This window comes from Thermus caliditerrae (assembly GCF_021462525.1).
In the GTDB taxonomy this organism is placed as follows: Bacteria; Deinococcota; Deinococci; order Deinococcales; family Thermaceae; genus Thermus; species Thermus caliditerrae.
Map to the genome: position 1 here is coordinate 1 of NZ_JAKEDT010000014.1, position 53935 is coordinate 53935.

Consider the following 53935-nt stretch of genomic DNA (forward strand, 5'->3'; position numbering starts at 1 on the left):
CCTGGAGCTTTTGGAGCGCCTGGGGGCCGAGGGGTTGGCGGGGAAGGTGGTGGTAGGGGATGCGGGCAAAGGGGGGGAGTACCTCCTGGTCCTGAAGGGGAACCAGGGGGAGTTGCTGGGGTGGGTGCGGGAGGTGTTTGTGGGGATGGCGGAGAGGGCTTTGCCTGGGGAGACCCGGGCGGTGTGGGAGCGGGAGGGGGACGGGGAGGTGCGGCGGTACGAGGTGTGGGCCTCACCGGTGCTGCCCCCGGAGGTGGCGGCCTTTCCCGGGGCCAGGCAGGCGGTGCGGCTGGTGCGGGAGGTGGTGGTGAAGGGGACGGGGGAGGTGTGGCGGACGGAGGGGTACGCCCTGACCAGCCTGGGGCCGAATGAGGCGGATGCCGGGGTGCTGGGGAGGCTTTGGGTGGGGCGGTGGGGTGTGGAGAACGGGTCTTTCTGGGTGCGGGACGTGCTCCTGCGGGAGGATGCTTCTCAGGTGCGGGGGCGAGGGGGTGAGGTGCTGGCGGTGTTGCGGGCGCATTTGGTGTCGTGGCTGAACCGCAAGGGGATACGCCGGAAGAAGGCAGCCCTGGAGGCGTTCTCCTTCAACCCCATGGCCGCCCTGCGGTTCCTGGGGCTCTATGCAGTATAGCGGTCAAGTCTGTACCGCTCCAGGGCGGCTTGCCTGGGTCTTCTCCGGGTGCTAAAATCCCAAAGGCGTGGGCGCCCGTAGCTCAGCAGGATAGAGCGGGGGCTTCCTAAGCCCTAGGTCGGGGGTTCGAATCCCTCCGGGCGCACCAAGGCCAAAAGCGCTTTCCCCCCTCCTTTGCGGAGGGGGGAAGCCTTTTGAAGCCTCAGGAGCGCACCGGCCGCCTGCCGCGGGCGGGGGCTTCGGGCAGGGCCTCCACCCGCTTGGCCCGCTCCAGCTTCACCCCCTGCACCTCGGCTAGGCGGGGCAGGTCCTGGGGGCGGAGGTCCACGTAAAGGGCCTCCTCCCCCTGGGCGATCTTGCCCACCTCGAGGCCCCTCTCCTTCAGCAAGGCCACCAGCCGAGGCAGGGTGAGCCTGGGCCCCGTGGCCTTGAAGGTGAGCCAGCCCTCCTCCCCGGTGAGGAGGCTCTTCTCCTTGGGGGCTCCGCCCAGGAGGAGGGCCATGAGGGCGGCCACCACCTCCACCCTCCCCTCGGCGAAGAGCTTCCCGGCGAAGTCCAGGTAGAGCTTGTAGTCCCTCTCCGGCACCCGGGCCAGCCGGGCCAGGAGGTGGTGCCACTTGGCCTCCAGGACCTCTTCCGGCGTAGGGGGGTTCACCCGCCGGAAGGTGCGGCCCACCGCCCGCTCCAGCTCGGAAAGCTCCCTTCGCTCCCGGGGCCCGTAGAGGATGACCACCTCACCCCCCCTTCCCGCGCGGCCCGTGCGCCCGGAGCGGTGCTGGTAGGTTTCCGGCTTGTCGGGAAGGCGGTGGTGCACCACCAGGTCCACCTCGGGGATGTCCAGACCGCGGGCGGCCACGTCCGTGGCCACCAAGACCCGCACCTCCCCTTCCCGGAAAGCCCGCATGACCCGCTCCCGGTCCGTCTGGGAAAGGTCCCCGTGGATGGCCCGAGCCGGGTGGCCCAGGCGCAGGAGGCCCGTGGCCACCTCCTCGGTTTCCGCCTTGGTGCGGGTGAAAACGATGGCCCGCTTGGGGGCCTTCACGAAAAGGAGGTCGGAGAGAAGGGCCAGCCGGTCCCCAGGAGCGGGCACCGCCTCCTCCTGGTAGGTGACCCCCTCCTCCCGCACCACGTTGATGACCACGGGGGAGCGCATGTAGCGCTCGGCGAGCCTCCTGGCCCAGGAAGGCAGGGTGGCGGAGAAGAGGAGGGTCTGGCGTTCAGGGGGGGTGGCGGAGAGGAGGGCTTCCACCTCCTCCTCAAACCCCATGGAAAGCATCTCATCCGCCTCGTCCAAGACGGCGATCTTCACCTGGGAAAGCCGCAGGACCCCCTGCTTCAGGTAGTCCAGGGCCCGGCCCGGGGTGGCCACCACCACGTCCGCCCCCCGGAGGAGGTCCTCCTTCTGCTTGCCGTAGCCGGTACCCCCGTACACGGTGACCACCTTTAGGTGGGGGGCCACCGCCTGCAGCTCCCCGGAGACCTGGAGGGCCAGCTCCCGGGTGGGGGTGAGGACCAGAGCCCTGGGGGCACGACCCCGCTCGGAGGAGGCCTCGAGGCCCTGCGCGATGGGCAGGGCAAAGGCCAGGGTCTTGCCGGTGCCCGTGCGGGCCTGGCCGATGAGGTCCTTGCCCTCCAGGGCCAGGGGCAAGGCCGCCGCCTGGATGGGGGTGGGGGCGGTGATGCCCCGACGCAACAGGGCTTCCTTGATCTCGTCCTTCAGGGGAAAGTCTTTGAACTCCATTCTCTCTCGCTTCCCGGGCTCCACCCGCGCCCGAAAAGGAGGGGTAAAGCCCGTAAACTTTTTAATCTTAGTGAACTAGAGCACGAATGTCAAGGGGATGGCCTCCACCTCCTGGCCCTCCTGCACGTTCTGGTCGGGAGGGATCACCACCAGGGCGTTGCCCTGGGCCATGGAGCGCAAAACCCCGCTGCTTTGGTTTCCGGTGGTGCGCACCACCAGTTCCCCCTCGAAGGACAGCACCCCCCGGCGGAAGACCTTCTTGCCCGGCGCCCCGCGGAAGGGGGTGAGGGCCCTGGCCTTGAGGGTGCGGTAGGGGGGCTCGGTGCGCTGGAGAAGCCGGAAAAGAAAGGGCCTCCCGTAGAGGAAAAAGGTCACCATGCTGGAAACCGGGTTCCCCGGCAGGCCCAAAACGGGTAGCTCCCCCAGACGGGCGAGGAGGAGAGGCCCCCCGGGCTGCTGCTTCACCTTCCAGAAGAGGACCTCTCCCCTCTCCTCCAGCACCTTCCGCACCACGTCGTACTCCCCCATGGACACGCCCCCGGAGGTGAGGAGGAGGTCCAGCCGTCCCGCCCCCTCGAGGCGGGCAAGCACCTTTTGGGGCTCGTCCTCCACCTTGCCCAGGAGGACAGGCTCCCCCCCGGCCTCCCACACCAGGCCCAGGAGGCTGTAGGCGTTGGAGTTGTAGACCCCCCCATAGGGCAGGGGTTCCCCCGGCTCCACCACCTCGTCCCCGGTGGTGAGGATGCCCACCCGGGGGCGGCGGAAGACCTTCACCTGGGGGTGGCCCATGGCCGCGGCCAGGCCCAGCCTGCCGGGGCTGAGGAGGTCCCCCCGCTTCAAGTACACCTCGCCCCGCCTCAGGTCGTCCCCCTTGGGCCTTATGTCCTTGGGGCTGGCGGGGGCGAAGAGAAGGACCTCGCCCCCTTCCCGCCGCGTGTCCTCCACCCGGATCACCGCATCCGCCCCTTCGGGAACAGGGGCCCCGGTATAGACCGCCACCGCCTCCTTCGGCCCTACCCGGCCCCCGAAGGGCTTTCCCGCGGGGGATTCGCCAATCACCTTAAGGCGCACCGGGCTTTCTCGGGAAGCCCCCAGGGTGTCCTCTGCGCGGCAGGCGTAGCCGTCAATGGCGGTGTCGTCCTGGTCGGGGTGGTCCACCAAGGCGGCGAGGTCTTCCGCCAGCACCCGTCCCCAAGCCTCTTTCAGGGGGAGCACCTCCACGCCGGGCTCCCCCCTGGCCTCGGCCAGGACCAGCTCCAGGGCTTCTTCCACCGTGAGGCTCGTGCGCATGAGCCCAGTCTAGGCCAAGGGAAGGCGCCTCAGGAAGAGCCCTCCCCCTCCCCGTAGGCCGCCCGCAGGCGGCCAAAGGCCCAGGGCCAGAGGGCGATGCCCAGGGCGTAGAGGGTAAGGGTGGCGGCAAAGAGGTAGTGGAAGGCGGCCAGGCCCAAGGCCTCCTGGGCCACCCCGGAAAGGGCGCTTCCCAGGGCGAAGAGGAGGCTCCAGATCCCCGATTCCACCAGGAAGAAGCCGGGCCGCTCCCCATCCTCCAGGTAGTCCATGACCAAGGCGGCGTAGACCGGCCCGGCGGCGTTCATGAGGGCCCCCCGCACCAGGAGGGCCAGGGTGACCACGGGAAGCCAAGGAGCCCAGGCCAACAGGGCCAGGAAGGGCAAGGAGAGGGCCTGCACCAGGACGATGGCCCCGAGCTTCCCCACCCGCCGCACCAAAAGGGGCTGGAGGAGCATGGCCAGCCCTGTGGCCAAGGAGGAGAGGGCAAAGACGAACCCCGTGGCCCCATAGGTGAGGCCAAACTTCTCCTTCAGGAAGAGGTTCAAGAAGGGGATGACAAGCCCCGCCCCAAGGCCGATGACCACTTGGGGCAGGAGGAGCCTAAGCCACACCCCGAAGCGGCCCCGAAACCGGGGCGCCTGCCCTTCCCCCTCAGGCAGGCCCAAAACCAGGGGAACCGCCAGGAGGAAAAAGGGAAGGGCGAAGAGGAGCACCCACCGGGCCCCCACCCACTCGGAAAGCAAGCCCGCCAAGAGGGTGGAAAAGAAGCCGCTGGCCGTGGTGAGGGCCGCCTGCAGGCTGAAAAGCGCCACCCGCCTCTCCGCAGGCACCAGCCGGGCCATGAGGGGGGCCGCTGCCCCCTGCAGGAGGGCGCCCGCCAGGCCGTAGCCCGCCAGGGAGGGGAAGACCAAGAGGCCAAGGCCTAGGAGAAGGCCGCTTCCCACCGCCAACAGGAAGGCCAGGTGGAGGCTTCTCAGGTAGCCCAGCCTAGGGATGAGGTAGGCCAGGGGCAGGGCGAAGACCACCCCGGTGAAAAGGAGAAGGGCCTGGGCCAGGCCGATGGCCTGGCGGCCAAAGCCCAGGGCCTCGAGGTGGAAGTTCAGGAAGAAGTAGACCAGGTTTCCTCCGAAAGACCAGAGGAAGCTGGCCAGGACCAGGCGGTAAGCGGGGGAGGCAAGGAGTCTTGTCATGGGCAATCCTTTCCAAGTAACTATACGCACGCAAAAGGTTGCCCCATCGGCCAAAGCCAAAGCGGCTTGCTCATGGCCTCTTTGGGGCCCCCCCCCCGGGGGGGCGCNGGGCAAGGAGAGAAGCCCACGCCGTGCGCACCTACCTTGCGGCATAGCCCCTAGCGGGACGCCTAACCCTCCCTGCGGCCCGGGCAGTGGGGGGCCAAAGGGCAAGCGGGGCACCGGGGCTTCCTGGCGGTGCAGACGTACCGCCCGTGGAGGACCAGGGCATGGTGGGCGAAGACCCAGTCCTCCTTGGGGAAAAGGCGCTCTAGATCAGCCCCGATCTTCTCCGGGCTCTTGGCCTCGGAGAGGCAAAGCCTTTGGGCCAGGCGGGCCACGTGGGTGTCCACGGCAATGCCCGGTACCCCGAAGGCCGCCCCCAGCACCACGGTGGCCGTCTTCCAACCCACCCCAGGAAGGGCCATGAGGGCCCGCTTGTCCATAGGCACCTTCCCCCCGTGGGCCTCCACCAGCCTCCGGGCCAGGGCCACCAGGTTCCTGGCCTTGGTCCGGTAGAGCCCGATGCGCATGATGTAAGGCTCCACCTCCTCAGGACGGGCCTCCGCCAAGGCCTTGGCGTCGGGGAAGCGGGCGAAGAGGGCGGGGGTGGCCTCGTTCACGCTCTTGTCCGTGGCCTGGGCGGAGAGGACCGTGGCCACCAGGAGCTGGAAGGGGCTATTGTGCTTGAGCTCCGTTTTGGCCCCTGGATACGCCGCCTTTAGGGCCTCTAGGATGGCCAAAGCCCGCCGTTTCTTTGCCTTTTGCCCTTCCTTAGGGCAACCCACGCCCTCCAATCTACACCGAATCCCCAGGCAGCCCAAGGAGCAGGGGGTTCAGTAGGCCTTGGCGAAGACCACCCGCTTGCCGTAGGCGGAAGGCCGGCCGCAGCGCACGCAAAGGCCCTCCTCCGGCTCGGCCTCGAAGGGCACGCAGCGGGTGGTGGCGGTGGTCTCTTCCTGGATGGCCTTTTCGCAGGCCTTGTCCCCGCAGTGGAAGGCCAGGGCAAACCCTTCCTGCACCGCCTCCTTGAACTCCCCGTAGGTGTCCACCTTGCGGGTGTGGGCCTTTTGGAAATCCAGGGCCCTTTGGTAGAGGCCCTGGTGGAAGACTTCCAGCTTCTCCGGCAGGAGGGTGGGAAGAACCTCCAGGGAGAGGCGTTCTTTGCCCCCCAGGCGGCTAGCCAGCACGGCCTCGCCCGCCTCGAGGTCCTTGGGGCCGAGCTCAATGCGGAAGGGTACCCCCTTGAGCTCCCACTCGTGGAACTTGTAGCCCGGGGTGTACTGGTCCCGGTCATCCAGGTGGACGCGGAGGCCCGCCTGGAGAAGGCGCTTCTTGAGGTCAAAGGCCGCCTCCAAAACCCGCTCCCGGCTTTCCTCCCGGTAGATCGGCACCACCACCACCTGGATGGGGGCCAGGCGCGGGGGGAGGATGAGGCCCCCATCGTCCCCATGGGTCATGATGATGGCCCCGATGAAGCGCCAGGAGAGGCCCCAGCTGGTGGTGTGCACGTACTTCACCTGTAGGTCCTTGTCCTGGAACTTGATGTCAAAGGCCCGGGCGAAGTTCTCCCCCAGGTAGTGGCTGGTGCCCGACTGGAGGGCCTTGCCGTCTCGCATCATGGCCTCGATGGTGGTGGTGTAGACCGCCCCGGCGAACTTCTCCTTCTCGGTCTTGAGGCCCTCGATGACGGGAAGGGCGGCGTACTCCCGGGCCAGCCTGGCGTAGATACCCAGCATCCTCCGCACCTCCTCCTCCGCCTCCTCCCGGGTGGCGTGGGCGGTGTGCCCCTCCTGCCAGAGGAACTCGCTGGTGCGGAGGAAAGGCCTTGTGCGCATCTCCCAGCGCACCACGTTCCCCCACTGGTTGAGGAGCTGGGGCAGGTCGCGGTAGCTCTTGATCCACCGGGACCACATGTAGCCGATCACCGTCTCCGAGGTGGGGCGCACCGCCAAGGGCTCCTCCAGCTCCTCCCCCCCGGCGTGGGTGACCACGGCCAGCTCCGGGGAGAAGCCCTCCACGTGCTCGGCCTCCCTCTTCAGAAAGCTCATGGGGATGAAGAGGGGGAAGTAGGCGTTTTGGTGGCCCGTTTCCTTGAACATGCGGTCCAAAAGCCCCTGGATGTTCTCCCAGAGGGCATAGCCGTAGGGGCGCACCACGATGGTGCCCCGGACCGGTCCGTAGTCGGCGAGCTCGGCTCGCTGGATCACCTCGAGGTACCACTCGCTGAAGTCCTGGCTTTGCGGCGTTAGGCCCTTCTCCTTCGCCATACCCGCCCATCATACTTGCAGGAAGGGCCCTTAAGGGTAAAATCGGGGTGCATCACAGGAGGTGGTTATGCGGAAGGTTGGGTATATCGTGTTGGCCGCGCTGGCCCTGGGCCTTTTCGCCTGCAACCAGCAGGCTCCGGGTGGGGCCAGCCTCTCGGTGCAAAGCGCTCCGGAGAAGGGCCGCTACTTGGTGGTCTTCAAGTCCGAAACCCTCCCCTCTAACGCCCAGGCCTTGGTCCAAGGCGCCGGGGCCCGGGTGCTCAAGACCCTGGAGCCCATCGGTGCCCTCACGGTGGTGGCGGACCGGGCCGCTGTAAGCCGCCTGGCCCGGAACCCCCAGGTGCTGGCGGTGGGCCCCGAACAGTACTACTCCCTGCCCAAGACGGAGCGCATCCTCTATCAGGAGGAAACCTATGGCGCGCCCTCGGCAGCCGACAACCTCTACAAGTACCAGTGGGACATCCGGCGGATCGGCGCCCCGAAGGCTTGGGAGAGGGTGCCCCTCGAGGTCCAGGCCCGGGCCACGGTGGCGGTGCTGGACACCGGGGTCATGGACAACCACCCCGACCTGGTAGGCCAGATCGTGGACTTCCAGGCCACCAACTACTGCTACGAAACCGCGGGCCCCAACAACACCCCCAGCTACCCCAAGTACAGCCTCTGGATCGACTTTGACCACTTTGACCCCAACAACCTCTGCACCCCCGCACCTTACGTCACCTACGAGGCCCACGGTACCCACGTCTCCGGCACCGTGGCCGCCCGCTTCGGGGGCGGCCGGGTGGTGGGGGTGGCCCCCGGGGTCCGGATCGCCGCCTACAAGGTGTTTGACCGGATCCACTTCACCGAGGGCGGGGAGGAATACGACGACGTGGGCGCCTTCGACGGCCCTATCTTTGAGGCCATCCTGGACGCCGCCAAGAAGGGCTACCAGGTCATCAACATGAGCCTGGGAGGCACCCTGGACACCCGCAACCGGGAGGACGTGGCCGCCATGGTGGCCTGGGACCGGGTGATGAAGTACGCCAACCGCATGGGCACCCTGATCGTGGCCTCGGCGGGGAACAGCGCCCAGAACGCCAATGGCTACATCGTCCACATCCCCTCCGACCTGCCCACGGTGGTTTCCGTTTCCGCCACCGGCACCGCCACGCCCCTTTGGCAGTACCCCTACCCCACCGACGAAACCTTGAATGCCGTGCCGGGACAGGACGTCCTAGCCTTCTACTCCAATTACGGGGCCGCCGTGGACCTTTCCGCCCCCGGAGGCGACTGTGGCCTGGACGAAAGCGGCCAGAGCTGGTGCGCCAAGCCCGCCAGCCAGCGGCCTGCGGGGTGGCGCTACCACCTGATCCTCTCCACCATCATCGTCAGCGAAACCACCCCTGCCTACGCCTGGTACGCGGGCACCTCCATGGCCAGCCCCCACGTGGCCGCGGTGGCTGCCCTGGTGCGGGCCCTCCACCCCGAATGGGGCCCTGGCGAGGTGCGGGCCCACCTGAAGGCCACCGCCGAGCCCATCGGTAGCCGGCAGCTCTTCGGCCACGGCCTGGTGAACGCAGACCGAGCAACTCGGTAGTCGCTAAAGCCCCCTGGCCCCCGGGCAAGCCGAGGGCCTTTTCCCCATAAAATGGCGGCATGGACCTCTTCGCCGTGTTCAAGGAGCTTCAGCAAAAAAGCGACACCAAGATCCTCCTGGTGGTCCTGGATGGGGTGGGGGGGCTTCCCCTGGAACCCGGGGGGCCCACGGAGCTGGAGGCCGCCAGAACCCCGAACCTAGACCGGTTGGCGGGGGAAAGCGCCCTGGGCCTCCTCACCCCCGTCTACCCCGGCCTCACCCCCGGAAGCGGCCCCGGCCACCTGGCCCTCTTCGGCTACGATCCCTTCCGCTACGTGGTGGGCCGGGGGGCGCTAAGCGCCCTGGGCCTGGGGGTGGACTTCCGGGAAGGGGATGTGGCCCTAAGGGGGAACTTCGCCACCTTGAGCCCGGAAGGCCTGGTCCTAGACCGCCGGGCGGGCCGCCCGAGCACGGAGGAAAACGCCCGGGTGGTGGCGAGGCTAAGGGAGGCCATCCCCCGCATTGAGGACGTGGAGGTCCACTTCCACACCGAAAGCGAGCACCGCTTCCTGGTGGTCCTCCGGGGGGAGGGGCTTGGGGACGGGGTAACGGACACCGACCCCCAGAAGACGGGGCTTCCTCCCCTAAAGGCCCAGGCCCTGGACGCGGCCTCCGCCAAGACCGCCCGGGTGGTGAACCGGCTCTCGGAGCGCGTCCGCGAGGTACTGCAAGGCGAGCCCAAGCTGAACGGGGCCCTCTTCCGCGGGGCCTCCCGCAAGCCCGCCTTCCCCAAGGTGGAGGAGGTCTTTGGGCTAAAGGCGGCGGCCATCGCCAGCTACCCCATGTACAAGGGCCTGGCCAGCCTGGTGGGCATGGAGGTGCTTCCCGTGGAAGGGGAAGGGGACGCCCACGAGGGGAAGCTGAAGGCCTTACAGGAAAACTGGGAACGCTACGACTTCTTCTACGTCCACTTCAAGAAGACCGACGCCAAGGGGGAGGACGGGGACTTCTGGGGCAAGGTGAAGGAGATCGAGCGCTTTGACGCTCTTCTTCCGGAAATCCTTGCCCTAAAGCCGGACGTTCTGGCCCTCACCGGGGACCACTCCACCCCCGCCCTCCTAAGGGCCCATTCCTGGCACCCCGTGCCCCTCCTCCTCAAGGCCCCCTACCTGCGGAAGGACGGGGCGTTGCGCTTCACGGAGGGGGAGGCGGCCAAGGGAAGCCTCGGGCACCTAAGGGGGGTGGAGCTCATGCCCCTCCTCCTGGCCCATGCGGGGAGGCTCCTCAAGTACGGAGCCTAAAATGGGGCTATGCTCCGGTACCGCATCCGGGTGGAGGAGTTCCTGGCCCTCGCGGAACGGGCCCCGGAGGGGGTGCGTCTGGAACTCCTGGACGGGGAGGTTTACGAAATGGCCCCCATCGGCAGCGGCCACGCCAGCCTGGTCACCTACCTGAGCAAAACCCTGGAAAAGCTCTACGGGGACCGGGCCATCGTCTCGGTGCAGAACCCCATCCTCCTCAACCCCTACTCGGTTCCCCAGCCGGACATCGCCCTCCTAAAGCCCCGCGAGGACTTCTACGTCCAGTCCTTTCCCGAGCCAAAGGACATCCTCCTGGTGGTAGAGGTGGCGTATACCACCAAGGACGCGGACGAAAGGAAGTTGGCCCTTTACGCCCAAGCGGGCATCCCGGAAAGCTGGCTGGTGGACGGGGAAACCGGCCTACTGGAAGTCTACCGGGAGCCCCGGGGAGGCCTTTACCGTCTAAAGCGCCTGGTGGAGCCAGGAGAGGAGGTGGCACCCGAGGGCCTAGGGGCCCCCTCCCTTGTCTGGCGCCCCCCCAGGCCCTAGAGGTACCCCGCCCGCTTGAGCTCCTCCGCCACCGCCTCGAGGACCCGCTCGTAGGCCCGGTCCAGGTCAACGTTCTTTAAGGTGGCCCCGGCGGCAGGCACATGCCCCCCTCCCCCCAGCTTCACGGCAATGTTCTGGGCGGAAACCCCACCCCGGGAGCGGATGGACACCTTCACCCCTTCCTCCCGCTTGCGCAAGAAGGCCGAGACCACGCTCCCCTCCACGTAGCGGATGAGGCCCACGAAGTCGTCGGAGTCCTCCTCCTCCCGCTTAGCATCCTCGGGAAGGTGGGCGGTGACGAGAAGCCCCCCAAAGTGGAAGGCCACGGTGGAAAGCACCTGGCCCATGAGGCGGAAGTAGGAAGGGGGGCGGAATTGCAGGCGGTCCGTGAGCTCGGCCAGCTTCACCCCGTAGCCCACCAGCTCCGCCGCCACCCGCAGAACCTCGGGGGTGGTGTTGGCGAAGCGGAAGTTGCCGGTGTCGGTGAGGATGCCGGTCAGGACAGGGGTGGCAATCTCCGCCGTCCATTCCACCCCTAGAAGGTCGATGAGATCCTTCACCATCTGGGCGGTGGCCGCCTTGGAGGGGTCCACCACGGCGATGTGGCCGAAGCGGGGGTTGGTGCCGTGGTGGTCGATGTTGATGACGAACCCCTCCACCGGCACCCCCACCACCCGGGAAGCCTCGGCGCTGTCCAAGGCCACCAGGGTGGCCCCCACGGGGAGCTTTTCCACGGGGTCCGAGTACTCTTCCTCCTTGGGCAAAAAGCGCAGGAAGCGGGGGGGCTCGGCCACCCAGCGGGCGTCCTTGCCCAGGGCCTTCAGGGCCCGGTAGAGGCCCAAGGAGCTACCGATGGCATCCCCATCGGGGTCCACGTGGGTGGCGATGTAGATGGGACCCTCCACCGCCTTCAAGACCTCGGCCACCAGGCGCATCTTTTCCCAGTACTTGGGTTCGGGAGCGTTCCCGTCCATAGGCCCCAACCTATCACGCAAAGGGGTTTCTCACCTCGAGGCCTCCATAGGCCCCAGGGTGGAAGCCCTCGCTCCACACCACCCGGGCCTTCAGGGCCCGGGCGCTTTGCAGGATGAGGGCATCCCAGAAGGAGATTCGGTGGCGCTCTGCCAGGTGAGTGGCCTTAAGGATATCCCCTAGGGTGGGCTCATACACCCAGGCCTTACCGAGGTCGGTCAAGACCTGGCGGGCCACCTCCGGGGACAGGGGGGTTGGAAGCTTCCGGGTGGTGACCACGTAGAACTCCTGAAGCACCTGAAGGGATAACGCCAAGCGCCTTTCCCCCATAAGGCGCTCTAAGAGCGCCACGGCTCGGTCCCGTTTGGCCGGGGAGGAGCGGTCGTAAGCGTAGACCAAAACGTTGGTATCCACAAACTCAGGGGGCTCTATCATGCACCTCCTCCCGGGAGGGCAAGGGCATGCCCCCGGTATCCAGGATCCCCTGACGCATCCAGGAGAGTTGCCGACCAAAGGCTTCTTCTAGACCCTCCTCCCGCTCCACCTCCCTCTCCAAAAGCTCCGCTACCCAGGCGTTTAGGCTCAAGCCCCGCTTGAGGGCCAGAGCCCGGGCCCGGCGCACCAGCTCGGGGGAAAGCCTCAGAGTCAGATTCCGACTCATGCCCTCAACTTAGCACATCATTGCGTGCAAGGCCCGGCTATAAGTTCCACCCCCCCGCCACCTCGAGGACCTGCCCCGTCACGTAAGGCTCCCGCACGAAGAAGAGCACCGCCCGGGCGATCTCCTCCAGGAGGGCCAGCCGGGCCATGGGGATCTCGTGAAGGGGCTTGGACACGGAGTTTTCCGCCACCCCCGGGGCCACCACGTTGGCGGTGATCCCCGCTCCGGCAAAGCGTTTGGCGATGGCCTTGGTGTAGAGGACCACCCCGGTCTTGGCGATGGCGTAGGGGGTGATGTGGGGCCGGGCCAGGAGGTTTCCCGCCCCGGCGTAGCCCAGGTTCACGATGCGGCCAAAGCCCTGGGCCACCATGAGGGGCAGGACCTTCTGGGTAAGGAGGAAGGTGCTGGTCAGGTTGGAGTCCAAAATCCAGCGCCACTCCTCCAGGGAAACCTCCTCGATGGGCTTGTAGAGGTAGTCCCCCACGTTGTTCACCAGAACGCCGATCCCCCCCAGGTGGTAGCGCACCTCCTCCACCAGAGCCGCCACCTCCGCCTCCTCCGTGAGGTCGGCACGCACCTTGATGGCCTTTACCCCAAGGGCTTCCGCCTCCTGGCGCGTGGCCTCCGCCAGCCCTTCCGAGGTGCGGTAGTGCACCGCCACCGCGTAGCCCTCCTTGGCCATGGCCAGGAGAATGGCCCGGCCGATGCCCTTGGCGCTCCCCGTGACCAGGGCGGTTCTCATACCTCCTCCAAGTACCGCTCCAAAAGCTTGCGGGTGAAGGTGTTTAGGGGGAAGGAAAGCCCCTCCTCCGCCTTTACCCAGGCCCACTCCAGGATCTCTTCGTTGGGGCGCACCACGCCCTCGGCTTCGGCGAAGTAGTTGAGGAGGAGCATGTGGGTGGGCTTGTGGAACTCCTGGCTGAAGATAGCTTCCTGCACCAGGGCGAAGCGCACCCGGGAAAGCCTGAGGCCCACCTCCTCCCAGAACTCCCGCCTCAGGGCCTCCTCCAGGCCCTCCCCCCACTCCACCTTTCCCCCAGGCACCCCCCAAAGCCCCCGCCACTTGGCCGTGCGCACCAGGAGCACCCGGCCAGCCTGCTCCACCAGGGCCCCTACCGTGGGGATGGGATAGCGCGGAGGACCCTCCATACGTACCAAAGCCCAAGATACAGGCCCTGGAGAAGGACGAAGGTGAGGTAGGCCCCAGGCTGGTGGAAAACCAAAAACACCCCCAGGAAGAAGAGCTGGGTGGTGAGGCCCAGGTTCACCACCCCGGCCACGGCAGCCTCGTCCCAGAAGCGCTGGGGGTCTAGGCGGAAGCGGGCCTGGAGGTAGCGCTCCCAGGCGGTGATCCCCCGGTCCTGGGGCAGGAAGAGGAGGCGGTAAATCCCCCGCAGGAGGCGGAGAAGAGGCCCATCGGGGTCGCGCCGCTCCGCCCCAAGGGGAAACCCCCGGACCTCCTTATAAAGCCTTTCCAGGTTGAAGTCATAGGACTGGACCAGGGTGAAGACCAAGAAGGCCAAAAGGGCCAAGCCCCAGGCCCCGGTGCGCGCCCCCAGCGCCAGGAAAAGGGCCAGGTTGCCCAGAAGGTCCAGCTCCGTGTCCAGGTAGCGCCCAAGCTCCGTGACCTCCCCCCGCAGGCGGGCCAGCTGGCCATCGGCGTTGTCCAAAACGGTCTTGAGCTGGAGGAGGAGGACCGCCGGGAGGTCCCGGCCTAGGACCAGAAGCCAAGCGGCCAGGAGGACAAGGCCGGTGTGAAAGAGGACCAGGTGGTGGGGGCGGATGGGGGTGCGGAAGAGGAGGAGGACCACCAGGTAGGCCAAGGGGCGGTAGAGGAGGACATTTAAGAACTCCTGAACGGGCCTCTTCTTGGCTCCCGGCACCATGGTCAGTCCTGGATGTGGGAGAGCACCCGGGCCACCACCGCCTCGAGGCCCATCTCGCTGGTGTCGATGACCAAAGCATCGGGGGCCGGGGCGCTTTGACCCCGGTCCAGCTCATCCCTTAGGAGGAGGTCCCGTAGCACCTCTTCGTAGTCCTGGGGCCGCTCCTTGGCCCGCCTCCTGGCCCGCACCTCGGGACGGGCAGTGAGGTAGAACTTGTGGGGCGCTTCCGGGAAGACTGCCGTCCCCATGTCCCGCCCCTCGGCCACGAAAGGAGGGGGCACCTCCTTAAGGCGGGCGTTCACCCAGGCCCGCACCCCTGGGTGGCGGGCCACCTGGGAGACCACGCGGTCCACCTCGGGAGTATGGAGGAAGGGGGTAAGGTCTTCCCCATCCGCCAGCACCCGGTTACCCTCCCTTTCCGGCAGGAGGCGCACACGAAAGCCTTCCAGAAGGGCGAGAAGCCCCGCCTCGTCCCCCGGGTCCACCCCCGCCCTGAGGGCCAAAAAGGCCGCCGCCCGGTAGAGGAGGCCGCTGCTGAGGTAGGGCACCCCCAGGGCCTTGGCCACCCTTTGGGCCACGGAGCTCTTCCCCGAGGCCGAGGGCCCGTCGATGGTCACGATCCCGCGCATAGCCGCTGGAGGTCCCCAAAAAAGCCGGGGTAGGAGATCTCCGCCCACCCTGGCTCCCAGACCCTGACCCCCACGGGCAGGCCCGCCACGGCAAAGGCCATGGCGATGCGGTGGTCGTGGAAGGGCTCCACCTCCCCTCTTTGCACCCCGCCCCCCTGGATGCGGAGCCAGTCGGGCCCCTCCTCCACCGCCACCCCCAGGGCCCTCAGGTTGTGGGCGATGGCCCTCACCCGGTCCGACTCCTTCACCCGCAGCTCGGAAAGGTTCGGTATGTGGGTTTCCCCTTCCGCCCAGGCGGCGGCGGCGGCCAGGGCGGGTACCTCGTCCACCATGAGGGGGATGAGGCCGGGGTCCACGGAAACTCCCTTCAGTGGGCTATACCGAGCCCGTATCCAGCCCACGGGCTCCCCCGCCTCCCCTTCCAAAACCCGCCACTCCAGGTCGGCCCCCATCTCCTGGAGCACCTTGAGAAGGCCGGTACGGGTGGGGTTCAGGCCCACCCCCTCCACCACCACCTCGGAGCCCGGGGTGACCAGGGCCGCCACCAGGAAAAAGGCCGCCGAGGAGAAGTCCCCGGGCACGGTGAGGTCCCTGGCAGGGAAGGGCTCGGCCCTACGGGTGCGGATGCGCGGGCCCTCGGCTTCCAAGGGAAGCCCGAAGTGACGGAAAAGCCTTTCCGTGTGGTCCCGGGTGGGCACAGGCTCCACCACCTCCGTGACGCCCTCGGCAAAAAGTCCGGCCAGGAGAAGGGCGCTTTTCACCTGGGCGCTGGGCACGGGAAGGGTGTAGGAAATCCCGTTTAGGGCCCTTCCCCGCACCGCCAGGGGGGCCTTTTTACCCCCTTCCCTTCCCTCTATGGAGGCCCCCATGGCCCGGAGGGGCTCGGCCACCCGGCCCATGGGCCGGCGGCGCAAGGAGGCGTCCCCGGTGAGCACGGCGAAAAGCCCCTCCTGCCCCGCCAGGATGCCCAAGAAGAGGCGCATGAGGGTGCCGGCATTGCCGCAGTCCAGAACGTCTTCCGGCTCCTTAAGGCTTAGGCCCCGCCCTCGCACCCGGAAGTGGGGGCCTTCCTCCGCGATCTCCGCCCCCAAGGCCTGAAGGGCGCGGGCGGTGGAGAGGGTGTCCCCGGCCTTCAAGGGGTAGAAAAGCCTCCCTTCCCCCTCGCTCAGGGCCAGGAGCATGAGGCCCCGGTGGGTCACGGACTTGTCCCCCGGCACCCGCAAGGCACCCCGCAGGGGGCCACAGGGGGCCAGGTCCAAAAAGGCGCGGTCCATGCCCCCTAGTCTCCTTGGCCCTGGGGGCTTCGGTCAAGGGCGGCTGGGGATTACAATGGACCCAAACCATGGCCCTGGCGTGGCAAAGCCCGGTCTACCTGGAAAGGAGGCGGCTTTTGGACCTTCTGCCCGAGGGGCCGGGCTTCGCCATCCACCTCGAGGCCCCCGCGGGCTTCGGCAAGAGCGTCCTGGCAGGGCAGCTGGCCGCCAGGCTCCCCTTGCGCACCCTTTGGGCCAGCGCCCTCCTGGGGGAGCCCAAGGCCCTCCTGGCCCGCTCCTTAGGCCTTCCCGAGGAAGTGCCCTGGGGGGCGGTGGTGGCGGCCTTGCAGGAGGTGCCCAGCCTGGTGGTCCTCGAGGACCTCAGCGGGCAGGAGGACCTTTCTCCCCTCCTGCGCACCCTCCCCTGCCTCCTGGTCCTGGCCAGCCGCAAACCCCTCCCCTACCCCGAGCTCCCCAAGCTCCTGGCGGAAGGGCGGCTGGTGCACCTGGGAGCGCAGGACCTGGCCTTCACCCCGGAGGAGGCCCAGACCCTCTTCGCGGGCCGGGAAGGGTGGGAGGAGGCCCACCGGGCCACGGGGGGCTGGCCCTTGCCCCTTTTCCTCTCGGCCCTCACCGGGGAGCCCCCAAAGCCCCAGGCCCTCCTCCAGGGCCTCAGGGAGAGCCTATCGCCGGAAGAGCTGCAAGAAGGCCTCCTCCTGGCCGCCCTGCCCTACCTGCCCCCAGCGCACGCCACCCCGGCCACGGAAAGCCTTTTCCAAAGGGGCCTCCTCCGCCGCCTCCCCCAGGGCTTCCGCCTGCACGACCTCCTGCGGGAAATGGCCCGGAAAAACCTCCTCCCCGAGGTGCAGGAGGCGGTGCGCCGGGCGGAGGGAAGGCTGCCTCCGGAGGTTCTGGCGGAGGCCTTCTATGAGGCCGAGCTCCACCGGGAGCTTCTGGAGCTCATGGAGCGGCCCATCCAGATAGACCTTCCTGCGGAACGGCTCCTCCGCTTCGCCGACCTCCTCAGGCAAGGAGGCCCCCGGGCCCATCTGCGCCTGGGAGAGGCCCTTCTCCAGTGCGGTAAGAAGGAGGGCTTCCCCCTTCTGGAGCCCTTGGCGGAGGCGGAAGACCCGAGGGTGGCCCTCACCGCCTGCGGCCACCTGGCCTACTACCTGGCGGAGCCCATGCTGGGCCAGAACCTCCCCCGGGCCTGGGCCTACCTGGAGCGGGGCCTGGGGCTCCTGGAGCGGGTGCCCGAAGAGCTCGCGGGCCGCTTCCTGAACGACGCCGCCCGGGTGCCCTACGAGGAGGGAAGGCCCGAGGAAGCCCTGGCCCTCCTGGAGGAGGCCCTGCGGCGCCTTCCCCCAAGTAGCCCCTTCCGCCCCAGCCCCCTCCTCAACCTGGCCCTCCTGGAGTTCGAGCTGAAAGGATCCCTTCTGAAGCGCATCGCGGCCCTGGAGGAAACCTTAGGCTCCCTGAGGGTCTCCCGCCCCTTTGTACTCCCCGGCCACCTGCGGGACCTGGGCCGGTTCTACCTCCTTTTGGGGGAACGGGAGAAGGCCCGGGACTACCTGAAGCGGGCGGCGGAGGAGCCCGGAAGCCCCCTGGCGAGCCTCGAGGCCCGGATGCTCCTCGCCCACCTGGAGGGGGATGCCGAAGCCCTCCGCCGCCTGGTGGCCCAGGCGGAGCTCTGGGAAAACCGCTACCTGGCGGACGAGGGCCGGGCCCTCCTGGCGGAGCTCACGGGGGACGAAGGCCTCCTTGGAGGCCTTTCCGGCTTCTTCCCCAGCCTGGCCCGGGCGCGGTTGCGCCAGGACCCTTCCCTCCTCCCCCCCTATCCGGAAGAGCGCCTGGAGCGGCTTTACTGGCAGGCCGCCCGCTACCGCCTCCTGCGGGAGGGGGGGGACCTGGAAGCCCTGATCTCCCTGACCGATGCCAGGGAAAGGGTCCTCCCCGGTCTCCTGCCCCTAGGCCTCCTCCCCCGGAACCGGCCGGAGCTGGCCCGGGCCTACCCCTTAGGGGAGGTGCTGCGAAGCGGCTGGAAAGAGGCCATCGCCCTCCGCCTCGAGGAAATCCCCCCCTTGAGGGTGATGGTCCTGGGCACCTTCCAGGTGCACACCCCCCTGGGGCCTGCAGAACTCCGGGGCAAGGCCAGGGAGGTCTTCGCCCTCCTCCTCCTGGGCCTGCCCCGGGAAGAGGTGGCCTTCGCCCTTTGGCCGGACATGCCTGAGGCGGCGGCCCTCAACAACCTCTACGTCTGGCTGGCCCGCCTGCGGAAGCTCCTGGAGCCCTGGGGGGTGGCCACCTACCTGGGGGAGGAGGGCCTAAAGAGGGTGGAGGCCGACCTCTTCGCCTTGGAGGAGGCCCTGCAACGGGAGGACGCAGAGAGGGCCCTGGCCCTTTACCGCGAGCCCCTCTTCTCCGGCCTGGACCACCCCCATCTGGACCGCAAGCGGGAGGAGGTCTTCCACCGGGTGCGGGCCCTTTTCCTGAAAAGGCGGGAACCCCGCCTCCTGGAACGCCTCTTGGAGCTGGACCCCCTGGACGAGGAGGCCCTCTTGTCCTTGGTGGAGCGCTGCCTGGAGCAAGGGCAAAGGGCCCGGGCGGAAAGGCTCCTGGAGGCCTACCGAAAGCGGCTTAAGGAGGAGCTGGGGGAAAGGGCTTCCCCCCAGGTGCAAGCCCTCCTCAGGCGCCTCCGGGGCTAGCCCCCAAAAGGAGCCCCTCTCCTTCCAGCTGGACCTCCTCCCCCGGCTCCAGGAGGAAGGTGGCAGGAGGAAGAAGGGCCTCCCCCGAAAGCCAGGCCTCCCCCTCCAGGAGGGTGAGGAGGAGGGCAAGGGGGGGCTTTAGCCGTAGCCGCCCCCGGAGGGGGAAGCGGTACAGCTGAAAGTAAGGGGTCTGGAGAAGGCGCTCCCCCCCCGCCACGGGCTCGGGGGCGAAGGCGGGCAGGGGGGTAGGCTCCAGGAGGGCCACCTCGAGGGCCTTCTCCAGGTGGAGCTCCCGGGGACGGCCGTAGTCGTAAAGCCGGTAGGTCAGGTCCGAGGGGGTCTGTACCTCGTAGACCCGCGTCCCCGGGCCCAGGGCGTGCACTACCCCCGCGGGGAGGTAGATCACCTGGCCCGGGGCCACCCGCACCCGGTGGAGCACCGCGTCCAGGGTACCCGCCTCAGCCCGTCGCCGCACCTCCTCCTGGCTCACCCGCCGGGCAAAGCCGTAGACGATCTCCCCCGGGGCAAGGACGTACCAGGCCTCGTACTTCCCGGGCTTTCCCTCCACCCTTTGGGCGTAGGCGTGGGGAGGGTGGACCTGCACGGAAAGCCAATCCGCCGGGTCCAAAAGCTTCACCAGAAGGGGCGCTTCCGCAAGCCACACCTCCCCCACCCCGGGGCCGAACCCCAGGGCGCTACCCCCCCAGACCCTTTCCACCGGCTTGGGGTTCAGGCGCCGCATGGGGGTTAGCATAAGGGGTATGCGCGACCTGGACCGCGAGGAAACCTACCTGGCCGACCGGCGGGGCCTGGCCCTAGAGCTTCGCGATCTGGTGGGCTCGGGGCCCGTGCCTAAGGAGGCCTACCCCGGCCCCCACGCCGCCTTGGGCTATGGGGAGGGCCACTTCGCCGCCCGGCTGTCCGGCCTTCCCGACTGGACGGAGGAGGGAACCCTGTTCGTGCTGGAGGGAGGGTACGACCTGGGAGAGGCCGCTGCCCTTTCCCTTCTGGCGGAAACGGAGCGGGTGCAGGTGGTCAAGGTGGGCCTCCGCCCCGGGGTTGAGGTCTACCTGTCCCCTAGCCCCCTGAACCCTTACCGCTACCTGCGCTTCCTCCTTCTGGCCACGGGACAGGAGGAAGCCCTCTCAGAGGTGGATAGGGCTTTGCTGGAGGAACGAAAACGCCTCACCCCGGAAATCCCCCTCGAGGAGAACCCCGCCAAGTTCCTGGCCTACACCCTGGTGGAGCGGATCCCCCTCCTCTACGCTCCCTTTTACCGTCCCTTGGAGGAAGCGGCGCAAAGCCTTTTCGCCCGCATCGGGAAAAGCCTGGCCCTCACCCCACCCCATAGCGCCCTGGAGTTTTTCCTCACGGGCCTCGAGGCCCGCCACGAGCAGGGAGACCCCCTGGCCGCCGTCCTCCTAGGGGAGGGGGAGGCGGTGAGGCTCGCCAAGGAAATCCTGGAAACCCGGGTGGACGCGGTGGCCGAGGTGCCCCCCCCGGAAGGCAGCCGCCTCGCCCAGGCGGTGGCCCTCTGGTACCGCCTGGCCTGGACCGCCTACTACCTGGCCCTCCTCTACGGGGTGGACCCCTCCGACCCCGAGGTGCTGGAGCGCCTGCGGGAGGCCACCTGATGCCACCCCACCCGGACTCCGTCAGGGTGGGGGCCCCGGTGAAACCCCCCCACCCCAGGCCGCGCAGGAGTGGGCGCCCTCCAAATACCGGGCTTGCCCTGCTTCCTCTCCTTGCGGCGGAGCGCACCGAACCTTAGGGGAGATCAGGCCCGTGGAAACACCCCCCTTTCCCAAACCGGAAAGCCTGGAAGCGGCCCTTGCCCTGCAGAGGGTCCTGGCCCAGCGGGTGGTCCTTGAGGGAAGCCTGGAGGGGGTGAGGCTCCTTGCCGCCTTGGACGCCTCCCATAAAAAGGGAAAGCCCCTGGTGGCGGTGGCGGTGCTCTACCACCTGGAGCGAGGCCCCCTCTTCGTGGGCCGGGGGAAGGTGCCGGAAGAGGAGCTCTTCCCCTACATCCCGGGCCTCCTCTCCTTCCGCGAGGCCCCCGCCTACCTGGAGGCCCTGAGGCACCTCCCTGAAGCCCCGGAGGCCCTCCTGGTGGACGGGCAGGGCATCGCCCACCCCCGGGGCCTGGGCATCGCCAGCCACCTGGGGGTGCACCTGGACCTGCCCAGCGTGGGGGTGGCGAAGAGCCTCCTCTTTGGCCGCCCGGAAGCCCCCCTCCCCCAGGAGGCGGGAAGCGCCGTAAGGCTCCTCTCCCCCCAAGGCCAGCCCTTGGGGTACGCCTACCGGAGCCGCACCGGGGTCAGGCCCCTCTTCGTCTCCCCAGGCCACCGCGTAGGCCTGGAAGAAGTCCTGGCCTTCGTGCGGCGCCTTCCCACCCGCTTCCGCCTCCCTGAGCCCCTGCGCCTGGCCCACCTCGAGGCGGGCCGAGCCTTGCGGGAAGCCGACCCGTAGACTATTCCCCGTGGAAGCCCACCAGCCCAACCCCGTCTACCAGGCCGCCTGGCACCTGGCCCGCTTCCTCCTCCACACCCTCTTCGGCTACCGCCTGGAAGGGGCGGAAAACGTTCCCCAAGAAGGCCCGGTCATCCTGGCGGCCAACCATCTTTCCATCCTGGACCCCATCGCCGTCGGGGCCGGGGTGCGGCGGCCCGTGAGCTTCCTGACCCGGGCCGACGTCTTCCGCCTGCCCCTCCTCTCCTGGCTCCTGCCCCGGCTTTACGCCATCCCCGTGGAGCGGGGCCAAAGCGATCTCTCGGCCATCAAAAGCGCCATCCGCGCCCTGGAGCGGGGCATGGCCTTCGGCATCTTCCCCGAAGGCACCCGCAGCCGCACGGGCAGGCTCCAGCCCTTCAAAACCGGGGTGGCGGCCATTGCCCTGCGCACGGGAAGCCCCGTGGTGCCCGTGGCGGTGGTGGGCACGGACGAGGCCTGGCCCGTGGGGCACAAGCTCTTCCGCCTTCGCCGTCCCATCCGGGTCATCTACGGCAAGCCCATTCCCGTTCCAAGGGTCGGCAAGATCTCCCACCCAGAGCTAGAAAGCCTGACCCAGGAAATAGAGGCTCGGGTACGGGAACTTCTCCCCCCCAGGTACCGCTAGAGGCAATGCTTTCGTTATCACACATTGCTATACTTAGCGGTAGAAAAAGCTCCCGCTATTGCGCGCCCGCGTTTTCGCGTGATATAGTCCCTGCGGAAGGGAAAAGACGAAGGAGGTGAAGAATGGCAGCAAAGAAAACGATCACGAAAGCGGACCTGGTGGATCAGGTGGCGGCCGCTACGGGCCTCAAGAAGAAGGACGTGAAGGCGGCGGTGGATGCGTTCCTCTCCAAGGTGGAAGAGGCTCTGGGCGGGGGCAACAAGGTCCAGCTCACGGGCTTCGGCACCTTTGAGGTGCGCAAGCGCAAGGCCCGCACCGGCGTGAAGCCCGGCACCAAGGAGAAGATCAAGATCCCGGCCACCCAGTACCCCGCCTTCAAGCCGGGCAAGGCCCTCAAGGAAAAGGTCAAGAAGTAGGCTATTCCCTTCCCCCGGGGGGCGCGTCCCCCCGGGCGTATCCTTTCCCCAGGCTCAGGCTCCGCCCAAGGCCCCTCCCGGCTTGACCTTGGGCACCACCCGGGGGGCTTCCCGCTCCTCCTTTTCCGTGGTTCTCTCCTCCTCTACGGGCAGGCCCTCCACCACCCGCTGGAACTCCTCGGCGGTGAGGGTTTCCCGCTCCAAGAGGGTCTCCGCCACCCGCTCTAGGATTTCCCGCTTTTCCTGGAGGAGGCTTTTCACCCGGCCATACTGCTCCTCGATGAGGCGGCGGACCGCCTCGTCGATGCGCTTGGCGGTCTCCTCGGAGTACTGGCGCACGTCGTACCCGCCCAGGTAGGTGTCCTCCCGCAGGGCATAGGCCACGGGGCCAAACTCGGGGTGCATGCCCCACTCGGTGATCATGCGCCGGGCCAGCTCCGTGGCCTGGCGGAAGTCGTTCTCCGCCCCCGTGGTCACATCGTCAAAGATGAGCTCCTCCGCCGCCCGCCCGGCCAGGGCCACGGCGATCTGGTCCAGGAGGCGGTTCCGGCTCCAGTGGAGCATGTCCTCCCGCCGGGGCATCATGAAGCCTAGAGCCCGGCCCCGGGGCACGATGGTCACCTTGTGCACCCCGTCCGCATGCTCCAGGAAGTGGGCGGCCAGGGCGTGGCCCGCTTCGTGGTAGGCGGTGATCCGGCGGTCGCGGGGGGTGAGGACCAGGCTCTTCTTGGCCGGGCCCATCATGACCCGGTCGGCGGCCTCCTCGAGGTCCTTCATGCTGATCTTCTTCCGCCCCTCCCGGGCGGCGAGGAGAGCCGCCTCGTTCAGGAGGTTCTCCAGGTCCGCCCCCACGAAGCCCGGGGTGCGCTTGGCCAAAAGGGCCAGGTCCACATCCTCCGCCAGGGGCTTGCCCCGGGCGTGGATGCGGAGGATCTGCTCCCTGCCCCTCACGTCGGGGGCATCGATGGCCACCTGCCGGTCAAAGCGGCCGGGGCGCAGGAGGGCCGGGTCCAGGACGTCGGGGCGGTTGGTGGCGGCCATGACGATGATGGTGGAGTCCTTCTCAAAGCCGTCCATCTCCACCAGGAGCTGGTTCAGGGTCTGCTCCCGCTCGTCGTTGCCGCCCCCCACACCCCCGCCCCGCCTGCGGCCCACGGCATCGATCTCGTCGATGAAGACGATGCAGGGTGCGTGGCGCTTGGCGGTTTCAAAGAGGTCCCGCACCCGGGCGGCCCCCACCCCCACGAACATCTCCACGAAGTCCGAACCGCTGGCGGTGATGAAGGGCACCTTGGCCTCCCCGGCCACCGCCCGGGCGATGTGGGTCTTGCCCACCCCCGGCGGCCCCACCAGGAGGACCCCCTTGGGGATCCTGGCTCCCAGCTCATGGAAGCGGGCAGGGTTTTTCAGGAACTCCACGATCTCCTTGAGCTCCTCCTTAGCCTCCTCGGCCCCGGCCACGTCCTTGAAGGTGACCTTGGGGGCCTCGGTGAGCACCTTGGCCCGGCTCTTGGTGAAGCTAAACGCGGAGTCGGAAGGGCCGGTGCGCCCGCTGCGGGAGAAGTAGAAGAGGGCCCCCACCAAAAGGCCCACCAGGAGGAGGGGCCAGAGGAAGCCGAAGGGGCTTTGGCCCGCTGGAGGCTCCACCCGCACGCTCACGCCCTTTTTGGTCCAGGCGGCGAGGGTTTCGTTGTCCAAGGGGCTGGCGGCGTAGGTGGTGAAGGTGGAGCCGTCCTCCAGGGTTCCCTGGATGCGGGTTTCTCCCGCCCGCACCACCACCTCCTTCACCCTGCCCCCTTGCAGGTCCTCGAGGAACGTGGTGTAGTTCACCACCCCGCCTTGGCCGCCCATGGTGCCCGCCAGGCTGAAGGCCCAGGCCAGGAGGAGCAAGCCCAGGACGAATACCAGGAAGTTCAGGGGAAGCCGGGACATGTCTTCCCTTAGGGTACACGCCGGAAGGTCTTTCCGGGTAGCCTAGGCCACCATGACACAATCAGGCTCAACTCTCTTGACGTGCTCATATCGGCTGGTTTATGCTTGGTACGAGAGGTGAGGCCATGGCAAAGGCAGTAGGCATTGACCTGGGAACGACCAACAGCGTGATTGCCGTCATGGAGGGCGGCAAGCCCGTGGTTCTGGAAAACGCCGAGGGGGAGCGCACCACCCCCAGCGTGGTGGCCTTCCGGGATGGCGAAACCCTGGTGGGCCGCATGGCCAAGCGCCAGGCAGTCCTAAACCCGGAGGGCACCGTTTTTGAGATCAAGCGCTTCATCGGCCGCCGTTTTGAGGAGGTGCAGGAGGAGGCCAAGCGGGTGCCCTACAAGGTGGTCCCCGGGCCCGATGGCGGGGTGAGGGTGGAGATCAAGGGCAAGCTCTACACCCCCGAGGAGATCAGCGCCATGGTCCTCCGCAAGCTGGTGGAGGACGCCTCCAAGAAGCTGGGTGAGAAGATCACCAAGGCGGTGATCACCGTGCCCGCCTACTTCAACAACGCCCAGCGGGAGGCCACGGCCAACGCTGGGCGCATCGCGGGCCTCGAGGTCCTGCGCATCATCAACGAGCCCACCGCGGCCGCCTTGGCCTACGGCCTGGACAAGAAGGGGAACGAGACCGTCTTGGTCTTCGACCTGGGGGGCGGCACCTTTGACGTGACGGTGCTGGAGATCGGCGAAGGGGTCTTTGAGGTGAAGTCCACCTCCGGGGACACCCACCTGGGCGGCAGCGACATGGACCACGCCATCGTGAACTGGCTGGCCGAGGAGTTCAAGCGGGAGTACGGGGTGGACCTCAAGGCGGACCGCCAGGCCCTCCAGCGCCTCATCGAGGCGGCGGAAAAGGCCAAGATCGAGCTTTCCAGCACCTTGGAAACCACGATAAGCCTCCCCTTCATCGCCCTGGACCCCGCCAGCAAGACGCCCCTGCACCTGGAGAAGCGGCTCACCCGGGCCAAGTTTGAGGAGCTGATCGAGCCCCTTCTGAAGCGCCTCCGCGCGCCTGTGGAGCAGGCCCTGAAGGACGCGGGGCTCTCCCCGAGCCAGATCGACGAGGTCATCCTGGTGGGCGGGGCCACCCGGGTGCCCGCGGTGCAGCGGGTGGTGAAGGAGCTTTTGGGCAAGGAGCCCAACCGCTCCGTGAACCCCGACGAGGTGGTGGCCATGGGGGCCGCCATCCAGGCTGGGGTGCTGATGGGCGAGGTGCGGGACGTGGTCCTCCTGGACGTCACCCCCCTCTCCTTGGGGGTGGAGACCAAGGGCGGGGTGATGACCGTCCTCATCCCCCGGAACACCACCATCCCCACCCGCAAGTGCGAGATCTTCACCACCGCAGAGCACAACCAGACGGCGGTGGAGGTCCACGTCCTCCAGGGCGAGCGCCCCATGGCCCAAGACAACAAGAGCCTGGGCCGCTTCCGCCTCGAGGGCATCCCCCCCATGCCCGCCGGGGTACCGCAGATCGAGGTCTGCTTTGACATCGACGCCAACGGCATCCTCCACGTGACCGCCAAGGAGAAATCCACCGGCAAGGAAGCCTCCATCACCATCCAGAACACCACCACCCTCTCGGAAGAGGAGATCCAGCGCATGATCGAGGAGGCCCAGCGCCACGCAGAGGAGGACCGCCGCCGCAAGGAGCATGCCGAGCTCAAGAACGCCCTGGACACCGCCCGCATCCAGGCCGAGCGGCTTCTTGGGGAAAAGCAAGGCACCCCCGAGGCCCGCTCCCGCCTGGAGGCCGCGGTCCAGCGGGCCAAGGAGCTGGTGGAAAAGGACGCTTCCGACCCTGAACTGAAGGCGGCCACCCAGGAGCTCTTGCAGGCGGTGGAGGCCTACGAGAAAAGCGCCTCGACCCCTGGGGCCTCGGGCCGCGGCCCCGACGACGTCATCGACGCCGACTACAAGCCCGCCGAGTAAGGGGGGCTTGGCCTGGCCCCGCCCTCCCAGGCGGGGCCCCCACCGGGAGGAAGCATGGAGAAAGAGCAAGAACACCTGCAAGCCGAGCAGGCCTCGAGGGTGGAAGAAGACCTCCAGGCGGTGGCCCAAGAGGCCCAAGCCTTGGAAGAGCGCCTCAAGGCCGCCGAGGAGGAGCTTACCGCCTTCAAAGACCGCTACCTGCGCCTCCTCGCCGATTTTGACAACTACCGCAAGCGCATGGAGGAGGAGCTGAAGGCCCGGGAGCAGGAGGGCCTCCTCAAGGCCCTGCGGGCGCTTTTACCCATCCTGGACGACCTGGACCGGGCCCTGGAGTTCGCCCAGGCCAACCCCGAAAGCATCCTCCAGGGGGTCAAGGCCGTGCGGGAAGGTTTCTTCCGCATCCTGGCGGGGATGGGAGTGGAGGAGGTGCCGGGAGAGGGAGAGGCCTTCAACCCCCGCTACCACGAGGCCATCGGCCTCCTCCCCGGGGAGCCCGGCAAGGTGGCCCGGGTCTTCCAGCGGGGCTTCCGCCTGGGGGAGGCCCTGGTGCGCCCGGCACGGGTGGCGGTGGGAGAGGAGAAAAACCCTGAGGAAGAGGGCGTGGAGTAGGCCATGAAGGACTACTACGCCATTCTGGGCGTTCCGAGAAACGCCACGCAGGAGGAGATCAAGCGGGCCTACAAGCGCCTGGCCCGCCAGTACCACCCCGACGTCAATAAGAGCCCTGAGGCGGAGGAGCGGTTCAAGGAGATCAACGAGGCCTACGCCGTCCTTTCCGACCCGGAAAAGCGCAAGCTCTACGACACCTACGGCACCGCCACCCCACCCCCGCCCCCACCCCCCGGGGGGTACGACTTCTCGGGGTTTGAGGTGGAGGACTTCTCCGACTTCTTCCAGGAGCTCTTCGGCGGGGGGCTCTTTGGGGGCATGGGCCGCAGGGCCCGTCCCCGGAAAGGCCGCGTTCTCCGGGCCGAGCTGGCCCTGACCCTGGAGGAGGCCTTCTGGGGCGGGGAAAAGGTGCTGGAGGTGGGAGGCAGGCGCGTTTCCGTGAAGATCCCTCCTGGGGTCCAGGAGGGAAGCGTCCTGCGCCTTCCCGGCATGGGGGGCCCTGGGGAGCCGCCGGGGGACCTTCTCCTCACCGTGCGGCTCCTCCCCCACCCCGTGTTCCGCCTCGAGGGCCAGGATCTCTACGCCACCTTGGACGTGCCTGCGCCCATCGCCGTGGTGGGGGGCAAGGTGCGGGCCCCTACCCTGGAAGGCCCGGTGGAGGTCACCATCCCCCCTAAGACCCAGGCGGGAAGGAAGCTTAGGCTCAAGGGCAAGGGCTTCCCCGAGCCCCATGGCCGGGGCGACCTCTACCTGGAGGTGCGCATCGTCATCCCCGAGCATCTCTCCCCGGAGGAGGAAGCCCTTTGGCGGAAGCTAGCGGAGGTGCACCATGCTCGCGCGTAGCGAGTGGCTCTCCCTCGAGACCCTGGCGGCCTACGGCCTCTCCTTGGGCGCGGTGCGGGCCTACGTGGAGATCGGCTTTGTGGAGCCCTTGGAAGTGGGGGATGCTTGGTACTTCCGGGAAGAGGACCTTTTCCGCATGCTCAAGGCGGAGCGCATCCGCCGCGACCTGGGGGCCAACCTCATCGGGGCCGCCCTGGTGGTGGAGATCCTGGAGCGCCGCTAAACCGGGACATCCTTACTTTTCCCTTCCCCCTACAATAGGGCTAAAGCGCTTCCTTCCTCTCGGTCCGCGCGTTCCCCCTCTCCCTATCTCCCAGAGTTCATTTACAACTATCTTGACATTAGCTTTATCAAGCGATATGCTTGAGTTAGCAGGAGGCAAGGGGTATGAACCTGGAACGCTGGACACAAGCCGCCCGCGAAACCCTGGCCCAGGCGCAGGTCCTGGCCCGGCAGATGCAGCACCAAGCCATCGACCTGCCCCACCTTTGGGCGGTGCTCCTGCGGGATCCCTCCGGCCTGGCCTGGAGGCTTTTGGAAAAGGCCGGGGTAGACCCCAAGGCCTTGAAGGAGAGCCAAGAGAAGGAGCTTGCCCGCCTGCCCCGGGTGGAGGGGGCGGAGGGCGGGCAGTACCTGACCCCCCGGCTCTCCGGGGTTTTTGGCCGGGCCGAGGCCCTCATGGAGGAGCTTAAGGACCGCTTCGTGGCCCTGGACACCCTGGTCCTGGCCCTGGCGGAGGCCACCCCCGGCCTCCCAGGGCTGGAAGCCTTGAAGAAGGCCCTGCAAGAACTCAGAGGAGGTAAGACCGTGCAGACGGAACACGCGGAAAGCACCTACAACGCCCTGGAGCAGTACGGCATCGACCTGACCCGGCTCGCCGCCGAGGGCAAGCTGGACCCGGTCATCGGCCGCGACGAGGAGATAAGGCGCACCATCCAGATCCTCCTCCGCCGCACCAAGAACAACCCCGTGCTCATCGGCGAGCCGGGGGTGGGCAAAACCGCCATCGTGGAGGGCCTGGCCCAGCGGATCGTGAAGGGGGATGTGCCGGAAGGCTTAAAGGGCAAGCGCATCATCTCCTTGCAGATGGGCTCCCTGCTGGCCGGAGCCAAGTACCGGGGGGAGTTTGAGGAGCGCCTGAAGGCGGTGATCCAGGAGGTGGTGCAAAGCCAAGGGGAGATCATCCTCTTCATCGACGAGCTCCACACCGTGGTGGGCGCGGGTAAAGCCGAAGGTGCGGTGGATGCGGGCAACATGCTGAAGCCCGCCCTGGCCCGGGGGGAGCTCAGGCTCATCGGGGCCACCACCCTGGACGAGTACCGGGAGATCGAGAAGGACCCCGCCCTGGAAAGGCGCTTCCAGCCCGTCTACGTGGACGAGCCCAGCGTGGAGGACACCATCTCCATCCTGCGGGGCATCAAGGAGAAGTACGAGGTGCACCACGGGGTGCGCATCTCCGACCCGGCCATCGTGGCGGCGGCGGTCCTCTCCCACCGCTACATCACGGAAAGGCGCCTCCCCGACAAGGCCATCGACCTCATCGATGAGGCGGCGGCCCGCCTGCGCATGGCCCTGGAAAGCGCCCCAGAGGCCATCGATACCCTGGAGCGCAAGAAGCTCCAGCTGGAGATTGAGCGTGAGGCCCTCAAGAAGGAGAAGGACCCCGACTCCCTGGAGCGCCTGAAGGCCATCGAAGGGGAGATCGCCACCCTCACCCAGGAGATCGAAAAGCTCAAAAGGGAGTGGGAGGCGGAGCGGGAAGTCCTGAAGCGGCTCCGCGAGGCCCAGCACCGCCTGGACGAGGTAAGGCGGCAGATCGAGCTGGCCGAACGCCAGTACGATCTGAACCGGGCCGCCGAGCTCCGCTACGGGGAGCTTCCCCGCCTCGAGGCCGAGGTGGAAGCCCTTTCCGAGCAACTTAAAAACGCCCGCTTCGTGCGCCTGGAGGTGACGGAGGAGGACATTGCCGAGGTGGTCTCCCGCTGGACGGGGATCCCCGTGGCCAAACTCCTGGAAGGAGAAAGGGAGAAGCTTTTGCGCCTGGAGGACGAGCTCCACAAGCGGGTGGTGGGCCAGGAAGAGGCCATCCGCGCCGTGGCCGACGCCATAAGGCGGGCCCGGGCGGGCCTCAAGGACCCGAACCGCCCCATCGGGAGCTTCCTCTTCCTGGGCCCCACGGGGGTGGGCAAGACCGAGCTGGCCAAGACCCTGGCCGCCACCCTCTTCGACACCGAGGAGGCCATGGTGCGCATCGACATGACGGAGTACATGGAAAAGCACGCCGTTTCCCGCCTCATCGGGGCCCCGCCCGGCTACGTGGGCTACGAGGAGGGGGGGCAGCTCACCGAGGCGGTTCGGCGGCGGCCCTACACCGTCATCCTCTTTGACGAGATCGAGAAAGCCCACCCCGACGTCTTCAACATCCTCCTGCAGATCCTGGACGACGGCCGCCTCACCGACTCCCACGGGCGCACGGTGGACTTCCGCAACACCGTCATCATCCTCACCTCCAACCTGGGTAGCCCCTTGATCCTCGAGGGCATCCAAAAGGGCTGGCCCTACGAGCGCATCCGGGAGGAGGTCTTCACCGTCTTGCAACGGCACTTCCGCCCCGAGTTCCTGAACCGCCTGGACGAGATCGTGGTCTTCAGGCCCCTCACCAAGGAGCAGATCCGCGAGATCGTGGAGATCCAGCTCCAGGGCCTCCGGGCTCGCCTGGCGGAGAAGCGCATCACCCTGGAGCTCACCGAAGGGGCCAAGGACTTCCTGGCCGAAAGGGGCTTCGACCCCGTCTTCGGCGCCCGGCCTCTCAAGCGGGTGATCGGGCGGGAGCTGGAAACCCCCCTGGCCAAGAAGATCCTGGCCGGAGAGGTGAAGGAAGGCGACAAGGTGGTGGTGGACGCAGGTCCCTCGGGCCTTACCTTCCGCACCACCGAGCCCATAGAGGCGTAGAAAGGAGGCCCCATGGACGTGGCGGAGGTGCTCAAGAAGGCCTACCAGGACGAACTTTTGGATGCCCTTCGGGCGGAGAGGGCCGCGGAGGGGGTGCCCTACCCCCACCTGAAGGCCCTCCTCCTGGAGGTGGCCAAGCGGGAGCGGACCCACGCCGAGGCCCTGGCGGAGGCTCTCCACCGCTGGAAGGTTCCCATTCCACCCACCCCTAGGGTGGAGGAAGCCGGATGGGAGGCCATGCTCCGCCTTCTCTCCGAAGAAGGCTTTGATCGGGCCTACTACCTGGAAAGCACCTTCCCCGACCCGGAGCTGGAAGCCCTCTTCACCCGGTTGGGCCAGGAGGAGAGCCTCAACCAAGAGGCCGTGCGCAAGGTGGTGGCCCTTTTGGGAGGTGGTCTATGATCGGGAAGGAAGACGTTCGGCGCATCAAGGAAAGCCTGGCCCTCGAGGAAGGGCCGGTCCTCTCCCTCTACTTGGACATCAACCCTGCCAAGCCGGAAAACAGCAACCGGGCCTACGCCCTAAGGGCCAAGGATGCCATGAAGGCCCTGGGGGTGGCCAAAGAACTCCAGGAAAGGGTCCTGGAGGTGCTGAAGAACCAGGTCCTCGAGGCCAAGACCGCCGTGTTCTTCGTGGGAGAAAAGCTCTTTGAAACCCTGCTCCTCCAGGTGGAGCTCCCCTTGGTCTCCAGCCTCAAAACCACCTTCCTGGGAGAGGAAGAGCATCGCCTCCTCACGGACGGCGCCCTGGCCCACTACGGCGAACCCTTCCTCCTGCCCCTTCTCTATGCCCTGGACGAGTACGAGCGCTACGGCGTGGTCTACTTGGACCAGGAGCGCTGGCGGGTCTTCGAGATCTTCTTGGGCGAGGTGGCGGAGGTGGGCGACGCCTTCTTGGCCCTGGACACGGAAGCCTGGCGCAGGCTCTCCCTGGACGCCCCCGGGCGGCGCTTCAACCTGGGGGGCATCTCCCGGGGCGGAGCCGGCCAGGACCTCTTCGCCAAGCGCCTGGCCGCCTGGGAGGAGCGCTTTTACAAGACCCTGAGCCACGAGCTGGAAAAGATGGTCCAGGAAAAAGGGTTCACCCGCCTGGTGCTCATGGGTCCGGAGGAGCACACCAAGCTCTTCCTGGGCTACCTGCCCAAGCGCCTGAAGGAAAGGGTGGTCACCCTCCTGCCCTCCTTGCCCCACCCTGGAGCCACGCCGGGCGAGGTGCTCAAGCGGCTGGAGCCCGTTTTGGAGGAAGCAGAGCGCCGGGGAGAGGTAGAACTCCTGAAGAAGCTTGAAGAAGCCTATCCCAAGGCGGTCTTTGGCCCGGAGGTCCTGGAAAGGGTTCAGGAGGGCCGGGTGGAGCTCTGGGTGCTTCCCTGGCACCTGGACCAGGCCGTGTACGCCTGCGATGGCGTGTTCTTCTCCGAAGAGGCCAGGGCCTTAGCTTACTGCCAGAACCCCGAGGCCAAGCCCCTGGCCCTGATCCTGCCCGAACTGGCGGCGGGCTACGCCGCCAAGCTGGAGTTCGTGCGGGGAGAAGCGGAGAAGGAGCTTCTGGAGCGCGGAGGCATGGCCGCGCTCCTGAGGTGGTGAGGAGGTGAGGAAGATGGTGCGGTTTGATCCTTTTAGGGAGCTGGAGGAGTTGCAGGAGCGTTTGGCAAGGGTCTTCGGCGCCACCCCCCAGCAGGGGCCCAGGGTGTACGCCCCGCCGGTGGACGTGCTGGAGGACGAGGCAGGCCTGCACGTGCTGGTCTACCTTCCCGGGGTGGACCCCGAGAAGGTGGAGGTGGTGGCCGAGGAAGGCGTGCTTTCCGTGAAGGCGGAGCGGCCCTTCGAGAAGCGGGAGAACGTGACCTACCACCGCCTGGAAGGCCCCTACGGCACCTTCGCCCGGAACTTCAACGTGCCTAGCACCTTTGACCTCTCCCGGGTGCAGGCCCGCTTCCGCCACGGGGTCTTGCACCTCCTCGTGCCCAAGGCCGAGGAAAGCAAGCCCAAGAGGATCCAGGTGCAGGTGGAATAGGAGGTGAGGTATGCGGCGGACCACGCGGTACATCCTGGCCACTTCCAACCCCATGGGCGACCTCGAGGCCCTGGAGAAGCTGGTGAAGCTGGCCCCGGACACTGGGGCAGACGCCCTCGCCCTAGTGGGCAACCTCATGCCCAAGACGGCGAAAAGCCGCGACTACGCCGCCTTCTTCCGCATCCTTTCCGAGGCTCATCTCCCCACCGCCTACATCCCCGGGCCCCAGGACGCCCCCATCTGGGAATACCTCCGGGAGGCTGCCAACATCGAGCTGGTGCGGCCCGAGATGCGCAACGTCCACGAGACCTTCACCTTCTGGAAGGGACCCTACCTGGTGGCCGGAGTAGGCGGGGAGATCACCGATGACGGCGAGCCCGAGGAACACGAAGCCCTGCGCTACCCCGCCTGGGTGGCGGAATACCACCTGAAGGCCCTTTGGGACCTGAAGGACTACCCCAAGATCTTCCTCTTCTACACCAATCCCTACCACAAGGGCCTTGGGGAAGGGGGGTCCCATGAGGTGGCCCACCTGGTCAAGACCCACAACCCCCTGGTGGTGATCACCGCCGGTAAGGGGCAGAAGCACGAGATGCTGGGGGCAAGCTGGGTGGTGGTGCCGGGCGACCTCTCCGAGGGTGAGTACAGCCTCCTGGACCTGCGGGCGAGGAAGCTGGAAACCGGAAACGTGCGCTAGGCCCCGGGGGCCCCGCCTGAAGGCGGGGCCCTATGCTCCTAAAAGGAGGTCAAGATGTTGGAGAAGCTTTGGCCCTTCGGCCGGAACCGGGTGCGCAAGGCCTTTGAGGAAGCTTTGGAAAAGGCCTTTAAGGAGACGGGGGAGCTCCTGGAGCCCCTTTCCGAGTTGCAGGAGCACGAGGACCACTACCTCCTCCGGGTGGAGGTGCCGGGCTTGGGCCCCGAGAACCTGGAGGTGCGCCTGGAAGGGGACCAGCTGGTGGTGGAGGGAGAAAAGCGGGAGGAAAAGCGCACCAAGCACCTCTCAGAAATCGTCTACGGCAGGATCTACCGCGCTTATCTCCTCCCCAAGGACGCCAAGAAGGAAGGCCTCGAGGCCAAGCTCCACAAGGGCGTGCTGGAGGTGAGAATCCCCCGGGAGAAGCGCCCCCCTGAGCCTCCGGTGAGGATCCCCGTGCAAGAAGGCTAAGAGATCCACCAACCCTTGGCTCTGCGCCTTGGGTTGGTGGTTTCTTTATCAGGTATCTTGACACTATCGTTATCAACTCCTATCCTGAAGTCAGGAGGTGAGCAGGTATGTTGATGAAAGCAGCCGAGTTTGAAAAGCTCTTCCGCCTGGCGGCGGGACTGGACGTGGACAAGAACGACCTCAAACGCCTTTCCGACTTTCTGAGGAACAAGGTCTACGACCTTCTAGTGGTGGCCGAGCGCCACGCCAAGTACAACGGCCGGGACATCATCCTTGAGCCCGACCTTCCCCTCACCAAGGGGCTCCAGGAAACCCTCAAGGAGTTCCGGACCATGGACACCACCCTGGAGCTCACACCCGTGCTGGACGCCTTAGCCGCTTTACCCCCCCTAGACCTGGAGATCTCCGAGGACGTGCGTAACCTGCTTCCCGAGGTGGCCGGGGCCCTGGTGGTGGCTTACGCCCGGGTGCTCAAGGAGCTGGATCCCAAGCTCAAAAACCCCCAGACCGAGCACCACGAGCGGGCCGAGCGGGTTTTCAACCTCCTGCTCTAGCATGAGCCAGGATTTTCTGCTCTCCCTTTACCGAAGGGCCACCCGCCTGGTCTTCAACCTGGTGGTGGTGGCCCTCCTCATCGGGCTTTTTGTGGGGGTGGGGCGCACCTTCATGGAGCTGGGTCTCACCCTTACGGAACCCACGGTGCGCCTGGGCCTGAAGGAGCTGGTTACCAACGTCCTCAGTTTGGTCATCGTGTTGGAGCTGGTGCGGGTCTTCGTAGAGTACTTCGAGCTGGAAAGGGTGCGCCTCGAGGTCCTCCTGGAGATCGGGGTGGCCCTGGCCCTGCGGGAACTTCTTCTCCTCCTTTTCGCCGAAAAGCTCTCTGGGCTGGACCTCTTCTTCTGGACCCTGGGCATCCTGGCCCTGGTGGCCGGGCGCACCCTGGCCGTACAGTTCTCGCCGAGGAGGTAGCCATGAAGGTGGAGGAAGTGGTCCTGCCCGGGGTAGGGCGCAAGTACACCGTCACCGTAGGCAGCGGGGACCGCATCGTGATCGTGGTCCACAGCTCCGGCAAGCGGGAACTCCAATACTTTGAGGCCAGGGAGGACGAAGAGCCCAGCGCCGCCCTGGACCTCACCGACGAGGAGGCCCGGGAGCTGGGGGCCATCCTGGCAGGAGTTCTCTTCCACCCGGAAGCGGTGGGGGACACCCAGAGCAAGCTGGGGCAGAAGGTCATCGAGTGGATCCGCGTTCTCCCAGGCTCCCAGCTGGCGGGCCGGAGGGTGGGGGAGCTTCCCTTGCCCCAAGGGGCCCACCTTCTGGCGGTGGACCGCCCGGGGGCACCCTTGATCCCCAACCCCGATCCGGAAACGGTCCTGGAAGTGGGGGACACCCTGGTGGTGGCCGGCACCCGGGAGGCAGTGGAAGCCTTAAAGAGGAGCCTCTGATGCACCCTTCCGTGGAGGCCTTTGCCCTGACCGCAGGGCTCCTGGCCCTGGGGGCGGCCCTGGTTCACCGCTTTGGCTTCCCTCCCTTGCCCATCTACCTTCTTACGGGCCTCTGGGTGGGCGGGGCCTTGCCTGTGGAGGACCTCGAGCCCCTTCCCTCCCTGGGCCTTCTCCTCCTCCTCTTCTCCGTGGGGCTGGAGTTCGGCCCTGATCGCTTAAGAAGCCTCTCGGGCAAGGCGGTGAGGGCTGGTTTTTACGATGGCCTAGCACTACCCGTGGGCTTTTTCCTGGGGCTCATGGCCGGGCTGGACTGGCGGGGGGCGGCCCTTTTGGCGGGCGTCATCTACGTGAGCTCCAGTGCGGTGATCGTCAAGCTGATCATCGACCTGCGGCGGGCGGCCAACCCGGAAAGCGAGGTGGTCCTGGGAGTATCGGTCCTCGAGGACCTGGTGGTGCTGGTCCTCCTGGCCCTCCTGGGGGGTCAGGGCCTCAGCGGTTTCCTCCTGAGCCTCTTCCTGGCCACCGCTTACTTGGCCTCGGCCCGCCTCCTGGGACCAGGACTGGTGCGCTTCATGGAAAGCCTTTCCGACGAACTGGTCCTCCTCCTAGGAGCGGCCTTCACCACGGGGACCGCCCTCCTCTTCCAGGCGGCGGGGGCTTCGGTGGGGCTGGGGGCTTTTTTGGCAGGGACCCTCGCCGCCGCCTTGGGGTTAAGGGAACGCTTGGAGCGCCTCTTCGGCCCGGTGAGGGACCTGGGGGTGGCCCTCTTCTTCCTGGTGGTGGGCGCAGGGGCCCGGGACCTCTTCCAGGGCCTTACCCCAGCCGTGGTGGTCCTGGCCCTGCTGGGCCTCCTGGTCAAGCTCCCCCTTAACCACCTGGGGGGCACCCGGGCAGGCCTCTCCCGCAAGCGTGGGCTTTACAGCGCCCTCTACCTGGTCCCCAGGGGGGAGTTCAACCTGGTTCTGGGGGCTTTGGCCCAGGCCCAAGGCTATCCTCTGGTGGCCCAGGTGGCAGTACTCTTGGTGCTGGTTTCCATTCCCTTAGGGGCGCTCCTCATCCGCTTTGCCCCGGACATCGGGCGCTGGCTCTACCCTAAGGGTCAAAGGGCAAAGCCTGCCCAGGCCAAGGCCCCCTAACCCCCCGAAGGGCCCGTAGGCAGAGATTGCTCCATCGGCCCACGAGGAAGCGGCTTTCCCGTGGCCCTTCGGGAGTTCTTGTTGTGGCCCAAACCACAACAGGGCGCTTATGCCCAGAAAACCAGCCCTTGCAGACTCCCCCAGGAGGCTTTATGTTGAATGCGAGGGAGCACCTATGGAGATTTTTTTCCAGCTCTTCTGGCTCTTTTTCATCCTCTCGGCCCTATCTCCCTACTTGCAGCAACAGATGCTCCTGGGGGCCCGGGCCCGCAAGATCGCTGAGCTGGAAAGGAAGCGCAAAAGCCGCGTGATCACCCTCATCCACCGCCAGGAAGCCGTAAGCTTCCTGGGTATCCCCATCAGCCGCTTCATCAACATCGACGACTCGGAGCAAGTTCTAAGGGCCATCCGCCTCACCGACAAGAACATGCCCATTGACCTCATCCTCCACACCCCTGGGGGCCTGGTCCTGGCGGCGGAGCAGATCGCCGAGGCCCTTTTGCGCCACCCGGCCAAGGTCACGGTCTTCGTGCCCCACTACGCCATGTCCGGGGGCACCCTCATTGCCTTAGCCGCAGACGAGATCGTCATGGACGAGAACGCCGTCTTGGGCCCGGTGGACCCCCAGCTCGGCCAGTACCCCGCGGCCAGCATCCTCAAGGTGCTGGAGAAAAAACCCATCCAGGAGATCGACGACCAGACCCTGATCCTGGCGGACGTGGCGGAAAAGGCCCTCAGGCAGGTGAAGGCCACGGTGAAAAGCCTCCTCATGAAGCGCATGCCCGAGGAAAAGGCGGAGGAGGTGGCCACCCTCCTCTCCCAGGGCACCTGGACCCACGACTACCCCATCGACGTGGCCCAGGCCCGGGAGATGGGCCTGCCGGTGAGCACAGAGATGCCCCTCGAGGTCTATGAGCTCATGGACCTCTACCCCCAGGCCCAGGGGGGCAAGCCCAGCGTGCAGTACGTGCCCGTACCCTACCGCCACCAAGAGCCCAGGAGGCCTTAGGGTGTTCCCCCTCTACGACCTCAACCACGCCCGCCGGCCCGCTTTCGTGGTCAAGGGCCTGGTGTTCTTTAACGCCTTGGCCTTTCTCTGGCAACTTTCCGTGGGCCTGGAGTGGTCTGCCGAGGCCTACGGTTTTATCCCCGCCTTGTTCTTTCAGGACCCCTGGGGCCAGGGCTACCGCCTCCTCACCAGCATGTTCCTCCACGGGAGCTTTTTTCATATTCTATCCAATATGTGGTTCCTCTGGGTCTTCGGGGACAACGTGGAGGACCGCATGGGCCATGGCCGCTTCTTCCTCTTCTATCTCCTTGGAGGCGTGGCAGCCGCCCTAGTCCAGGGCCTCTTCAGCCCCTTGAGCACCATCCCCATGATCGGGGCCAGCGGGGCGGTGTCTGCGGTCTTGGGGGCCTACTACGTCCTCTTCCCCCGGGCCTATGTGGTCTCCGTGGTCTTCTTCATCTTTCCCCTCTTCGTCACCTTCCCCGCCGGGTTCTACCTGGGCTACTGGGCCTTCCTCCAGCTCCTGCAAGGCCTCTTGGGCCTCCCCGGGGTGGCCTGGTGGGCCCACCTGGGGGGGTTCCTCTTCGGCGCCCTCATGGCCCGGCGCTTTGCCCCCAGGTGGCGGCGCTGGTAAACTTTAGCCCATGAAGGTGGTCGAACTCATGACCCCAAACCCCGACACCATCGGGCCAGAGGCCACCCTCGAGGAAGCCGCCCGGCGCATCCTGGAAAAGCGCTACGGCAGCCTCCCTGTGGTGGACAAGGAGGGGTGCCTCCTGGGGCTTCTCCAGGTGGAGGAACTCCTGCCCCACCCGGAGAACGTCCCCTTCTCGGACGTGGAAGCCTTGCAGCTTTTTGGGGAGTGGGTGGATGGGGAGTTTTTGGAGGATATCTACCGGCGCTACCAGAAAACGCCGGTAAAGGCGGTGATGCGCACGGATATCCCCCGCCTGCATCCCGAGGATCCGGTGGGAAAGGCTTTGCAAACTCTCCTCACCAGCGAGGTGCGCCACCTGCCGGTGGTGGACCAGGGCAATAGGGTGGTGGGCATCCTCACCCGGAGCGACTTCCTCAAGCTCATCCTAAGGAGGCGGTGATGCATGGAGCTGGGCACATCCTCGAGGTCTTCTACCTCATCCTGGCTGCCCAGGTCATGGCCTTCCTCTTCAAGCGCCTGAACCAGCCCGTGGTCATTGGCGAGGTGCTGGCCGGCATCTTGGTAGGCCCTGCCCTCCTGGGTTGGGTGCACGAGGGGGAGATCCTGGAGTTCATCGCTGAGCTTGGGGCCATCTTCCTCCTCTTCATGGTGGGCCTGGAAACCCGGCTCAAGGACATCCTGGCCGTGGGAAAGGAAGCCTTCTTGGTGGCGGTTTTGGGGGTGGCCTTTCCCTTCGTGGGGGGGTACCTCTTTGGCCTCCAGATCGGCTTCGCCACCCTGCCCTCCCTCTTCCTGGGCACCGCCTTGGTGGCCACCAGCGTGGGGATCACCGCGCGGGTCTTGCAGGAGCTTGGGGTGCTCTCCCGCCCCTACGCCCGGGTCATCCTGGGGGCAGCCGTCATTGACGACGTGCTGGGTCTTATCGTTCTAGCGGTGGTGAACGGGGTGGCTAAAACCGGGCAGGTGGAGACCGGGGCCATCCTGCAACTCATCCTCCTTTCCGTGGTCTTCGTGGGCCTGGCGGTGGCCCTTTCGCCCCTCTTCGCCCGCCTGCCCCTGGAAAGGCTTCCCGTGGGCAGCCCGGTGGGCTTCGCCCTGGCCCTGGGGGTAGGCATGGCCGCCCTGGCCGCCGCCATCGGCCTGGCCCCCATCGTGGGGGCCTTTTTGGGGGGCATGCTCCTCTCTGAGGTGCGGGAGAAGTACCGCCTCGAGGAGCCCATCTTCGCCATCGAAGGCTTTTTAGCCCCTATCTTTTTCGCCATGGTGGGGGTGCGGTTGGAGCTGGCTGCCCTGATCTCCCCCGCCACTCTGGCGGCGGGAAGCGTGGTCACGGTCATCGCCATCCTGGGCAAGGTGCTGGGTGGGTTCCTGGGCTCCCTCACCCAGGGCGTGCGTTCGGCCCTCACCGTGGGGGTGGGCATGGCTCCCCGGGGAGAGGTGGGGCTGATCGTGGCCGCCCTGGGTCTGGCCGCAGGCGCTGTGAACGAAGAGGAGTACGCCATCGTCCTCTTCATGGTGGTCTTCACCACCCTCTTCGCCCCCTTTGCCCTAAAGCCCCTTATCGCCTGGACGGAAAAGGGCCTGCGCCAGGCTAAGGAGTAGCCCGGTAGGCGGCATAAGCGGCGAGCACCTTGGCCAGGTACTCCCGGGGCTCGTCCCGCTCCTGGAAACGGAGGAAGGCGTAGAGGTCCCCCTCGCGGGCGATGCCCCTGAGGGTGTAGCCGATGCCCCCGTTGTAGGCGGTGAGGGCGCAGGCCAGCTGCTCCAGTCCTTCGAAGGCGGCGCAGCGCTCCAGGAGCCAACGCAGGTAGCGGGCGGCGTAGCGGATGCTGGCCTCGGGGTCAAAGGGGTCGGCGGGGGGCTCCCCCAGCATCCGGGCCACGTCGGCCCAGGTGCTCCGCAAAAACTGCGCCAGCCCCAGGGCCCCCGTGGGGCTTACCGCCAGGGGGTCAAAGCGGCTTTCCACGTGGAGGAGGGCGTAGAGGAGATCGGGGTCCAGCCCCTCCCTTTGGGCGTATCCCTCCACCCACGCCCGGTAGGGGCGGGGGTAGGCCATGGCGGTGGGCCAGGCGGCGCGGATCCCCTCCCGGTAGGCCCCCAGGCGGTAGAGGAAAGGAACCAGGGCAGGCCAGTCCTGGGGGCGCTGCCAGAGGGCGTAGCGCACCTCGCCCCGGGCCCAGGCCTCCTTGCCTGCCCGGATGAGGGCTTCCACCAAGGGAGCCTCGAGGGGCAGAGGAACCTCAGGGGCGGGAAGTGGGGGGCTCGGCTCCTTGCCCAGGAGGAGGCCCAAGCCCCCCGAAAGGAGGGCGTAGGCCCTGAAGCGCTCCTCCTCCAGGCCCAGCCGCCCCGCAAGGAGGTAGGCCCTCAGGGCGGCGTCATCCGCATAGGAGCTTTCCGCGCGGGCAAGCTCCAGGTAAAGCCCCAGGGCCTCCCGCAAAAGCCCCTGGCGCTCCAGAAGGGCCGTGGCCCGCCATAAGCCTTCTGGGGTGCTCTTCCGGTAGGCGGCCACCGCCTCGAGGAGCCTTCCCATCTCCTCCAGGACCCGCCCTTGGGCGTAGCGGCTTTCCGGGTGGTCGTAGCGGGCAAAGGCGAGGAGGGCCTCCTCCCGCCGCCCCAGCCGCCAAAGGGCGTAGCCCAGGCCCAGATGGCCCCGGGGGTCGCTTTCGGCCCAGGACCGGTAGTGGGGGAGGGCCTCGGCAAAGCGGGAAAGGCGAAAGAGGGCCTGGGCCCGAAGGTCAGGCCGCACCCCCTCGGGAAGCACCCGCAAAAGGGCCTGGTAGGCCCGCCCCCGGAAGAGGGCCTCCCAAAGCCGCTCCCCCGCTCCCAAGGACAGGAGCGCTGCAACCGCTTCCTCCTCCGGCAAAAGCCTCTCCCAGGCGGAGAAAGCCCGGGGGTCTCCCGCCGCCTGAAGGAGGGAAGCGGCCTTGCGCCAGGCCTCCTTGGCCTCCCAGCCCGGCTCAAAGGGCCGCACCCCCTCCAGGAAGAGGGCGTAGCGCCAGGCGTACTCCCCCCGCTCGGCCGGGGGAAGGGCTTCCTCGTCCACCAAGAGCCAGCCCGCAAGAAGCCGGGCGTACCCCTCCCCTCCCAGGGCCACCTGGCGCAGGGCCTCCGGGCGGCCGCTTTCCAGGAGGGCGTAGGGTTCGGGAAGCTCCTGGGCCCGGCAGGAAGGGAGAAAGAGGATCAGCAGGAGAAGAAGGCGGCCCATGGCCCCACCCTACCAAAACCCCTACGCGCCCTGGCGCCCAGGTTGCCCCTCGGCCGAAGCCCAAGCGGCCTGGGCCACAAGGGCATGCTCAAGGAGGCAAAGCTTCCCTCAGGGGAAGTCCCCTGGCGCCGGAGGGGGGGGTGGGCGTAGCCTGGTAGGGCTTATGGGTCTAGCGGGTTATCCGGAAGGGCGTATTCCCCCCCACAGCCTCGAGGCGGAGCAAAGCGTCTTGGGGGCCATCCTCCTGGACTCCGACGTCCTGGACGAGCTGGAAGGCCTCCTCCCCTCTCCCGAGGCCTTCTACGCCGAGGCTCACCGCAAGATCTATGCGGCCATGCAGGCCCTCAAGTCCCAGGGCAAGCCCGTGGACCTGGTCACCCTTTCCGAGGAGCTCTCCCGCCGAGGAGAGCTGGAGGCCCTGGGCGGGGTAAGCTACCTGGTCCAGCTCTCCGAGGCCACCCCCACCGCCGCCTACGCGGAGCATTACGCCCGCATCGTGGCGGAGAAGTGGACCCTGAGGAAGCTCATCCAGGCGGCGGGGGAAGCCATGCGCCTGGCCTACGAGGAGGCGGGCAGCCTGGACGAAATCCTGGACAACGCGGGAAAGAAGATCCTCGAGGTGGCCCTGACCCAGACCGACACCGAGGCCCGGGCCATGCGGGAGCTGGTCCACGAAACCTTCGAGCACATCGAGGCCCTCTTCCAAAACAAAGGGGAAGTGGCGGGAGTCCGCACCGGCTTCAAGGAGCTAGACGGGCTTATCGGCACCCTCTCCCCCGGCTCCTTAAACATCATCGCCGCCCGCCCCGCCATGGGGAAAACCGCCTTCGCCCTCACCATCGCCCAGCACGCCGCCCTGAAGGAGGGGGTGGGGGTGGGCATCTACTCCCTGGAGATGCCCGCGGCCCAGCTCACCCTGCGCATGATGTGCTCCGAAGCCCGCATCGACATGAACCGGGTGCGCCTGGGCCAGCTCACCGACCGGGACTTCTCCCGGCTGGTGGACGTGGCGGGCCGCCTCTCTGAGGCCCCCATCTACATCGACGACACCCCGGACCTGACCCTCATGGAGCTAAGGGCCCGGGCAAGGCGGCTGAGGAGCCAGCAGGGGGTAGGGCTCATCATCATCGATTACCTGCAGCTCATGTCAGGTCCCGGCGGAGGCAAACAGGGGGAGAACCGCCAGCAGGAGATCGCCGCCATCTCCCGCGGGCTCAAGGCCCTGGCCCGGGAGCTCAACATCCCGGTGGTGGCCTTGAGCCAGCTTTCCCGGGCGGTGGAGGCCAGGCCCAACAAGCGCCCGATGCTCTCCGACCTCAGGGAATCGGGCTCGATCGAGCAGGACGCCGACTTGGTCATGTTCATCTACCGGGACGAGTACTACAACCCCCACTCGGAAAAGGCGGGGGTAGCGGAGATCATCGTGGGCAAGCAGCGGAACGGGCCCACGGGCACGGTGGAGCTCCAGTTCCACGCCCAGCACGTGCGCTTCAACGACCTGGCCCGGGAGCCCTAGGTGTGGCCCGCCTGCAAAAGGGCAGCCGCCCCTTGGGCCAAGGCCTCCTTCAGGTCCCGGTGACCCAGGGAGAGGCCCAAGGCAAGGGCCTCGAGGTAGCTCTCCTCGATGAGCCCGATCTCCACGGCCACGATCTTCTCAAAGGCCTCCACCGCGCCGAAAACCTCGGGGCCGCGCAAGGCGGTGCGCAGGTGCTCCAGGGAAAGCTCCTGCACGATCCCCATGGCCGGGATCATGGCCCGGGGGCCGATGCCGAGCCTGGCGTGCACCAGCCCGATGCGCCGCCGCCTTTCCGCATAGGCGCGGTCGTAGGTGCCCGAGAAAAGCTCCCCGTACCAGTGGGCAAAGGTGCCGTAAAGCCTCTCCACCCTGCCGGGCACGGCGTGAAGGATTTCCGAAAGCTCCGGATCCCGCCCCAGGTAGTCGTAGAAGGCCAGGGCCACCTCGGGGGCGATGGGGGCCATCACCTGGCCCAGCTCCCGCAGGAGGGCGGCGTGGGCCTCGGTAAAGCCGGTGCGCCCCTTGAGGAGGTCGAGGAGTTCGCCCGGGTCCACGGGACAAATGTACCTCCCCGGGCCGCCCCCCGTCTAGGGCAGGAAAAGGCCACCCCGGCTTCCGGGGCGGCCTCCCTTCCGCCAGGGCTACTCCGTGCTCACCCCCTGCTCCACCTGCTGGCTCACGGGCTCCACCATGCGGAAGTGCTGGGCGGGGTCCAAAAGGAGCTTCTCCAGGCGGGCCGCCTTCTCCTCCCGCTTGGCCTCCTGAAGGACCCGGATGTAGGCGGAAAGGAGCTCCCGCACATCCTCTATCCCCCTCAGGTCCAGGGGTTTAACCGCCACCTTGGCCCCCTTGGCCAGGCGGCGCCGCATGGCCTCCTCCGTGAGGCCCATTTCGGGCCAGTGGCGGAGGTAGACCCGCCCCCCGGTCATGCCCGAGCAGATCCAAGGGCCAGGGTCCCCCAGGACCAGGGCCCGCCCCCGGGTCATGTACTCGAAGGCGAAACCCTTGGCCTGCGCCCGGGCCGCCAGGTTGCCGAGATCGTCCCGTAGGGGGCGCTCGGGCTCCCCGCCCAGGATCACATCCGCCCCGGAAAGCCGGATGCAGAAGCGGCTATCCGCCACCCCCTCCACGATGAGGAGGCCCCCTATGGCCCCGTAGGCGAAGCTCTTGCCCACGGAGCCGTCCACATAGGCCCCGTAGGGGTTCCGGCCCTTGAGGATGGCCACCGTGCCCCCGAAGGCGCTCTTGGCCACCCCGTCCTGGGCACCTCCTTCCACCACCACCTTCATGCCCTCGAGGTTGAAAGCAGCAAGCCCGTTCCCCGCGATGCTCCCCGCATCAAAGCGGAGCTCCACCTCGGCGTCGAAGCCCTTGCCGTAAAGCCTCCTCCGGGCGATCTCCCCCGCCAGGTGGGCCCCCAGGGCCCGGTCCGTGGAGTCCACGGGGCCCTCCTGGAACACGAGCCGCCTCCCCCCTTCCGCGTAGGCCCCCATCACCACCTCGGTGATGGTGCGGGTGAGCTGGTTCAAGGGCTTGCGGAGGACGTGGGCCGAGGTGTCCTTAAGCCACTCGGGCTCCTCCACGGGCAGGAAGAAGTAGCTGAGGTCCAGCTCCTCCAGGTGGTCCCGCTGGTAGAGGAGATCGGCGCGGCCCCTGAGCTCCCGTAGCGAGCGGGCCCCCAAGGCGGCCACCAGCTCCCTCAGGGCTTCCCCCTTGGCCTCAAAGAAGCGGGTGAGGTGCTCCACCGCCCGGTCCAGATCCTGGGGCACGAAGCGCTTGAGCCCGTGGGCTAGGGCCTCCTCCACGGTCTCGATCTGGGTGGTGATGCCCACGTGGCAGGTGTCCAGCTGGCACCCCCGGCAGATGGTGCAGCCGATGGCCACCATGGCCATGGTGGCCATGCCCACCCGGTCTGCGCCCAGGAGGACCATGCGCAACACGTCGTAGGCGGTCTTGAGGCCGCCGTCGGCCCAGATCTCCACCTTGTCCCGCAAGCCCGCCCGCACCAGGGCCCGGTGGGCCCGGCGCACCCCAAGCTCCACGGGAAGCCCCGCGTACTTGAGGGCATGGAGCCTAGCCGCCCCCGTCCCTCCCTCAAACCCCGAGAGGGTGATGACGTCCGCCCCCGCCTTGGCGATCCCCACGGCGATGGTGCCGATACCGGGGATCACGGGCACCTTTACCGAGACCAAGGCCTTGGGGTTCACCGTCTTGAGCTCCTCGATGAGCTGGGCCAGGTCCTCGATGGAGTAGAGGTCGTGGTTGTTGGAGGGGCTGATGAGGTCCACCCCGGGCACGGCGTTGCGGGCAGCGGCCACCTTGGCGGAGACCTTCTTGCCCGGCAGGTGCCCCCCCTCCCCTGGCTTGGCCCCCTGGCCGATCTTGATCTCGATGACACTGGCGGAGTTCAGCATGTAGGCGTGGACGCCGAAGCGGCCACTGGCCACCTGCTGCCCGCGCCAGTGGGTGTATTTCCCCAGCATGTCGGGGATTTCCCCGCCTTCGCCGTTGATGCAGAGCATGTTGAGGCGCTTGGCCGCCTCCACGTAGGCGCGGAAGGAGGCCTCCCCTTGGGAGCCAAAGCTCATGGCGCTGATGAGGAAGGGCAGGGAGTGGCCCCCCACGGAGAGGTCCACCTCTTCGGGGGAAACCTCGCTCCTTTCGGGGAAGCGCACCTCCAAAAGCTGCCTCGCCGCCACCGGGCTTTCCCGCTCCAGGGAGCGCACCTTTTCCTGGAAGTGGGCATAAGGCGCTTGGCCTGAGGCCACCTCCTGGGCGGCCTTGTAGATCCTGGGGTTGAAGCGGAAATCCTTGGCGGGAAGCACCTTTTCCGCCCTCAAGAAGCCTTCCCGCTCCAGGAGGGTGCGCTCCAGCTCCAAGAAGCCGTAGCCCCCCGTTTCCGAGCCCAGGAAGTTCCGGGTACCGAAGTAGTCGGCCAGCTCCGGCTTGAGGCCGATGGCGCTGAAGATCTTCCCGTAGCCCCGTAGCTCGTGGATGCCCATGGTGGAGATGACCTTCTCCAGGCCCTTGCGCAGGGCCTCGAGGGCACCCGCCACCCCCTTGCGCCCCTCCTGGGCCCGGGCCTTCTCCTCCAGAAGCCAGGGGGCCACCGCCTCCGCCCCCAGGCCCAGGAGGAAGGCGATGTCGTGCAGGTTGCGCACGCCCCCGGAATGGACCAGGATGGAGGTGCGCCGCCTCAGGGCCACCCCTTCCGCGTCCTGCTTCAGGAGGGCGCGGTTCACCGCCGCCACCGCCAGGCCCATGTCGATCCAGACCCCTCCCTGGAAGGCCTCCCGGTCGGAGAGGATGAGGACCTCCGCCCCCTCCTCCACCGCCCGCACCGCCATCTCCTCCAGGCGCCTCAAGCCCGCCAGCAACCCCTCCTCCACGTTGAACTGGGGCACCAGGGTGCGGGTTCTAAAGCGCTCCTTGACCTCGGCGAGGGTCAGGGTGCCGAAGGCCTCCGCCAGGCCCTGGTCCGCCTCCAGCACGATGGGCAGGAGGAGCTCCTCCACCCTCCCCCCACCCCGCCCGTCGGGCAGGGGGCGGCGGCCCAGGAGGGTGCGGGTGGAGAAGTGTTCGATCTCCCTTTCGCGGTCGATGGCGGGGTTGGTCACCACCGCCACGGTCTCCTTGAAGAACTCGGAGAGGTTGGGCTTCTCCGGGTTCAAAGCGGCCAGGGGGCCATCGTAGCCCAGGGAGCCGATGGGCTCGTTGCCGGTCTTGGCCAGGGCCTCGAGGTAGGCCGCGTCCCAGCGATCCCAGCCGTAGGCCCGCTCCAGGCCCAAGGGGGGCGGGGCGGGCTTTTCCTCCACCTCCACCCCGCTCCCCCCAGCCACCGGGGGCGGGGCTTGGCGGGTGGGCCCCGCCAGGTACGTCCGGTACCCCTCCACCGGGGTGCGGGCGGCGACGCGCTCCAGGACCAGGCGCTGGTGCCGGTCAAAGGGGTAGACCTTGGGCCCTTCCGGGGTGAGGCGCAGGTAGACCTTTTCCCCGGGAGCCAGCGGCTTGGGTTCGGTGACGAACTCTTCAGCGCTGAAGACCCCCCGTTCGGAGGAGAAGACGATCTCGTAAGGGGTTTCAAACTGCCAAAGGGGCCTTAGGCCCATGGCGTCCGTGGCGAAGACCGCCTCGTCCCGGTGGCGGCTCACGATGGCGGCAGGCCCCTGGGCCAAAGGCCCAAAGCGCTGCCTTAGGGCCAGGTAGAGGTCCTGAAGCTCTGGCGGAAGCCCCTTCACCTCCCCCAGCACCGGGGGGAAGACCAGGTCCATGGCCTCGGGGAGGGTAAGGCCGTAGCGGTAGATGAGCCCCTCCAGCATGCGGTTCAGGTCCTGGGAGTCCGAGCCCCCGGTGCGGGGGATGCCGAGGAAGTCCAGCTCCCGCCTCAGGCGCTCGATGGTGTTGATCTCGCCGTTGTGGCCCAGAAGGCCAAAGGGCTGGACCTGTTCAAAGGTGGAAAGGGTGTTGGTGGAGTAGCGGTTATGCCCCAGGGCGATGGCGCTTTTGAACTCGGGGCGGGAAAGCTCGGGGTAGTAGCGCTTCAAAAGCTCCGCCGCCCCTCGCACCTTATAGACCACGCTGTAGGTGGAGAGGGAAACCACGTGGACGGGGAAGCTGGCCTCGAGCCTCAGGCCCAGCTCCCACAGGGGCGCATCCCCATCGGGGCTAAGCCCCGCCACCTGGAGGAAGATGGCTTCCGTGCGACGGCCCACCGGGCCCAGCACCTCGCTCACCACCTCCCCCAGGCGGAAGTGCACGGGCCGCACCCCAAGGGGCTGGCCCTCCCGCCTCAGGAGCTCTTGGAACTCCTCGAGGCGCCCCGCCTCGGTTTTGGGCAGGAAAAAGTGCCCCACGAAGAAGCGGGGATTAAAGGCCAGCTCCGGATCGAGCCCCGCCTCCTCCAGGAAGCGGGCCCACAGCTCCCGGGGGATGTCGGTTTGGATCCCGGTCCCATCTCCCTCGCCTCGGATGGCCCCCGCCCGGTGGGCCATGCGGTAAAGGCTCTCCAGGGTCCTCCGCACGATGCGGTGGGAGGGCTTGCCGCTTTTCTCCGCCATGGCGATGATGCCACAGGCGTCCTGGCCTAGGGGGATATCCGGGTAGGCTTCCTTCCAGGTCATCTTGGGGCTCCTTCTTGCGGCTCAGGGGTTTGGTGTAGGCAAAGATATGCGCGTCGTTCCTCGGATTATACACCCCCCTGGGGGTAGGGTCAAGGAGCTTGGGAAGGAAGGCACGTGGGGGCCTACGCCAGGGGAAGCCGCAGGACGGGCTTTGGGAGAACCCGCTCCCGCGTCCCTAAAGGCCAACCTCGGGTCCACCCTTCAGGGACCGGGGATGCGGTGGAAGGCGTTGAGGAAGAGGGGCAGGGCCTCCGCCCGGGCTTCCTGCTCCCGCAGGACCTCCTCAAAAGCCTGGGGGGCCATGAGGAGGTGGGGCAACCTTAGCCACCCCAGGTAGTACTCCCCCGCCTGCCCGGGGTAGCGGAGGCGGCTTCGCTCCTCGGAAAACAGCAACCCCTCAAAGGCGTAGGGGGAGGCCCAGTAGGGCGCCCGGGCGGTCTTTTGGAGGAAGTCCCGAAGCCTCAGGGGGTTGCTCCAAACCCCGTACCGCAGGCGCTCGTCCAGGGCCTCCAAGGCGGCGAAGCGCCCCTCGCGGGCCAGCTTTAGGCGCTGGAGGCGAAGCCTGGCGTACTGGGAAAGGGAAAGGATCTCCCGGGAGAGGCCCAGGGCCACCAGGAGCCTCGAGGCCACCACGTAGTCCTGGTACTCCCGGTAAGGGTCCACGACCCCAAGATGCCACGGGAAGCAGGGTAGGATGGTGGCATGGACCGGAAGGGCTGGGTCATGCGGGCCGTGGAAGCCCTGCGCTTCGCCACCTTTAAGGACATCCAGCGCTACCTGGACGAGGAAGGTGAGGCCTTTTCCAAAAAGGAGCTGCAGGACACCTTGGAGGCCCTGGTGCGGGAGGGGAAGCTGGAGGAAAAGGAGGGCACTTACCGCCTGGCCCACAAAAAAGGAGGCGGGGAAGCTTTTGAAAAGCTCTTCGGAAGCTGACGCCTCGAGGCGCACCCTCTCGCCCCGGGGCAAGGCGCTTCCGCTGGCCCTCAGCGGGAGTAGTTGGGCGCCTCCTTGATGACCACCACGTCGTGGGGATGGCTTTCAATGAGCCCGGCCATGGTCATGCGCACGAAGCGGGCTTTTTGCCGGAAGGTTTCTATGTCGGGGGCCCCCACGTAGCCCATGGCGCTCCTCAGGCCCCCCACGATCTGGTAGAGGACGTCGGCCACGGGGCCCTTGTAGGGCACCATGCCCTCAATCCCCTCAGGCACGAGCTTCTTGGCCTCGGTTTCCCCTCCCTTGCCGGGGTCTTGGAAATAGCGGTCGGCAGAACCCTGCCGCATGGCCCCTAGGGAACCCATCCCCCGGTAGAGCTTGTAGCGCCGCCCGTCCTTCAGCACCTCCTCCCCCGGGGCCTCGTCGGTGCCCGCCAGCATGCTCCCCAGCATCACCGAGTGGGCCCCGGCGGCTAGGGCCTTGGCCACGTCCCCGGTGTACTTCACCCCCCCATCGGCGATGATGGGCACGTCCAGGTCGGCCACCCCCGCCACCGCCTCGAGGATGGCCGAGATCTGCGGCACCCCCACCCCGGTCACCACCCGGGTGGTGCAGATGGAGCCGGGGCCGATGCCCACCTTGACCGCGTCCGCCCCCCGCTCCGCAAGAGCCCTTGCCCCCTCCCGGGTGGCCACGTTCCCGGCAATGACCTCCACCTTGTCGGCGAAGGTCTCCTTCAGGTAGGCAAGGGCCTCGAGGATGCCCTTGGAGTGCCCGTGGGCCGAGTCCAGGACCAAGACGTCCACCCCGGCCTCCACCAGGGCCTGGGCGCGCTCGGGGAGGTCCTTGCTGGCCCCCACCGCCGCCCCCACCAGAAGGCGGCCCAGGGCGTCCTTGGCCGCATGGGGGTACTGCTTGCGCTTCACGATGTCCTTCAGGGTAAGGAGCCCCTTAAGCCTCCCCGCCTCGTCCACCAGGGGGAGCTTCTCCACCTTGTGCCGGCGCAGGATCTCTTCGGCCTCCTCCAAGGTGGTGCCGGGCGGGGCGGTGACGAGGCGCTCTAGGGGGGTCATGACCTCGGTGACGGGGCGCTTGAGGTCCCGCTCGAAGCGCAGGTCGCGGTTGGTCACCAGGCCCAGGAGCTTTCCGTAGAGGTCCACCACGGGAAGCCCCCCGATGCGGTACTCCCGCATGAGGCGCTCGGCGTCTTCCAGGGTGGCCGTGGGGGGAAGGGTCACGGGGTCTTGGATCATGCCCGCCTCGGAGCGCTTCACCTTGCGCACCATGCCCGCCTGAACCTCAATGGAAAGGTTCTTGTGGATGACCCCAAGCCCCCCCTCCCGGGCCATGGCGATGGCCATCTCCGCCTCGGTTACCGTGTCCATGGCCGCGGAAAGGATGGGGATGTTCAGGGAGAGCTTCTTAGTGAGCCGGGTCTTGACGGAAACCTCTTTGGGCAGGACCTCGGAGTAGCCGGGTAGCAGGAGGACGTCGTCAAAGGTGAGGCCTTCGTAGAGGATCTTCCCCTCGTACATGTTCCCCAGGGTAAAGGGTGAAAGGGCACTTGGTCCAGGGGGAAAGGGCTGACCCCCGCCCTTGCGGGCGGGGGTCTTTCTGGTGGGCGGCGTAGGACTTGAACCTACGACCTCTCGCGTGTGAGGCGGAAAAAATCCATTCTGCATCCTCCGGCACCGCACGGAAACGCCCTTCCTCATGATGACTATCATCCGGTATAGCGCGGGCTCTTCCCCCCTGCTTCGGGTCCAATAGCCCCCCAAATGGCCCTCCTCTTTCTGGTCCCTTTCCAAGCCCTTTCTGGTAGCCTTGCAAGAAGGAAGGGGTCAGAACCGCTTGGGTAGCCCGGCCTGCTTCAGGACACCATTGGCGGTATGGCGGGACAGGATTTTGCCGTCTACCACGAACTTGCGCCCGGTGAGAGGGCTGTACCAGATTTCGTGGTCCCCCTTCCCCTGACGGACAAAGTAACAACCCGCCTCCCGGAGAAGGCGCTTGACCTCGGGGGCGTAATCCGCCATAGCCCTTAGGCGGGGGTGAGGGCTTGGCGGGCCTCGAGGTGGAGCTCCAAGGGTAGGGCCAGGGGAAGGCCGTTCTCCTCCAGGAGCTCAGGCACCATCACCCTGAGCTTGAGGAGGAGGCCATCAAGGTCTTGGGCCTCGGTAGCAAGCCCGGGCACATCCGGGGACTCTGCTACCCACACCCCAGCCTCCTCATCCCAGAAGGCGCGCACGCGTACGGGGGTCATAGCCGTATGATACCGCGCGAGGGCGGTGTATAATGCAAGTGATGCGGCCCTTTCGCCAAAGCCCGGAAGCGATTCTCTGGGCGGCTTTTGCCTCTGCACCGCCTAGGTGGGCTTGGCGGCTTTGGAGCAGGGCCTTCCGCGGCCTCCCCTCCCCCGAGCAGCGCTTCAGCGTGGTGCGGGTAAAGGGGGACTTCGCCGCTTTGCGGGAACAGTGGGCCAGGAAGCTCCTTCCCGGCCTTGGGGGGAGGGAGCGCGAAATCTTGAGGAGGCTCCTCCCCTACCTGCCCGGCGCGGTGGAGGGTGAGCGCATCTTCAGCGTCCTCCCCCCGGCCCGGCTGGCAAGCGCCCCCGGGGCCATCCGCCTTCTGCTCAATCCGGGAGGGGGCATAAAGCTGGCCCTCCTGATAATCGCCAGCACGCTGGCCTGGGCATTCCTCCTCGTGCTGGCTTGGCTTAGTCCAGAACCGCGCGGCGCGCGGTTTACGCAAGAATGCGAAAGCCGCGGGCCTCCCCTCAAAACCGAGCTTCTCGTGGTCAAAACTGTCGCCCAGCAGAACGCCCCTGGTGCGGCCTAAGGCGTTGGCGTAGCGGCCAAAGCTTTAGGCCCGGTTAGCCACGCCCCGAGCTAACCGAGGAGCACCAGGGGCAAAAGTATGCTTGAGCCGAGCCAACTCCCGCATCTTTTGACGGTGAAACAACTTCGCGAGGTGGTAGGACCGGAAATCTTGGGCCGGGACGAGGCTTATCGCCTTGCCCGGGTCTACGGCCTGAAGCTGGGGCGCAAGCTGGTGGTCCCCCGCCGGGTGGTCGTGGCCCTGCTTGAGGGCGAGCTGAAGCCCCCCAGCGGGGGGCGCGGGTAGGAGGGCCGCGATGGCACGGGCTGAGGCCATTTTACTCGCGGCCTTGGGCTACGCCCGGCTGGGCTACCGGGTCCTCCCCCTCCACCCGGGGGGGAAGCGGCCCCACGGGGGCTTGGCCCCCCATGGGCTAAAGGATGCCACGGCTGACCCCACCATCGTCCGGTCCTGGTGGGACCGGGAGCCTCGGGCAGGGGTGGGCCTCCTGGCCCCGGAGAATGTCTTGGTCCTGGACTTTGACTTGCCCGAGGCTTGGCAGGCCCTACGCAGGGAGCACCCGGAGCTCCTCCAGGCCCCCCGGCAACGGACGCCCAAGGGGGGCGTCCACCTTTTCCTCCGGCTCCCTGAGGGGCTTCAGGGAGCCTTGAGCGCGAGCACCCGCGCCCTGCCTGGGATAGATATAAGGGGCTTAGCGCGGGCCTATGTGGCCGCTTGGCCCACCAGGCTGAGTAATGGGGGCTACTACTGGGAAGTGGGCCTGAAGACGCCGGGGGAGCTCCCCCCGGTGCCTAGCGCGCTCCTCCAGCGTCTTCTCCCGCCGCCGCCTCCCCCGGTCCGGCTGGAGGGGGCCTCGAGGCCCTCCGCCTCGCCTGAGCGGTTGAGGAAGCTCCTGGACTACCACGCCTCCCGGATAGCCTCCACCCCGGAGGGAAGTAGGCACCTGGAGCTCCTCCGCCGGGGTTTGGCCGTGGCCGGGCTCGTTCCCTTGGGGCTAGACCGAGAGGAAGCCGAGGCCGCTTTGCGGGAGGCGGGCCTGGCCGCAGGCTTACCCCTTCGGGAGGTGGAAGACCTTCTGCGTTGGGTTTTGCCCCGCGGGGAGGCCCGGCCCTTGGCCCTGGAGGACCGCCTCCCTGAGCCCAAGACCTACCGCGCCCGGGTCTACGCCCGGCTGAGGAGGTGGGCATGAGCTTCCAAGACCTTCTGGAGCGGGCCAAAGGGCTCAAGGCGGAAACCCTGCCCCAGGCCCTCCCCGAGCTCTTCCGGGGCATTTACGAGGCGGGCCTTCTGGATACCGAGGTGGAGGCCCTCTTCCAGGCCATCCGCAAGGCCACCGGGGTCAGCAAGGGGGCCCTCCTCAAGGACTGGACCCGCTACCGGGCCATCCGGGAGGCCCAGGCTAAGGAAGCGGAAGCCCCCGAGCTCACCCCCGAGGACGAGGAGGCCGCCCAGGAGCTTTCCCAGGCCCCCGGCCTGCTCCACCGGGCCATCCGCACCCTGGGGGACCTCGGGGTGGTGGGGGAGGAGGAGAACCGGGGCCTTCTCTACTTGGCCCTCCTTTCCAGCAGGACCGAGGAGCCCATCAGCGTCCTGGTGAAGGGGCGCTCTTCCTCCGGCAAAAGCCACCTGGTGAGGACCGCCCTCCGGCTCATCCCGCCCCGGGGCTACTACGAGCTGACCGCCATGAGCGCCAAGGCCCTGGTCTACGCGGATTTGGACTTCTCCCACAGGCACTTGGTCCTTTACGAGGAAGACGGCTTGGCCCAGGAGGAAGTCCTTTACCTGGTGCGCACCCTCCTCTCGGAGGGGCAAATCCGCTACCTGACCACGGAGAAGGCACCCAATGGCCGCTTGGTGGGGCGGGAAATCATCCGCCCCGGGCCTACGGGGCTCATTACCACGATGACCAAGGGGCTCACCAAGGAGGACAACGAAACCCGCACCCTCTCCCTCTACATGGACGACACCAAGGCCCACACCCTGAGGGTGGTGGAGGCTGTAGCCCTTTGGGAAGCGCAAGGAGGGGCACCCACCCCTGACCTGGGGCCGTGGCATGCCCTTTACCACGCCCTCCCCCAGAAGCCGTGCGGGGGCCCTTTGCCCCCGCCGTGGCCCGGCTCCTCCAGGCCCAGGACCTCCCCGAGGACCTGACCCGCCTCCGCCGGGACTTCAAGCGCTTCCTGAACCTGGTGAAGGTGGTGGCCCTCCTCCACCACGCCCGCCGTGAAGAACGGGAAGGGACCTTCCTGGCCTCCTTGGAGGACTACGCCTTGGCCTACCACTTGGCCGCCCGCCCCCTGGCCCGAAGCGTGCACACCGTGAGCCCCCAGGCCCTCAAGCTGGCCGTGGCCGTGCGGGAGGTGTACGAGACCAAGC

At 67.4% G+C, this 53935-nt stretch carries 56 protein-coding genes and 2 tRNA genes (1 of these 58 cut by a window edge); 35 read left to right on the plus strand and 23 right to left on the minus strand.

Annotated features, from left to right (window positions below; translation table 11 throughout):
• Together L1088_RS08155 and L1088_RS08160 are read left to right on the plus strand one after the other, a co-directional pair.
• Positions 1–631: ISAs1 family transposase (locus L1088_RS08155; RefSeq protein ID WP_500303506.1), on the plus strand; the 631-nt coding region annotated here is incomplete at its 5' end.
• Between the two features lie 71 nt (positions 632–702).
• A tRNA-Arg gene (locus L1088_RS08160) sits at positions 703–779 on the plus strand.
• A 54-nt stretch (positions 780–833) separates the two neighbouring features.
• Here the strand turns inward: L1088_RS08160 and L1088_RS08165 are convergent.
• The 5 genes from L1088_RS08165 to proS all read right to left on the minus strand — a co-directional run bounded on the left by L1088_RS08165 (position 834) and on the right by proS (position 7161).
• Positions 834–2372, minus strand: a complete 1539-nt coding sequence (locus L1088_RS08165) for a DEAD/DEAH box helicase (RefSeq protein ID WP_234554488.1) — start codon at positions 2370–2372, stop codon at positions 834–836.
• 75 nt (positions 2373–2447) lie between these two features.
• Positions 2448–3662, minus strand: a complete 1215-nt coding sequence (locus L1088_RS08170; RefSeq protein WP_234554489.1) for a molybdopterin molybdotransferase MoeA — start codon at positions 3660–3662, stop codon at positions 2448–2450.
• A 29-nt stretch (positions 3663–3691) separates the two neighbouring features.
• Positions 3692–4852, minus strand: a complete 1161-nt coding sequence (locus L1088_RS08175) for an MFS transporter (RefSeq protein WP_234554490.1) — start codon at positions 4850–4852, stop codon at positions 3692–3694.
• Between the two features lie 170 nt (positions 4853–5022).
• Positions 5023–5688 (minus strand): endonuclease III, encoded by a 666-nt coding sequence (gene nth, locus L1088_RS08180; RefSeq protein WP_234554491.1) that lies wholly within the window; start codon positions 5686–5688, stop codon positions 5023–5025.
• Between the two features lie 39 nt (positions 5689–5727).
• Positions 5728–7161, minus strand: coding sequence for a proline--tRNA ligase (gene proS / locus L1088_RS08185; protein ID WP_234554492.1), 1434 nt, complete (start codon positions 7159–7161; stop codon positions 5728–5730).
• 67 nt (positions 7162–7228) lie between these two features.
• Here proS and L1088_RS08190 point away from each other — a divergent pair, with 67 nt between their 5' ends.
• The 3 genes from L1088_RS08190 to L1088_RS08200 are packed head-to-tail and all read left to right on the plus strand — an operon-like array spanning position 7229 to position 10569.
• Positions 7229–8740: a S8 family serine peptidase gene (locus L1088_RS08190; RefSeq protein WP_234554493.1), complete on the plus strand. Its 1512-nt coding sequence runs from the start codon at positions 7229–7231 to the stop codon at positions 8738–8740.
• A gap of 59 nt (positions 8741–8799) precedes the next feature.
• Positions 8800–10020, plus strand: coding sequence for a 2,3-bisphosphoglycerate-independent phosphoglycerate mutase (locus L1088_RS08195; protein ID WP_234554494.1), 1221 nt, complete (start codon positions 8800–8802; stop codon positions 10018–10020).
• A 9-nt stretch (positions 10021–10029) separates the two neighbouring features.
• Positions 10030–10569 (plus strand): Uma2 family endonuclease, encoded by a 540-nt coding sequence (locus L1088_RS08200; protein WP_234554495.1) that lies wholly within the window; start codon positions 10030–10032, stop codon positions 10567–10569.
• On the opposite strand, the gene L1088_RS08205 is transcribed toward L1088_RS08200, so the two are convergent.
• Genes L1088_RS08205 through aroA form a run of 8 tightly spaced genes read right to left on the minus strand, consistent with a single transcriptional unit; the run spans position 10566 to position 15991 of the window.
• Positions 10566–11543 carry a DHH family phosphoesterase gene (locus L1088_RS08205; RefSeq protein ID WP_234554496.1) on the minus strand — a complete coding sequence of 326 codons (978 nt, stop codon included), beginning with the start codon at positions 11541–11543 and terminating at the stop codon, positions 10566–10568. The genes L1088_RS08200 and L1088_RS08205 overlap by 4 nt on opposite strands.
• Positions 11544–11556: 13 nt before the next feature.
• Positions 11557–11976 (minus strand): PIN domain-containing protein, encoded by a 420-nt coding sequence (locus tag L1088_RS08210; protein WP_234554497.1) that lies wholly within the window; start codon positions 11974–11976, stop codon positions 11557–11559.
• On the minus strand, positions 11960–12202 hold the full coding sequence (locus tag L1088_RS08215; RefSeq protein ID WP_038045473.1) for a YlcI/YnfO family protein: 243 nt from the start codon (positions 12200–12202) through the stop codon (positions 11960–11962). The genes L1088_RS08210 and L1088_RS08215 overlap by 17 nt, the downstream gene beginning before the upstream one ends.
• A 37-nt stretch (positions 12203–12239) precedes the next feature.
• A complete protein-coding gene (tmpR, locus tag L1088_RS08220) occupies positions 12240–12944 on the minus strand; it encodes a bifunctional dihydropteridine reductase/dihydrofolate reductase TmpR (protein ID WP_234554498.1) in 705 nt (234 codons plus the stop codon).
• Positions 12941–13351, minus strand: a complete 411-nt coding sequence (locus L1088_RS08225; RefSeq protein WP_038041557.1) for an NUDIX domain-containing protein — start codon at positions 13349–13351, stop codon at positions 12941–12943. Before L1088_RS08225 ends, tmpR begins: the two co-directional genes overlap by 4 nt.
• Entirely contained in the window at positions 13315–14088 is a 774-nt protein-coding gene (locus tag L1088_RS08230) for a CDP-alcohol phosphatidyltransferase family protein (RefSeq protein ID WP_234554499.1), read from the minus strand. The genes L1088_RS08225 and L1088_RS08230 overlap by 37 nt, the downstream gene beginning before the upstream one ends.
• A 2-nt stretch (positions 14089–14090) precedes the next feature.
• Entirely contained in the window at positions 14091–14717 is a 627-nt protein-coding gene (gene cmk, locus L1088_RS08235) for a (d)CMP kinase (RefSeq protein WP_234554500.1), read from the minus strand.
• The gene (gene aroA, locus L1088_RS08240; RefSeq protein ID WP_234554501.1) at positions 14702–15991 is read right to left on the minus strand and encodes a 3-phosphoshikimate 1-carboxyvinyltransferase; all 1290 of its coding nucleotides are present in this window, start codon (positions 15989–15991) and stop codon (positions 14702–14704) included. Before aroA ends, cmk begins: the two co-directional genes overlap by 16 nt.
• A 68-nt stretch (positions 15992–16059) precedes the next feature.
• On the opposite strand from aroA, the gene L1088_RS08245 reads away from it, so the two are divergent.
• A complete protein-coding gene (locus L1088_RS08245; RefSeq protein ID WP_234554502.1) occupies positions 16060–18675 on the plus strand; it encodes an AfsR/SARP family transcriptional regulator in 2616 nt (871 codons plus the stop codon).
• On the opposite strand, the gene L1088_RS08250 is transcribed toward L1088_RS08245, so the two are convergent.
• Complete coding sequence (locus tag L1088_RS08250; protein ID WP_135259596.1) at positions 18656–19417, minus strand: class I mannose-6-phosphate isomerase; 762 nt, start codon at positions 19415–19417, stop codon at positions 18656–18658. The genes L1088_RS08245 and L1088_RS08250 overlap by 20 nt on opposite strands.
• Positions 19418–19436: 19 nt before the next feature.
• On the opposite strand from L1088_RS08250, the gene L1088_RS08255 reads away from it, so the two are divergent.
• From L1088_RS08255 to L1088_RS08270, 4 genes are all read left to right on the plus strand, one after another.
• On the plus strand, positions 19437–20309 hold the full coding sequence (locus L1088_RS08255) for an SIS domain-containing protein (RefSeq protein WP_135343064.1): 873 nt from the start codon (positions 19437–19439) through the stop codon (positions 20307–20309).
• 151 nt (positions 20310–20460) lie between these two features.
• Positions 20461–21144 (plus strand): endonuclease V, encoded by a 684-nt coding sequence (locus tag L1088_RS08260; RefSeq protein ID WP_234554503.1) that lies wholly within the window; start codon positions 20461–20463, stop codon positions 21142–21144.
• Between the two features lie 10 nt (positions 21145–21154).
• The gene (locus L1088_RS08265; RefSeq protein ID WP_234554504.1) at positions 21155–21790 is read left to right on the plus strand and encodes a lysophospholipid acyltransferase family protein; all 636 of its coding nucleotides are present in this window, start codon (positions 21155–21157) and stop codon (positions 21788–21790) included.
• A gap of 122 nt (positions 21791–21912) precedes the next feature.
• Positions 21913–22206 (plus strand): HU family DNA-binding protein, encoded by a 294-nt coding sequence (locus tag L1088_RS08270; protein WP_234554505.1) that lies wholly within the window; start codon positions 21913–21915, stop codon positions 22204–22206.
• Between the two features lie 54 nt (positions 22207–22260).
• Here the strand turns inward: L1088_RS08270 and ftsH are convergent, their stop codons facing one another.
• Positions 22261–24138, minus strand: coding sequence for an ATP-dependent zinc metalloprotease FtsH (gene ftsH, locus L1088_RS08275; RefSeq protein ID WP_234554506.1), 1878 nt, complete (start codon positions 24136–24138; stop codon positions 22261–22263).
• 125 nt (positions 24139–24263) lie between these two features.
• On the opposite strand from ftsH, the gene dnaK reads away from it, so the two are divergent.
• The 18 genes from dnaK to L1088_RS08365 all read left to right on the plus strand — a co-directional run bounded on the left by dnaK (position 24264) and on the right by L1088_RS08365 (position 39549).
• Positions 24264–26117: a molecular chaperone DnaK gene (gene dnaK / locus L1088_RS08280; protein WP_234554507.1), complete on the plus strand. Its 1854-nt coding sequence runs from the start codon at positions 24264–24266 to the stop codon at positions 26115–26117.
• 54 nt (positions 26118–26171) lie between these two features.
• Positions 26172–26726, plus strand: coding sequence for a nucleotide exchange factor GrpE (gene gprE, locus L1088_RS08285; protein ID WP_234554508.1), 555 nt, complete (start codon positions 26172–26174; stop codon positions 26724–26726).
• A 3-nt stretch (positions 26727–26729) separates the two neighbouring features.
• Positions 26730–27569, plus strand: coding sequence for a DnaJ C-terminal domain-containing protein (locus L1088_RS08290; protein ID WP_234554509.1), 840 nt, complete (start codon positions 26730–26732; stop codon positions 27567–27569).
• Positions 27556–27792 (plus strand): chaperone modulator CbpM, encoded by a 237-nt coding sequence (locus L1088_RS08295; protein WP_234554510.1) that lies wholly within the window; start codon positions 27556–27558, stop codon positions 27790–27792. The genes L1088_RS08290 and L1088_RS08295 overlap by 14 nt, the downstream gene beginning before the upstream one ends.
• Before the next feature lie 164 nt (positions 27793–27956).
• On the plus strand, positions 27957–30521 hold the full coding sequence (gene clpB / locus L1088_RS08300) for an ATP-dependent chaperone ClpB (protein WP_234554511.1): 2565 nt from the start codon (positions 27957–27959) through the stop codon (positions 30519–30521).
• A 12-nt stretch (positions 30522–30533) separates the two neighbouring features.
• Positions 30534–30923 (plus strand): ferritin family protein, encoded by a 390-nt coding sequence (locus tag L1088_RS08305; protein ID WP_234554512.1) that lies wholly within the window; start codon positions 30534–30536, stop codon positions 30921–30923.
• A complete protein-coding gene (locus L1088_RS08310; RefSeq protein WP_234554513.1) occupies positions 30920–32104 on the plus strand; it encodes a VLRF1 family aeRF1-type release factor in 1185 nt (394 codons plus the stop codon). Before L1088_RS08305 ends, L1088_RS08310 begins: the two co-directional genes overlap by 4 nt.
• Before the next feature lie 13 nt (positions 32105–32117).
• Positions 32118–32534, plus strand: coding sequence for an Hsp20/alpha crystallin family protein (locus tag L1088_RS08315; protein WP_234554539.1), 417 nt, complete (start codon positions 32118–32120; stop codon positions 32532–32534).
• Between the two features lie 10 nt (positions 32535–32544).
• A complete protein-coding gene (locus tag L1088_RS08320; protein WP_234554514.1) occupies positions 32545–33231 on the plus strand; it encodes a metallophosphoesterase family protein in 687 nt (228 codons plus the stop codon).
• Positions 33232–33285: 54 nt separating this feature from the next.
• Positions 33286–33699, plus strand: coding sequence for an Hsp20/alpha crystallin family protein (locus L1088_RS08325; protein ID WP_038041530.1), 414 nt, complete (start codon positions 33286–33288; stop codon positions 33697–33699).
• Positions 33700–33806: 107 nt separating this feature from the next.
• Positions 33807–34253 carry a DUF1931 family protein gene (locus tag L1088_RS08330; RefSeq protein WP_234554515.1) on the plus strand — a complete coding sequence of 149 codons (447 nt, stop codon included), beginning with the start codon at positions 33807–33809 and terminating at the stop codon, positions 34251–34253.
• Between the two features lies 1 nt (position 34254).
• Positions 34255–34668 carry a phosphate-starvation-inducible PsiE family protein gene (locus L1088_RS08335; RefSeq protein WP_038041527.1) on the plus strand — a complete coding sequence of 138 codons (414 nt, stop codon included), beginning with the start codon at positions 34255–34257 and terminating at the stop codon, positions 34666–34668.
• Positions 34669–34670: 2 nt separating this feature from the next.
• A complete protein-coding gene (locus L1088_RS08340) occupies positions 34671–35144 on the plus strand; it encodes a cation:proton antiporter regulatory subunit (protein WP_234554516.1) in 474 nt (157 codons plus the stop codon).
• Positions 35144–36280, plus strand: coding sequence for a cation:proton antiporter (locus L1088_RS08345; protein WP_234554517.1), 1137 nt, complete (start codon positions 35144–35146; stop codon positions 36278–36280). The genes L1088_RS08340 and L1088_RS08345 overlap by 1 nt, the downstream gene beginning before the upstream one ends.
• Before the next feature lie 175 nt (positions 36281–36455).
• Positions 36456–37289, plus strand: coding sequence for an SDH family Clp fold serine proteinase (locus tag L1088_RS08350; RefSeq protein ID WP_135259579.1), 834 nt, complete (start codon positions 36456–36458; stop codon positions 37287–37289).
• Position 37290: 1 nt separating this feature from the next.
• Complete coding sequence (locus L1088_RS08355) at positions 37291–37923, plus strand: rhomboid family intramembrane serine protease (protein ID WP_234554518.1); 633 nt, start codon at positions 37291–37293, stop codon at positions 37921–37923.
• Positions 37924–37933: 10 nt separating this feature from the next.
• Positions 37934–38386 carry a CBS domain-containing protein gene (locus L1088_RS08360; RefSeq protein ID WP_038041517.1) on the plus strand — a complete coding sequence of 151 codons (453 nt, stop codon included), beginning with the start codon at positions 37934–37936 and terminating at the stop codon, positions 38384–38386.
• The gene (locus L1088_RS08365) at positions 38386–39549 is read left to right on the plus strand and encodes a cation:proton antiporter (protein WP_038041515.1); all 1164 of its coding nucleotides are present in this window, start codon (positions 38386–38388) and stop codon (positions 39547–39549) included. The genes L1088_RS08360 and L1088_RS08365 overlap by 1 nt, the downstream gene beginning before the upstream one ends.
• Here the strand turns inward: L1088_RS08365 and L1088_RS08370 are convergent.
• Positions 39539–41152 carry a transglycosylase SLT domain-containing protein gene (locus L1088_RS08370; RefSeq protein ID WP_234554519.1) on the minus strand — a complete coding sequence of 538 codons (1614 nt, stop codon included), beginning with the start codon at positions 41150–41152 and terminating at the stop codon, positions 39539–39541. The genes L1088_RS08365 and L1088_RS08370 overlap by 11 nt on opposite strands.
• Positions 41153–41315: 163 nt before the next feature.
• Between L1088_RS08370 and dnaB the strand changes: the two genes are divergently transcribed.
• Positions 41316–42668 carry a replicative DNA helicase gene (dnaB, locus tag L1088_RS08375; protein ID WP_038045423.1) on the plus strand — a complete coding sequence of 451 codons (1353 nt, stop codon included), beginning with the start codon at positions 41316–41318 and terminating at the stop codon, positions 42666–42668.
• Here dnaB and L1088_RS08380 read toward each other — a convergent pair.
• From L1088_RS08380 to L1088_RS08390, 3 genes are all read right to left on the minus strand, one after another.
• A complete protein-coding gene (locus tag L1088_RS08380) occupies positions 42665–43222 on the minus strand; it encodes a protoglobin domain-containing protein (protein WP_038045421.1) in 558 nt (185 codons plus the stop codon). The two genes, dnaB and L1088_RS08380, sit on opposite strands and share 4 nt — an antisense overlap.
• An 87-nt stretch (positions 43223–43309) precedes the next feature.
• The gene (locus L1088_RS08385; RefSeq protein ID WP_234554520.1) at positions 43310–47788 is read right to left on the minus strand and encodes a glutamate synthase-related protein; all 4479 of its coding nucleotides are present in this window, start codon (positions 47786–47788) and stop codon (positions 43310–43312) included.
• A gap of 201 nt (positions 47789–47989) precedes the next feature.
• Positions 47990–48451, minus strand: a complete 462-nt coding sequence (locus L1088_RS08390) for a hypothetical protein (RefSeq protein WP_234554521.1) — start codon at positions 48449–48451, stop codon at positions 47990–47992.
• 39 nt (positions 48452–48490) lie between these two features.
• On the opposite strand from L1088_RS08390, the gene L1088_RS08395 reads away from it, so the two are divergent.
• Positions 48491–48721 carry a hypothetical protein gene (locus L1088_RS08395; RefSeq protein WP_038045413.1) on the plus strand — a complete coding sequence of 77 codons (231 nt, stop codon included), beginning with the start codon at positions 48491–48493 and terminating at the stop codon, positions 48719–48721.
• 50 nt (positions 48722–48771) lie between these two features.
• Here the strand turns inward: L1088_RS08395 and guaB are convergent, their stop codons facing one another.
• The 4 genes from guaB to L1088_RS08415 all read right to left on the minus strand — a co-directional run bounded on the left by guaB (position 48772) and on the right by L1088_RS08415 (position 50984).
• Entirely contained in the window at positions 48772–50256 is a 1485-nt protein-coding gene (gene guaB / locus L1088_RS08400; protein WP_234554522.1) for an IMP dehydrogenase, read from the minus strand.
• Positions 50257–50336: 80 nt separating this feature from the next.
• Positions 50337–50418 (minus strand) — tRNA-Val (locus L1088_RS08405).
• Positions 50419–50562: 144 nt separating this feature from the next.
• Positions 50563–50757 (minus strand): type II toxin-antitoxin system HicA family toxin, encoded by a 195-nt coding sequence (locus L1088_RS08410; RefSeq protein WP_234554523.1) that lies wholly within the window; start codon positions 50755–50757, stop codon positions 50563–50565.
• A 5-nt stretch (positions 50758–50762) separates the two neighbouring features.
• Positions 50763–50984 carry a DUF1902 domain-containing protein gene (locus L1088_RS08415; protein ID WP_038043060.1) on the minus strand — a complete coding sequence of 74 codons (222 nt, stop codon included), beginning with the start codon at positions 50982–50984 and terminating at the stop codon, positions 50763–50765.
• 41 nt (positions 50985–51025) lie between these two features.
• Here L1088_RS08415 and L1088_RS08420 point away from each other — a divergent pair, with 41 nt between their 5' ends.
• The 5 genes from L1088_RS08420 to L1088_RS08440 form a co-directional block, all read left to right on the plus strand.
• Complete coding sequence (locus L1088_RS08420) at positions 51026–51559, plus strand: hypothetical protein (protein ID WP_234554524.1); 534 nt, start codon at positions 51026–51028, stop codon at positions 51557–51559.
• 114 nt (positions 51560–51673) lie between these two features.
• Positions 51674–51844 (plus strand): hypothetical protein, encoded by a 171-nt coding sequence (locus tag L1088_RS08425; protein WP_234554525.1) that lies wholly within the window; start codon positions 51674–51676, stop codon positions 51842–51844.
• 10 nt (positions 51845–51854) lie between these two features.
• Positions 51855–52748: a bifunctional DNA primase/polymerase gene (locus L1088_RS08430; RefSeq protein WP_234554526.1), complete on the plus strand. Its 894-nt coding sequence runs from the start codon at positions 51855–51857 to the stop codon at positions 52746–52748.
• Positions 52745–53710 (plus strand): MTBMA_p00010-related P-loop-containing protein, encoded by a 966-nt coding sequence (locus L1088_RS08435; RefSeq protein ID WP_234554527.1) that lies wholly within the window; start codon positions 52745–52747, stop codon positions 53708–53710. Before L1088_RS08430 ends, L1088_RS08435 begins: the two co-directional genes overlap by 4 nt.
• A protein-coding gene (locus L1088_RS08440; RefSeq protein WP_234554528.1) for a hypothetical protein crosses the window boundary here: on the plus strand, positions 53644–53935 show its start. 497 nt of this gene lie beyond the right edge of the window; the window shows 292 of its 789 coding nt (coding positions 1–292); the start codon lies at positions 53644–53646; the stop codon falls past the right edge of the window. The genes L1088_RS08435 and L1088_RS08440 overlap by 67 nt, the downstream gene beginning before the upstream one ends.

Bases quoted from the DNA above. Each gene is read 5' to 3' on its own strand.
- L1088_RS08165 (WP_234554488.1), bottom strand. From the start codon at position 2,372: ATGGAGTTCAAAGACTTTCCCCTGAAGGACGAGATCAAGGAAGCCCTG.
- L1088_RS08170 (WP_234554489.1), bottom strand. From the start codon at position 3,662: ATGCGCACGAGCCTCACGGTGGAAGAAGCCCTGGAGCTGGTCCTGGCC.
- L1088_RS08175 (WP_234554490.1), bottom strand. From the start codon at position 4,852: ATGACAAGACTCCTTGCCTCCCCCGCTTACCGCCTGGTCCTGGCCAGC.
- proS (WP_234554492.1), bottom strand. From the start codon at position 7,161: ATGGCGAAGGAGAAGGGCCTAACGCCGCAAAGCCAGGACTTCAGCGAG.
- L1088_RS08190 (WP_234554493.1), top strand. From the start codon at position 7,229: ATGCGGAAGGTTGGGTATATCGTGTTGGCCGCGCTGGCCCTGGGCCTT.
- L1088_RS08195 (WP_234554494.1), top strand. From the start codon at position 8,800: ATGGACCTCTTCGCCGTGTTCAAGGAGCTTCAGCAAAAAAGCGACACC.
- L1088_RS08200 (WP_234554495.1), top strand. From the start codon at position 10,030: ATGCTCCGGTACCGCATCCGGGTGGAGGAGTTCCTGGCCCTCGCGGAA.
- L1088_RS08205 (WP_234554496.1), bottom strand. From the start codon at position 11,543: ATGGACGGGAACGCTCCCGAACCCAAGTACTGGGAAAAGATGCGCCTG.
- L1088_RS08210 (WP_234554497.1), bottom strand. From the start codon at position 11,976: ATGATAGAGCCCCCTGAGTTTGTGGATACCAACGTTTTGGTCTACGCT.
- L1088_RS08215 (WP_038045473.1), bottom strand. From the start codon at position 12,202: ATGAGTCGGAATCTGACTCTGAGGCTTTCCCCCGAGCTGGTGCGCCGG.
- tmpR (WP_234554498.1), bottom strand. From the start codon at position 12,944: ATGAGAACCGCCCTGGTCACGGGGAGCGCCAAGGGCATCGGCCGGGCC.
- L1088_RS08225 (WP_038041557.1), bottom strand. From the start codon at position 13,351: ATGGAGGGTCCTCCGCGCTATCCCATCCCCACGGTAGGGGCCCTGGTG.
- L1088_RS08230 (WP_234554499.1), bottom strand. From the start codon at position 14,088: ATGGTGCCGGGAGCCAAGAAGAGGCCCGTTCAGGAGTTCTTAAATGTC.
- cmk (WP_234554500.1), bottom strand. From the start codon at position 14,717: ATGCGCGGGATCGTGACCATCGACGGGCCCTCGGCCTCGGGGAAGAGC.
- aroA (WP_234554501.1), bottom strand. From the start codon at position 15,991: ATGGACCGCGCCTTTTTGGACCTGGCCCCCTGTGGCCCCCTGCGGGGT.
- L1088_RS08245 (WP_234554502.1), top strand. From the start codon at position 16,060: ATGGCCCTGGCGTGGCAAAGCCCGGTCTACCTGGAAAGGAGGCGGCTT.
- L1088_RS08250 (WP_135259596.1), bottom strand. From the start codon at position 19,417: ATGCGGCGCCTGAACCCCAAGCCGGTGGAAAGGGTCTGGGGGGGTAGC.
- L1088_RS08255 (WP_135343064.1), top strand. From the start codon at position 19,437: ATGCGCGACCTGGACCGCGAGGAAACCTACCTGGCCGACCGGCGGGGC.
- L1088_RS08270 (WP_234554505.1), top strand. From the start codon at position 21,913: ATGGCAGCAAAGAAAACGATCACGAAAGCGGACCTGGTGGATCAGGTG.
- ftsH (WP_234554506.1), bottom strand. From the start codon at position 24,138: ATGTCCCGGCTTCCCCTGAACTTCCTGGTATTCGTCCTGGGCTTGCTC.
- dnaK (WP_234554507.1), top strand. From the start codon at position 24,264: ATGGCAAAGGCAGTAGGCATTGACCTGGGAACGACCAACAGCGTGATT.
- gprE (WP_234554508.1), top strand. From the start codon at position 26,172: ATGGAGAAAGAGCAAGAACACCTGCAAGCCGAGCAGGCCTCGAGGGTG.
- L1088_RS08290 (WP_234554509.1), top strand. From the start codon at position 26,730: ATGAAGGACTACTACGCCATTCTGGGCGTTCCGAGAAACGCCACGCAG.
- L1088_RS08295 (WP_234554510.1), top strand. From the start codon at position 27,556: ATGCTCGCGCGTAGCGAGTGGCTCTCCCTCGAGACCCTGGCGGCCTAC.
- clpB (WP_234554511.1), top strand. From the start codon at position 27,957: ATGAACCTGGAACGCTGGACACAAGCCGCCCGCGAAACCCTGGCCCAG.
- L1088_RS08305 (WP_234554512.1), top strand. From the start codon at position 30,534: ATGGACGTGGCGGAGGTGCTCAAGAAGGCCTACCAGGACGAACTTTTG.
- L1088_RS08310 (WP_234554513.1), top strand. From the start codon at position 30,920: ATGATCGGGAAGGAAGACGTTCGGCGCATCAAGGAAAGCCTGGCCCTC.
- L1088_RS08315 (WP_234554539.1), top strand. From the start codon at position 32,118: ATGGTGCGGTTTGATCCTTTTAGGGAGCTGGAGGAGTTGCAGGAGCGT.
- L1088_RS08320 (WP_234554514.1), top strand. From the start codon at position 32,545: ATGCGGCGGACCACGCGGTACATCCTGGCCACTTCCAACCCCATGGGC.
- L1088_RS08325 (WP_038041530.1), top strand. From the start codon at position 33,286: ATGTTGGAGAAGCTTTGGCCCTTCGGCCGGAACCGGGTGCGCAAGGCC.
- L1088_RS08330 (WP_234554515.1), top strand. From the start codon at position 33,807: ATGTTGATGAAAGCAGCCGAGTTTGAAAAGCTCTTCCGCCTGGCGGCG.
- L1088_RS08335 (WP_038041527.1), top strand. From the start codon at position 34,255: ATGAGCCAGGATTTTCTGCTCTCCCTTTACCGAAGGGCCACCCGCCTG.
- L1088_RS08340 (WP_234554516.1), top strand. From the start codon at position 34,671: ATGAAGGTGGAGGAAGTGGTCCTGCCCGGGGTAGGGCGCAAGTACACC.
- L1088_RS08345 (WP_234554517.1), top strand. From the start codon at position 35,144: ATGCACCCTTCCGTGGAGGCCTTTGCCCTGACCGCAGGGCTCCTGGCC.
- L1088_RS08350 (WP_135259579.1), top strand. From the start codon at position 36,456: ATGGAGATTTTTTTCCAGCTCTTCTGGCTCTTTTTCATCCTCTCGGCC.
- L1088_RS08360 (WP_038041517.1), top strand. From the start codon at position 37,934: ATGAAGGTGGTCGAACTCATGACCCCAAACCCCGACACCATCGGGCCA.
- L1088_RS08365 (WP_038041515.1), top strand. From the start codon at position 38,386: ATGCATGGAGCTGGGCACATCCTCGAGGTCTTCTACCTCATCCTGGCT.
- L1088_RS08370 (WP_234554519.1), bottom strand. From the start codon at position 41,152: ATGGGCCGCCTTCTTCTCCTGCTGATCCTCTTTCTCCCTTCCTGCCGG.
- dnaB (WP_038045423.1), top strand. From the start codon at position 41,316: ATGGGTCTAGCGGGTTATCCGGAAGGGCGTATTCCCCCCCACAGCCTC.
- L1088_RS08385 (WP_234554520.1), bottom strand. From the start codon at position 47,788: ATGACCTGGAAGGAAGCCTACCCGGATATCCCCCTAGGCCAGGACGCC.
- L1088_RS08395 (WP_038045413.1), top strand. From the start codon at position 48,491: ATGGACCGGAAGGGCTGGGTCATGCGGGCCGTGGAAGCCCTGCGCTTC.
- guaB (WP_234554522.1), bottom strand. From the start codon at position 50,256: ATGTACGAGGGGAAGATCCTCTACGAAGGCCTCACCTTTGACGACGTC.
- L1088_RS08410 (WP_234554523.1), bottom strand. From the start codon at position 50,757: ATGGCGGATTACGCCCCCGAGGTCAAGCGCCTTCTCCGGGAGGCGGGT.
- L1088_RS08415 (WP_038043060.1), bottom strand. From the start codon at position 50,984: ATGACCCCCGTACGCGTGCGCGCCTTCTGGGATGAGGAGGCTGGGGTG.
- L1088_RS08420 (WP_234554524.1), top strand. From the start codon at position 51,026: ATGCGGCCCTTTCGCCAAAGCCCGGAAGCGATTCTCTGGGCGGCTTTT.
- L1088_RS08430 (WP_234554526.1), top strand. From the start codon at position 51,855: ATGGCACGGGCTGAGGCCATTTTACTCGCGGCCTTGGGCTACGCCCGG.
- L1088_RS08435 (WP_234554527.1), top strand. From the start codon at position 52,745: ATGAGCTTCCAAGACCTTCTGGAGCGGGCCAAAGGGCTCAAGGCGGAA.